At 45.1% G+C, this 56,502-nt stretch carries 63 protein-coding genes (2 of these 63 cut by a window edge); 35 read left to right on the plus strand and 28 right to left on the minus strand.

Annotated elements, in window-relative coordinates; all coding sequences use genetic code 11:
* Positions 1–486, minus strand: the 5' portion of a protein-coding gene (gene fabG / locus TOI97_RS01345) for a 3-oxoacyl-ACP reductase FabG (protein WP_321552320.1). It extends 270 nt beyond the left edge of the window; only the first 486 of its 756 coding nucleotides appear in the window; it begins with the start codon at positions 484–486; the stop codon falls past the left edge of the window.
* Positions 487–701: 215 nt separating this feature from the next.
* Positions 702–1,016, minus strand: a complete 315-nt coding sequence (locus TOI97_RS01350; protein ID WP_321552321.1) for a high-potential iron-sulfur protein — start codon at positions 1,014–1,016, stop codon at positions 702–704.
* Between the two features lie 348 nt (positions 1,017–1,364).
* Between TOI97_RS01350 and TOI97_RS01355 the strand changes: the two genes are divergently transcribed.
* Positions 1,365–1,742: a thiol-disulfide oxidoreductase DCC family protein gene (locus TOI97_RS01355; RefSeq protein ID WP_321552322.1), complete on the plus strand. Its 378-nt coding sequence runs from the start codon at positions 1,365–1,367 to the stop codon at positions 1,740–1,742.
* 179 nt (positions 1,743–1,921) lie between these two features.
* Here the strand turns inward: TOI97_RS01355 and TOI97_RS01360 are convergent, their stop codons facing one another.
* Both TOI97_RS01360 and ftsH read right to left on the minus strand, forming a co-directional pair.
* Positions 1,922–3,040 (minus strand): baeRF11 domain-containing protein, encoded by a 1,119-nt coding sequence (locus TOI97_RS01360; RefSeq protein ID WP_321552323.1) that lies wholly within the window; start codon positions 3,038–3,040, stop codon positions 1,922–1,924.
* 195 nt (positions 3,041–3,235) lie between these two features.
* The gene (gene ftsH, locus TOI97_RS01365) at positions 3,236–5,077 is read right to left on the minus strand and encodes an ATP-dependent zinc metalloprotease FtsH (RefSeq protein ID WP_321552324.1); all 1,842 of its coding nucleotides are present in this window, start codon (positions 5,075–5,077) and stop codon (positions 3,236–3,238) included.
* 299 nt (positions 5,078–5,376) lie between these two features.
* Between ftsH and TOI97_RS01370 the strand changes: the two genes are divergently transcribed.
* On the plus strand, positions 5,377–6,123 hold the full coding sequence (locus tag TOI97_RS01370) for an SDR family NAD(P)-dependent oxidoreductase (protein WP_321552325.1): 747 nt from the start codon (positions 5,377–5,379) through the stop codon (positions 6,121–6,123).
* An 84-nt stretch (positions 6,124–6,207) separates the two neighbouring features.
* The gene (locus TOI97_RS01375; RefSeq protein ID WP_321552326.1) at positions 6,208–7,380 is read left to right on the plus strand and encodes an RtcB family protein; all 1,173 of its coding nucleotides are present in this window, start codon (positions 6,208–6,210) and stop codon (positions 7,378–7,380) included.
* A gap of 221 nt (positions 7,381–7,601) precedes the next feature.
* On the opposite strand, the gene TOI97_RS01380 is transcribed toward TOI97_RS01375, so the two are convergent.
* Entirely contained in the window at positions 7,602–8,177 is a 576-nt protein-coding gene (locus TOI97_RS01380; protein ID WP_321552327.1) for a YceI family protein, read from the minus strand.
* A 234-nt stretch (positions 8,178–8,411) separates the two neighbouring features.
* Between TOI97_RS01380 and TOI97_RS01385 the strand changes: the two genes are divergently transcribed.
* Together TOI97_RS01385 and TOI97_RS01390 are read left to right on the plus strand one after the other, a co-directional pair.
* The gene (locus tag TOI97_RS01385; RefSeq protein ID WP_321552328.1) at positions 8,412–8,849 is read left to right on the plus strand and encodes a YcgN family cysteine cluster protein; all 438 of its coding nucleotides are present in this window, start codon (positions 8,412–8,414) and stop codon (positions 8,847–8,849) included.
* Positions 8,850–8,943: 94 nt separating this feature from the next.
* A complete protein-coding gene (locus TOI97_RS01390; protein WP_321552329.1) occupies positions 8,944–9,384 on the plus strand; it encodes a YcgN family cysteine cluster protein in 441 nt (146 codons plus the stop codon).
* 214 nt (positions 9,385–9,598) lie between these two features.
* Here the strand turns inward: TOI97_RS01390 and TOI97_RS01395 are convergent, their stop codons facing one another.
* On the minus strand, positions 9,599–10,540 hold the full coding sequence (locus TOI97_RS01395; RefSeq protein WP_321552430.1) for an RNA-guided endonuclease InsQ/TnpB family protein: 942 nt from the start codon (positions 10,538–10,540) through the stop codon (positions 9,599–9,601).
* Between the two features lie 654 nt (positions 10,541–11,194).
* Here TOI97_RS01395 and TOI97_RS01400 point away from each other — a divergent pair.
* Entirely contained in the window at positions 11,195–11,815 is a 621-nt protein-coding gene (locus tag TOI97_RS01400; protein WP_321552330.1) for a GNAT family N-acetyltransferase, read from the plus strand.
* On the opposite strand, the gene tyrP is transcribed toward TOI97_RS01400, so the two are convergent.
* The 4 genes from tyrP to TOI97_RS01420 form a co-directional block, all read right to left on the minus strand.
* On the minus strand, positions 11,802–13,010 hold the full coding sequence (gene tyrP / locus TOI97_RS01405) for a tyrosine transporter TyrP (RefSeq protein WP_321552331.1): 1,209 nt from the start codon (positions 13,008–13,010) through the stop codon (positions 11,802–11,804). The genes TOI97_RS01400 and tyrP overlap by 14 nt on opposite strands.
* A 191-nt stretch (positions 13,011–13,201) precedes the next feature.
* Entirely contained in the window at positions 13,202–13,777 is a 576-nt protein-coding gene (locus TOI97_RS01410) for a DUF1415 domain-containing protein (protein ID WP_321552332.1), read from the minus strand.
* Between the two features lie 30 nt (positions 13,778–13,807).
* Positions 13,808–14,005 (minus strand): CPXCG motif-containing cysteine-rich protein, encoded by a 198-nt coding sequence (locus TOI97_RS01415; protein ID WP_321552333.1) that lies wholly within the window; start codon positions 14,003–14,005, stop codon positions 13,808–13,810.
* A gap of 31 nt (positions 14,006–14,036) precedes the next feature.
* Positions 14,037–14,342, minus strand: a complete 306-nt coding sequence (locus tag TOI97_RS01420) for a YkgJ family cysteine cluster protein (RefSeq protein WP_321552334.1) — start codon at positions 14,340–14,342, stop codon at positions 14,037–14,039.
* A gap of 211 nt (positions 14,343–14,553) precedes the next feature.
* Here TOI97_RS01420 and TOI97_RS01425 point away from each other — a divergent pair, with 211 nt between their 5' ends.
* A complete protein-coding gene (locus TOI97_RS01425) occupies positions 14,554–15,345 on the plus strand; it encodes an SDR family NAD(P)-dependent oxidoreductase (protein ID WP_321552335.1) in 792 nt (263 codons plus the stop codon).
* Positions 15,346–15,431: 86 nt separating this feature from the next.
* Here TOI97_RS01425 and TOI97_RS01430 read toward each other — a convergent pair whose 3' ends face one another.
* The gene (locus TOI97_RS01430; RefSeq protein ID WP_321552336.1) at positions 15,432–15,905 is read right to left on the minus strand and encodes a thioesterase family protein; all 474 of its coding nucleotides are present in this window, start codon (positions 15,903–15,905) and stop codon (positions 15,432–15,434) included.
* 74 nt (positions 15,906–15,979) lie between these two features.
* Positions 15,980–16,279 carry a 4a-hydroxytetrahydrobiopterin dehydratase gene (locus TOI97_RS01435; RefSeq protein WP_321552337.1) on the minus strand — a complete coding sequence of 100 codons (300 nt, stop codon included), beginning with the start codon at positions 16,277–16,279 and terminating at the stop codon, positions 15,980–15,982.
* Between the two features lie 162 nt (positions 16,280–16,441).
* On the opposite strand from TOI97_RS01435, the gene arfB reads away from it, so the two are divergent.
* The gene (gene arfB, locus TOI97_RS01440) at positions 16,442–16,855 is read left to right on the plus strand and encodes an alternative ribosome rescue aminoacyl-tRNA hydrolase ArfB (protein WP_321552338.1); all 414 of its coding nucleotides are present in this window, start codon (positions 16,442–16,444) and stop codon (positions 16,853–16,855) included.
* Between the two features lie 147 nt (positions 16,856–17,002).
* Complete coding sequence (locus TOI97_RS01445) at positions 17,003–18,223, plus strand: MFS transporter (protein ID WP_321552339.1); 1,221 nt, start codon at positions 17,003–17,005, stop codon at positions 18,221–18,223.
* Positions 18,224–18,310: 87 nt separating this feature from the next.
* On the opposite strand, the gene TOI97_RS01450 is transcribed toward TOI97_RS01445, so the two are convergent.
* Both TOI97_RS01450 and TOI97_RS01455 read right to left on the minus strand, forming a co-directional pair.
* Positions 18,311–19,237, minus strand: a complete 927-nt coding sequence (locus TOI97_RS01450) for a patatin-like phospholipase family protein (RefSeq protein ID WP_321552340.1) — start codon at positions 19,235–19,237, stop codon at positions 18,311–18,313.
* Positions 19,238–19,342: 105 nt separating this feature from the next.
* The gene (locus TOI97_RS01455; RefSeq protein WP_321552341.1) at positions 19,343–19,552 is read right to left on the minus strand and encodes a cold-shock protein; all 210 of its coding nucleotides are present in this window, start codon (positions 19,550–19,552) and stop codon (positions 19,343–19,345) included.
* Positions 19,553–19,905: 353 nt separating this feature from the next.
* Here TOI97_RS01455 and TOI97_RS01460 point away from each other — a divergent pair, with 353 nt between their 5' ends.
* Genes TOI97_RS01460 through TOI97_RS01470 form a run of 3 tightly spaced genes read left to right on the plus strand, consistent with a single transcriptional unit; the run spans position 19,906 to position 22,320 of the window.
* Positions 19,906–20,649, plus strand: coding sequence for a 5-oxoprolinase subunit PxpA (locus tag TOI97_RS01460; RefSeq protein WP_321552342.1), 744 nt, complete (start codon positions 19,906–19,908; stop codon positions 20,647–20,649).
* A complete protein-coding gene (gene pxpB / locus TOI97_RS01465) occupies positions 20,642–21,370 on the plus strand; it encodes a 5-oxoprolinase subunit PxpB (RefSeq protein WP_321552343.1) in 729 nt (242 codons plus the stop codon). The genes TOI97_RS01460 and pxpB overlap by 8 nt, the downstream gene beginning before the upstream one ends.
* Positions 21,367–22,320 (plus strand): 5-oxoprolinase subunit C family protein, encoded by a 954-nt coding sequence (locus tag TOI97_RS01470; protein ID WP_407651294.1) that lies wholly within the window; start codon positions 21,367–21,369, stop codon positions 22,318–22,320. Before pxpB ends, TOI97_RS01470 begins: the two co-directional genes overlap by 4 nt.
* 101 nt (positions 22,321–22,421) lie before the next feature.
* Here the strand turns inward: TOI97_RS01470 and TOI97_RS01475 are convergent, their stop codons facing one another.
* Positions 22,422–22,631 (minus strand): cold-shock protein, encoded by a 210-nt coding sequence (locus tag TOI97_RS01475; protein ID WP_321552345.1) that lies wholly within the window; start codon positions 22,629–22,631, stop codon positions 22,422–22,424.
* A 561-nt stretch (positions 22,632–23,192) separates the two neighbouring features.
* On the opposite strand from TOI97_RS01475, the gene TOI97_RS01480 reads away from it, so the two are divergent.
* The 10 genes from TOI97_RS01480 (at position 23,193) to TOI97_RS01525 (ending at position 30,192) form a co-directional block, all read left to right on the plus strand.
* Positions 23,193–24,167: a KpsF/GutQ family sugar-phosphate isomerase gene (locus TOI97_RS01480; RefSeq protein ID WP_321552346.1), complete on the plus strand. Its 975-nt coding sequence runs from the start codon at positions 23,193–23,195 to the stop codon at positions 24,165–24,167.
* Positions 24,167–24,703: a KdsC family phosphatase gene (locus TOI97_RS01485; RefSeq protein WP_321552347.1), complete on the plus strand. Its 537-nt coding sequence runs from the start codon at positions 24,167–24,169 to the stop codon at positions 24,701–24,703. Before TOI97_RS01480 ends, TOI97_RS01485 begins: the two co-directional genes overlap by 1 nt.
* A 15-nt stretch (positions 24,704–24,718) precedes the next feature.
* Complete coding sequence (gene lptC / locus TOI97_RS01490) at positions 24,719–25,288, plus strand: LPS export ABC transporter periplasmic protein LptC (protein ID WP_321552348.1); 570 nt, start codon at positions 24,719–24,721, stop codon at positions 25,286–25,288.
* Positions 25,275–25,802, plus strand: coding sequence for a lipopolysaccharide transport periplasmic protein LptA (gene lptA / locus TOI97_RS01495; protein WP_321552349.1), 528 nt, complete (start codon positions 25,275–25,277; stop codon positions 25,800–25,802). Before lptC ends, lptA begins: the two co-directional genes overlap by 14 nt.
* 17 nt (positions 25,803–25,819) lie before the next feature.
* Positions 25,820–26,548 (plus strand): LPS export ABC transporter ATP-binding protein, encoded by a 729-nt coding sequence (lptB, locus tag TOI97_RS01500; protein ID WP_321552350.1) that lies wholly within the window; start codon positions 25,820–25,822, stop codon positions 26,546–26,548.
* Between the two features lie 173 nt (positions 26,549–26,721).
* Entirely contained in the window at positions 26,722–28,176 is a 1,455-nt protein-coding gene (locus TOI97_RS01505) for an RNA polymerase factor sigma-54 (RefSeq protein ID WP_321552351.1), read from the plus strand.
* Between the two features lie 82 nt (positions 28,177–28,258).
* Positions 28,259–28,567, plus strand: a complete 309-nt coding sequence (gene hpf, locus TOI97_RS01510) for a ribosome hibernation-promoting factor, HPF/YfiA family (protein WP_321552352.1) — start codon at positions 28,259–28,261, stop codon at positions 28,565–28,567.
* A 7-nt stretch (positions 28,568–28,574) separates the two neighbouring features.
* Positions 28,575–29,033, plus strand: coding sequence for a PTS IIA-like nitrogen regulatory protein PtsN (gene ptsN / locus TOI97_RS01515; RefSeq protein ID WP_321552353.1), 459 nt, complete (start codon positions 28,575–28,577; stop codon positions 29,031–29,033).
* A gap of 12 nt (positions 29,034–29,045) precedes the next feature.
* The gene (gene rapZ / locus TOI97_RS01520; protein WP_321552354.1) at positions 29,046–29,927 is read left to right on the plus strand and encodes an RNase adapter RapZ; all 882 of its coding nucleotides are present in this window, start codon (positions 29,046–29,048) and stop codon (positions 29,925–29,927) included.
* Entirely contained in the window at positions 29,920–30,192 is a 273-nt protein-coding gene (locus TOI97_RS01525) for an HPr family phosphocarrier protein (protein ID WP_321552355.1), read from the plus strand. Before rapZ ends, TOI97_RS01525 begins: the two co-directional genes overlap by 8 nt.
* A 6-nt stretch (positions 30,193–30,198) precedes the next feature.
* On the opposite strand, the gene TOI97_RS01530 is transcribed toward TOI97_RS01525, so the two are convergent.
* Complete coding sequence (locus TOI97_RS01530) at positions 30,199–30,816, minus strand: SOS response-associated peptidase (protein WP_321552356.1); 618 nt, start codon at positions 30,814–30,816, stop codon at positions 30,199–30,201.
* A 13-nt stretch (positions 30,817–30,829) separates the two neighbouring features.
* Positions 30,830–31,102, minus strand: a complete 273-nt coding sequence (locus TOI97_RS01535; RefSeq protein WP_321552431.1) for a putative signal transducing protein — start codon at positions 31,100–31,102, stop codon at positions 30,830–30,832.
* 1,022 nt (positions 31,103–32,124) lie between these two features.
* On the opposite strand from TOI97_RS01535, the gene TOI97_RS01540 reads away from it, so the two are divergent.
* From TOI97_RS01540 to TOI97_RS01550, 3 genes are read left to right on the plus strand one after another with little or no spacing between them, the layout of a single operon-like run.
* The gene (locus TOI97_RS01540) at positions 32,125–33,285 is read left to right on the plus strand and encodes a 1-acyl-sn-glycerol-3-phosphate acyltransferase (RefSeq protein ID WP_321552357.1); all 1,161 of its coding nucleotides are present in this window, start codon (positions 32,125–32,127) and stop codon (positions 33,283–33,285) included.
* Positions 33,286–33,320: 35 nt separating this feature from the next.
* Complete coding sequence (gene prmA / locus TOI97_RS01545) at positions 33,321–34,199, plus strand: 50S ribosomal protein L11 methyltransferase (protein WP_321552358.1); 879 nt, start codon at positions 33,321–33,323, stop codon at positions 34,197–34,199.
* A 53-nt stretch (positions 34,200–34,252) separates the two neighbouring features.
* Complete coding sequence (locus TOI97_RS01550) at positions 34,253–34,966, plus strand: DUF3426 domain-containing protein (protein WP_321552359.1); 714 nt, start codon at positions 34,253–34,255, stop codon at positions 34,964–34,966.
* Between the two features lie 45 nt (positions 34,967–35,011).
* On the opposite strand, the gene pmbA is transcribed toward TOI97_RS01550, so the two are convergent.
* Positions 35,012–36,358 (minus strand): metalloprotease PmbA, encoded by a 1,347-nt coding sequence (gene pmbA, locus TOI97_RS01555; RefSeq protein ID WP_321552360.1) that lies wholly within the window; start codon positions 36,356–36,358, stop codon positions 35,012–35,014.
* 87 nt (positions 36,359–36,445) lie between these two features.
* Between pmbA and yjgA the strand changes: the two genes are divergently transcribed.
* The gene (gene yjgA / locus TOI97_RS01560) at positions 36,446–36,967 is read left to right on the plus strand and encodes a ribosome biogenesis factor YjgA (protein WP_321552361.1); all 522 of its coding nucleotides are present in this window, start codon (positions 36,446–36,448) and stop codon (positions 36,965–36,967) included.
* Positions 36,968–37,013: 46 nt separating this feature from the next.
* On the opposite strand, the gene tldD is transcribed toward yjgA, so the two are convergent.
* Positions 37,014–38,456, minus strand: coding sequence for a metalloprotease TldD (gene tldD / locus TOI97_RS01565; protein WP_321552362.1), 1,443 nt, complete (start codon positions 38,454–38,456; stop codon positions 37,014–37,016).
* A gap of 453 nt (positions 38,457–38,909) precedes the next feature.
* Between tldD and TOI97_RS01570 the strand changes: the two genes are divergently transcribed.
* Entirely contained in the window at positions 38,910–41,564 is a 2,655-nt protein-coding gene (locus TOI97_RS01570) for a DEAD/DEAH box helicase (RefSeq protein WP_321552363.1), read from the plus strand.
* A 66-nt stretch (positions 41,565–41,630) separates the two neighbouring features.
* Entirely contained in the window at positions 41,631–42,113 is a 483-nt protein-coding gene (locus tag TOI97_RS01575; protein WP_321552364.1) for a phosphate-starvation-inducible protein PsiE, read from the plus strand.
* Positions 42,114–42,160: 47 nt separating this feature from the next.
* Here TOI97_RS01575 and TOI97_RS01580 read toward each other — a convergent pair whose 3' ends face one another.
* The 6 genes from TOI97_RS01580 to rluD form a co-directional block, all read right to left on the minus strand.
* Positions 42,161–43,225, minus strand: coding sequence for an RNA-guided endonuclease InsQ/TnpB family protein (locus TOI97_RS01580; RefSeq protein WP_321552365.1), 1,065 nt, complete (start codon positions 43,223–43,225; stop codon positions 42,161–42,163).
* Positions 43,226–43,395: 170 nt separating this feature from the next.
* Positions 43,396–43,719 (minus strand): DUF1820 family protein, encoded by a 324-nt coding sequence (locus TOI97_RS01585; protein ID WP_321552366.1) that lies wholly within the window; start codon positions 43,717–43,719, stop codon positions 43,396–43,398.
* Between the two features lie 407 nt (positions 43,720–44,126).
* Positions 44,127–45,497 carry a DUF1329 domain-containing protein gene (locus TOI97_RS01590; RefSeq protein WP_321552367.1) on the minus strand — a complete coding sequence of 457 codons (1,371 nt, stop codon included), beginning with the start codon at positions 45,495–45,497 and terminating at the stop codon, positions 44,127–44,129.
* An 84-nt stretch (positions 45,498–45,581) separates the two neighbouring features.
* Positions 45,582–47,552, minus strand: coding sequence for a DUF1302 domain-containing protein (locus TOI97_RS01595; protein ID WP_321552368.1), 1,971 nt, complete (start codon positions 47,550–47,552; stop codon positions 45,582–45,584).
* A gap of 565 nt (positions 47,553–48,117) precedes the next feature.
* Entirely contained in the window at positions 48,118–48,846 is a 729-nt protein-coding gene (gene pgeF, locus TOI97_RS01600) for a peptidoglycan editing factor PgeF (RefSeq protein WP_407651295.1), read from the minus strand.
* 5 nt (positions 48,847–48,851) lie between these two features.
* Positions 48,852–49,826, minus strand: coding sequence for a 23S rRNA pseudouridine(1911/1915/1917) synthase RluD (gene rluD / locus TOI97_RS01605; RefSeq protein ID WP_321552432.1), 975 nt, complete (start codon positions 49,824–49,826; stop codon positions 48,852–48,854).
* Between the two features lie 152 nt (positions 49,827–49,978).
* On the opposite strand from rluD, the gene TOI97_RS01610 reads away from it, so the two are divergent.
* The 3 genes from TOI97_RS01610 to TOI97_RS01620 all read left to right on the plus strand — a co-directional run bounded on the left by TOI97_RS01610 (position 49,979) and on the right by TOI97_RS01620 (position 52,354).
* A complete protein-coding gene (locus tag TOI97_RS01610; RefSeq protein WP_321552370.1) occupies positions 49,979–50,962 on the plus strand; it encodes an outer membrane protein assembly factor BamD in 984 nt (327 codons plus the stop codon).
* A 543-nt stretch (positions 50,963–51,505) separates the two neighbouring features.
* Positions 51,506–51,985 (plus strand): Lrp/AsnC family transcriptional regulator, encoded by a 480-nt coding sequence (locus TOI97_RS01615; RefSeq protein ID WP_321552371.1) that lies wholly within the window; start codon positions 51,506–51,508, stop codon positions 51,983–51,985.
* A 168-nt stretch (positions 51,986–52,153) separates the two neighbouring features.
* Positions 52,154–52,354, plus strand: a complete 201-nt coding sequence (locus TOI97_RS01620) for a DUF2788 domain-containing protein (RefSeq protein ID WP_321552372.1) — start codon at positions 52,154–52,156, stop codon at positions 52,352–52,354.
* 39 nt (positions 52,355–52,393) lie between these two features.
* On the opposite strand, the gene TOI97_RS01625 is transcribed toward TOI97_RS01620, so the two are convergent.
* Together TOI97_RS01625 and TOI97_RS01630 are read right to left on the minus strand one after the other, a co-directional pair.
* Positions 52,394–52,951 (minus strand): pseudouridine synthase, encoded by a 558-nt coding sequence (locus TOI97_RS01625; RefSeq protein WP_321552433.1) that lies wholly within the window; start codon positions 52,949–52,951, stop codon positions 52,394–52,396.
* 90 nt (positions 52,952–53,041) lie between these two features.
* Positions 53,042–53,494 (minus strand): flavodoxin, encoded by a 453-nt coding sequence (locus TOI97_RS01630; RefSeq protein WP_321552434.1) that lies wholly within the window; start codon positions 53,492–53,494, stop codon positions 53,042–53,044.
* Between the two features lie 222 nt (positions 53,495–53,716).
* On the opposite strand from TOI97_RS01630, the gene folM reads away from it, so the two are divergent.
* From folM to TOI97_RS01650, 4 genes are read left to right on the plus strand one after another with little or no spacing between them, the layout of a single operon-like run.
* A complete protein-coding gene (gene folM, locus TOI97_RS01635; protein ID WP_321552373.1) occupies positions 53,717–54,421 on the plus strand; it encodes a dihydromonapterin reductase in 705 nt (234 codons plus the stop codon).
* 22 nt (positions 54,422–54,443) lie between these two features.
* The gene (gene folE / locus TOI97_RS01640; RefSeq protein ID WP_321552374.1) at positions 54,444–55,001 is read left to right on the plus strand and encodes a GTP cyclohydrolase I FolE; all 558 of its coding nucleotides are present in this window, start codon (positions 54,444–54,446) and stop codon (positions 54,999–55,001) included.
* Positions 55,002–55,004: 3 nt separating this feature from the next.
* The gene (gene folX / locus TOI97_RS01645; protein WP_321552375.1) at positions 55,005–55,388 is read left to right on the plus strand and encodes a dihydroneopterin triphosphate 2'-epimerase; all 384 of its coding nucleotides are present in this window, start codon (positions 55,005–55,007) and stop codon (positions 55,386–55,388) included.
* Positions 55,385–55,726, plus strand: coding sequence for a HopJ type III effector protein (locus tag TOI97_RS01650; protein ID WP_321552376.1), 342 nt, complete (start codon positions 55,385–55,387; stop codon positions 55,724–55,726). Before folX ends, TOI97_RS01650 begins: the two co-directional genes overlap by 4 nt.
* Here the strand turns inward: TOI97_RS01650 and rsmI are convergent.
* Positions 55,700–56,502, minus strand: the 3' portion of a protein-coding gene (gene rsmI, locus TOI97_RS01655) for a 16S rRNA (cytidine(1402)-2'-O)-methyltransferase (protein ID WP_321552377.1). The gene runs 67 nt beyond the window's last position; only the last 803 of its 870 coding nucleotides appear in the window; its start codon lies beyond the right edge, outside the window; it ends in the stop codon at positions 55,700–55,702. The genes TOI97_RS01650 and rsmI overlap by 27 nt on opposite strands.

Genomic DNA, 56,502 nt, shown 5'->3' on the forward strand with positions numbered 1-56,502 from the left:
CATGAAGCCCAACTGACCAGCCTTGCTTGCAGCATAATGCGACCAACCTGGATAACCTGTTACGGCCCCAGTAATGGAAGATGTAATAACAATTCGTCCATATTTACGCTGACGCATCGCTGGCAATACCGCCTGAACCATAAAAAACGTACTGCGCAGATTGACGTTCATCATCTGCTCCCAATTTTCTACTGTCATCGTTTCTAAATTAGCCTGCGGGAAAATCCCAGTATTAGAGCAAAGAATATCTAATTGACCGTAGCGCCCTAGCACACGATCCACAACTGTTTGGCAAGCAACCTTATCAACCACGTTCAAAGCTTCAAATACAGCGCCTATCTCTTGCGCTGTTTGCTGACCTGCCACAACATCAATATCTGCAATCACCACCTGTGCTCCAGCTTTCGCTAGCACCGCAGCAATACCTTTACCAATACCATGTGCACCACCGGTTACAATTGCGACCTGACCTTTTAGTGAAAACATTTTACTGCTCCTGATTTTCCTACAAACTACATCTTATTAGATTAAGCAATACAGCTAAGATTTTGCATGACGCAGCGCAATACTCACTACTAGGAGAGAGTCTCAATGCACAAAACATCTTTAGATAGCAAACACCTCTATCATCCAGACACAAAAAAGCCGTAGCAACACATATGTGCTTAATGCCACGGCTTTTTAAAGATCGAGCGTTTTAGTTAAGGCTTCTGCACCCAAGACTGGCACCAACCTTCAGGCTCAACACTGTTCTGTGGGAACAGTTGGCAACCATTGCTTCCTTCTTGGAAGAACATGCAGTTAGAACATTTACTGCCAGCTTTGTAGGATGGATTATCACTTCCTTCTTCTGCCACTTTAACGTAGTTCAGAGCTTGCGCCATAGGGTTAGTAGGTTCGAGCGGCGTAAGTTCTTGAGCGAATGCACGCTGAGATAGAAGGCTTGCTCCAAATGGAATAGCAGCAATACCCAACAAGCTACTGCGCATAAATTTACGACGACTTTGATCAGCCATGATATTTCCTCACTTACTATTGAATGAACTCAGATTACTGAGTAAAACCCACTCTGCAATCTGCAGTGTACAGTAATAGATTATTACAACACGAATAAGTTTTAAAATTAATTATACAACCAAAGTAAAAAATTTACCCTAAAACGTTCAATTTTATATACGAAACAACAGTCGAAATTAAACCAAAAATAAGAAATTAATAATAACCATTAACATTAAGAACCTATTTATATAACTTAACCTAGAAATATCGCACTCAACACAACAAACACCTTTACTATTTCACACTAAAAATAAGGTTGTGCTAAGGTCATACACTCTATCGATCTGCTACCGAGGCTTAGACCGATGTTAAACTCAACCGATAAACTGATTGTTTTTTATGATGGGGCATGCCCTATTTGCGTGCGTGATCGCCGTTGGTATGAAAAACTAGAAGGTCGAACAGAGAACAGTGTAGAGTGGTTCGATATTACCGACCGCGATGAATCACTACGCCAGATAGGTATAGATCCAAACAAAGCTCTGCATGAACTGCATATCAAAGACGATCAAGGTCAAATTCATACAGAAATAGCCGCTTACATTTTACTTATGTCCCGCGTGCCCTTACTGAAACCTATCTCTTGGCTGATTGGTTTACCTGTAATTCGCCCTACCCTAGCCTGGCTCTACCACCGCGGGGTAGCACGTCGACTGAATGCTCGCATACCAACTCAAAATTGAACACAATACTCTCACTCGAAACATTAAGCTTCACAGTTTCATGCGCTGATGTTCGTACATCAAACCTCACGAAGCAATCGTTGCGAGCTTACCTAACCACCAGGTGACACCCCAAACAGCAGTCCCACGAAGGCCCCGCTATATCAAGTATCTTCTAGCGGGGCCACAGTTCTCTTGATTCAAATAGGATAGCGCGAGATGACTGCGAGATCCTGCCCTCCTGGAATATCACTTTTACGTACTGCCATGACCTTGGCACCTGTACGTAAAGCACGACCAGTAATCTCATCGACAATGCCGTAGTTCACTGCACTTCCTTCCGCCGCAAAAGAAACCATACCGGTTTCCTCATCAATAGTACCTTCAATTACCCCATCAATATCAACGAGCAAGCGATCAATACCACCGAACGTTGCCAAGCGTGCTGCATCAGAAATATCTGTAGTGGTACGCTGCTGACCAGCACGCTCCTCAAATAAGCGATGGAAGTCTTGCACTTGTTCAGCATAGTGTGCATCCAGAACTGGACGGGCTGCTGCTGCCAGCTCAGACTCAGTTAAGCGTTCTGGATTACCTGAAATAATATCCCTTAATGCGGGTAGCACACTTAATGAACGAAAGAGCGACTCTAAGGGTTTAGTTGTTGCCAAAATCAATGGCAAATCTGACCCTGCTAACATCGGTCGCAATGCTGCATCGACCTGACGAATATAACGGCTCAGGTAAAAATTCTGCCCTTGTGAACCATGGCGATGCCCTGTACCTGAATAATCTTTATTCGTAGCCTTACCACCGGCAGTGGCAGCATCGGTAGGCAAATTATGCACGTTGATTTCACGCGCTGGCAGGTCAGCTGATACTTCAATTAAGCGCACAGCATTTTCTGACAAAGCCAAAATATGCGCAGCATGTGGAAAAGTTACCGCACGTAATAAAGGCTTTAAATGGAAACGATCTGACACTTCAAGAATATCAGTTAGTTTATTGGCCATACGATAGGTGCGTAATGACTCAGGTGTAGCCAAGATAGCTAAACTATTAGCTTGATGATTCCAAAATTCATCATCATCCAACAAGTCAGAAAACTGCTCACGTATAGCTTCAATACGTTGTTTTTCTACTCCAGCGTCTGCAAGCTGAGCAGCGGCCTGCTTAACTAGATTACCTAAAGTCAAACGACTCTTATCCGTCTCTCGACTGACTGGAGTGGTTGGTAAATAAATAGAAACACAGGCTTCAGAGCGCACCAAATTGAGATCGCCGATTTCCTCATAGCTGGGCATGTCTACATAGTACATATATAACTCCTGTCTGCTTATTGTTATGTGACCATAGCAGATTAAATGGAATATATAACCGTGCTAGGTCAATACATCATCTCCATGATGTATCTATTTAAGACTATAGCAGGTCACTCTCATCCTCCTGCACATCAAACCCCAACAATCTAAATACTGCAGAAATCATCTACTTTGAACTCAGATGCGCAGCTACTACTGCTCTACCTTAGTTTGTCCCTCCACTGTTCGCAAATCATGAGTCAGCTCATACAACGCCGTTTCATCTAAGGTTTCCACCTCAAGTAAACGCGCTGCCGCCCTATTCAGTACTTCACGATTATCAGCAAGAATAGTCAAAGTTTGTTCTGCAATCTCTTGCAGTAAGTTACGTACTGCTGCATCCAACGCCTCAGCGGTCGCCTCACTGTAACTGCGCTCTAAATAAGTGCGACCTTCCTGCCCGCCCAAATAACTATTACGCTCTGCTTCATAGCTGACACCCCCAAGCTGTTTATCCATACCATAGCGCGCCACCATTGATCGAGCGATATCAGTGGCCCGCACCAAATCATCAGCTGCCCCTGTAGAAAAATGATTAAAAACTAGTTTTTCTGCAGCACGGCCCGCTAGCAAGACGGCTATTTTGTCGCGCAGCTCTGCTTCTGTCATTAAAAAACGATCTTCAGTTGGGCGTTGAATAGTATAGCCTAGTGCACCAATACCCCGCGGAATAATGGATACTTTGTGCACCTTATCCCCACTTGGCAGCGCCATACTCACCAAGGCGTGCCCCATTTCATGGTAAGCAACAATCTGACGCTCGCGTGGATTAATCAGGCGGTTACGCTTTTCCAAGCCGGCAACAATGCGCTCAATAGCATGCGTAAAGTCCTTCATAGTGACCTCTTTAGCACGACGCCGAGTCGCCAATAGCGCAGCTTCGTTAACCAAGTTGGCAAGATCAGCACCAGAAAATCCTGTGGTTAACGCAGCAATATCTTTCAGCATTACATCCGCCGCCTGCACGATTCTCTTCATATGTACTTTAAGAATTTGTATCCGGCCAGCACGATCAGGACGATCCACCAGTACTTGCCGATCAAAACGCCCAGCACGTAATAAAGCAGGATCAAGAATTTCTGGACGGTTAGTCGCTGACAGCAATACCACACCCTCGCTTGGATCAAAGCCATCCAATTCAGAAAGAAGTTGGTTCAACGTTTGCTCACGCTCTTCATTACCACCTTGCGCCGTTGCTGCACCACGAGCACGACCCAAAGCATCTAACTCATCGATAAAGATAATAGCCGGGGCCGCTTTACGTGCCTGTTCAAACAAATCCCGCACCCTTGCAGCGCCTACCCCAACAAACATCTCCACAAACTCAGAGCCAGAAATAGAAAAAAATGGCACACCGGCTTCTCCCGCAACAGCACGTGCTAATAACGTTTTTCCCGTACCTGGTGGTCCCACTAAAAGGATTCCTTTAGGCATGCGCGCACCAAGGCTGCCGTACTCTTTAGGATTTTTCAAAAAGTCGATTACCTCTTGCAACTCTTCCTTAGCCTCATCCACCCCTGCAACATCGGAAAAACTGACATTAGTGTCGCTTTCAATATATACTTTCGCCTTACTTTTACCGATGGACATCATTCCGCCCATACTTTGCTTTGCACTCATACGGCGAATTAAAAACAACCAAATGCCTACAAAAATTAATGCTGGCAACACCCACGACAGGAGTGTAGTAAACCAAGTATTCTCTACTGCGCCAGCATAAGTCACTTCTGTTTGATTTAAACGGTCAGCCAACTCTGGCTGAACCGGTGTCGTGATAAAGCCCGTCTTGCCATTTTGTGCAGACTTAAAAGTGCCTTTAATTGAAGTACTACCAATCACAACGCTTTCAATAACATTCTGCTCTAAATAACTCTCAAACTGACTATAAGGAATCGATTCCACAGTTTGGGTCTGCACCCAAATATCCCGCAAAAGCACTACACCCATTACTGCAAAAAGAACATACCAAAGGTTAATCTGGGTTCCACGGTTCATAATACTTCTCCATTAGCCGCATACGCTTGATTTATACGGCAGTCTAAAAACTATAGCCTCATATAAAATATTCTATAGTCTAAAGCACTTTTTATACTGATCTGAGTAGCCCCCTACTGCATTTGCGGGCCGCAACAAAGCTCGCTATGGTGATATAACCATCTTGCAACAGAGTTTTATAGGCATTAACTCACTGAGATCACGCTCAGGAGCGGCCTCCCAAACAACCATATACACCCAAATCTATGATCTTTGTCCTATCGACATAGACATAATGTTTTTCATAGGGGAGTTGAAAAATGCAAGATTTAAACAATCAAGTCGTCATTATCACTGGTGGTGCAGCAGGTATTGGTGCGGCTTTAACCAAAGTATTGGCACAACGCGGTGCATCCATTGTTGCAGTCGATATTAACGAACAAGCTGGCTTAGCTATCGCCCAAAGTAACCCGAAGCAAATTGTTTTCTTAAAAGGCGATGTGTCTTGTGCAAGCACTGCCAAGCAAGCTGTGCAATTAGCTGTTCGCACCTTTGGTAAGCTCACTGGCCTTGTCAACAACGCTCACGCTTCGATACAAAAACCTATTATGGAACATACAAAAGAAGACTGGGCTTTATCATTTGGAACAGGTTTTGACGCAACTTTATATTTTATGCAGGCAGCCTACCCAGAGCTGATTAAATCCGGAGGTGCAATTGTCAATTTTGGCTCCGGCGCCGCCCTCAGCGGAAATCCCATGCAAGCCAGTTACGCGGCAGCTAAAGAAGCCATCCGCGGCTTAAGTCGTGTCGCAGCCAACGAGTGGGCTAAAGACAATATTCGCGTCAATGTTGTATCACCTAAAGCACTCACTGAAGGTGTTGCAGCATGGAAAGCTCGTTTTCCTGAGCAATACGAAATATCAGCAAATAAAGTTCCACTACAGCGCTTTGGCGATCCCGAAAAAGATATCGCCCCAGTGGTAGCTTTTTTACTCAGCGAAGACAGCCGTTATATCACGGGACAAACTCTGATGGCTGACGGTGGCACAGTGCAGCTGAGATAGACTGTCAATCTATGTAAAATCACGTCACGAGCCACTGTTTGTATCAACTTATTTCGCTATCAATCATCATTTTATGGAGATGTTATGCGCACTAACGGAAAGGCAATAATTGAAACCGAAAACCTACCAATCAAACTGTGGCTCAGCGAGGAGAAAATGGATAAGGGGGCTCTAGAACAAGCGCGCAATCTAGCTAATCTGCCCTTTGCCTTTAAACATATTGCCATTATGCCAGATACCCACCAAGGCTATGGCATGCCCATTGGCGCTGTACTAGCTACCAAAGGTGTGATTATCCCCAACGCGGTTGGCGTCGATATCGGTTGCGGTATGTGCTCACTGAAAACCAGTCTGACAGAAATCAATACTCATGATTTAAAAGAGATTATCCAAATCATTCGCAAAACCGTGCCTGTGGGGTTTAATCGCCATAATGAACCACAAGATGAGTCTTGGATGCCTAAGCGCACGGGGCGCTTACCCATTGTTGATCAAGAGTTCGACAATGCCCTTTATCAAATTGGCACCCTTGGTAGCGGTAATCACTTTATTGAAATCCAACAAGGTTCTGACGGCTATATTTGGATTATGGTGCACTCTGGCTCACGTAATATCGGTTTTACCGTTGCCAACCACTACAATGAAGTTGCCAAAAAATTGAATCTAGCCGCAGGTGCAGATATATCCACCGACCTCGCCTACCTACCAGAGTCATCCGAATATTTCGATTTATACCAAAACGAGATGAATTACTGTTTAGACTTCGCTCTAGCCAACCGTCAACTGATGATGGAGCGAATTAAACATGCATTTACCAAAGTTCTTCCTGAAGTTGAGTTTTCCAACTTTATTAACAAACCACACAACTTTGCTGCCGAAGAAAAGCACTTTGGTGAAACTGTTATTGTGCACCGCAAAGGTGCTACGCGCGCTCGCAAAGGTGAATGGGGAATGATTCCTGGTTCACAAGGCACACACTCTTTTTTAGTTACAGGCAAAGGAGAACCACAGTCTTTTCAATCATGTGCACACGGTGCTGGCCGTATTATGAGCCGCGCTCAAGCACGTAAACAGCTGGACATACAAACAGAAGTGAAAGCCCTCAAAGCACAAGGCATCATACACGCCATTCGCAGTCGTAAAGATCTAGATGAGGCACCTAGCTCTTATAAAGACATTAATGAAGTCATGAGTAACCAAGCTGATCTCGTCAATATCGAAGTTGAACTACAGCCCTTAGCGGTCGTCAAAGGTTAGGCTTGGCCTCATTTCACAAAACATGAATAAACAAGCAAACCTACAGTCCAACCAAGTCTAACCTACTATAGGCTGCTTCTTTTGGGGAGTGGCCTAGCGACTGCCAAATACTCATACCGATGTTTTTTAGCTCAACATGCTCAGACAGTACCAACCCAGTTAGGCAGCTGCGCAATATGCAATGCTCGATACAACACACTGCACACTGCGCAAAACCACTGCTACCCTTTAAATACAAGACTGAAGGTTACAGGCACCGCCAAACTGATATTTGGCAAATTCGCCATTTCACGTAATTGCTCTATACCTTCCACCAGTTTAAAGTCCTTGGCATCAAGCACAACAGGTTCTAAAGAAGCCACTAGTACTCGATCATTCGTCAATCGAGTCACCTTCACTCCGCTCATAATTTCTTTTTCAACACCATGCAATGACAGTTTTAAACTGACTAAGTCAGTGTAAGTAGCCCCCACTTCAAGCTCGGAAACAGCTGTTAAATCAACCTGTCCTGTCACTTTCGCTTCAGCAAATTGCGCCACATCAAAAAGCACTTTCTGCATGCGCTCATCACGGACAGGAACCCCCGTGGCAACACTGGCTAAATTAATAGCAAGGGCAACCTTACCTTCATCTGTAATAGAGCCAGATAAAGTTTCAAAACTATTTACTTCAGCAACATGAGTATTCTTAATAGATACATAATGTAAAGACGATTCATCGTTCACCAATTCCCAATCAGCTACTGCATAAGATGACAAGCCAGCTAACATCAACATGACCATGGGGATCTTTTTCATAATTACTGCTCCTTTAATTATATGCGAGACTATACCGATAGCAGTTTTATGCACTCATTACTAGATATAGATGCCCCTAGCCTGCCTACCCAAACAATCTCACCCCACTTGCTCAACCCACCCCCTATCAATCACACTTTAAAAAACACATGAAAATACGCAAAAAATCACGAAACTAGACTAAATACATCAATTATCGTCTAATATCACGCCTAAAAAGGAGGATGAAAAACTGTGCGTGAAAATTTCTGGGAAAACTATTCACTAGGAGAACTCAATGCTAAAGAGTGGGAGGCTTTATGTGATGGCTGCGGTCAATGTTGTCTTGTGCGTGAGGTCAATGACAACAAAGTCACAGTATTTAATATTGCCTGCGAGCTTTTAGATATCTCAACCAGCCGCTGCAGTGACTACTCAAACCGCTTAAAAAAAGTACCTTACTGCCATAAACTGACCGCCGAAAATATCCCACACTATAACTGGCTACCTGAGTCATGCACTTACCGCCGAATCCACCGCGGTGAACCTTTGCCTCATTGGCACCCCCTACTGAACGGGACGCGTCATAAAATGCGACGTAAAGGCATTACCGTCTGCGCTACAGCGGTACCTGCAAGCCAAGTACCACGCCGCAGAAGAAAGCAACACATCATTAAAACCAAATTAATTTAATGCAATCGACTAGCAAGCTTCAGCTCTAAAAATAGACTTAAGCTGCCATATACCCTTTAATGAAAGATGGCCCAATACAGAGCGAGACAGCCCTATGCGAGAAGAATTTTGGAAACATTATGCGCTTAATGAGCTCACAAAAACCGAGTGGGAAGCTTTATGTGATGGTTGCGGCCAATGTTGCTTAGTTCGTGAAGTAGGACCTAATCAAGTCACCGTATTTAATATTGCGTGCGACTTACTCGACCTAAAAACCAGCCGCTGCCGTGACTATAAAAACCGCCTCAGCAAAGTGCCTTATTGCAACCAGCTGACACCACAAAATATTCCTCAATTTAATTGGCTGCCTGAATCTTGCACCTATCGACGCATATATCGTGGTGAAGCACTGCCCAGTTGGCACCCGCTATTAACCGGCAACCGCGAGCAAATGTACAAAGAAGGTATTACTGTGTGTTCTTCAGCCATCCCTGTGGGGCAAGTCCCTCGCTCAGATAGATATTTACATATCATTAAAGTAAAGACACTAGACTAGCACTTCAGTAAACTCAAACTGAGGCCCGCAACCTAAGCGCAAGCTTTAACCATCAAACAACTCTAGCACCAACTCAGCAACAGCAACGTCACAACTACGCTATCAAGTAAGCCCAAATCTATTTGATGCAATCATCGACATTTTTCTCAACAAGAAAACCAACACTCAACACTTTGTCACACAGCGCATAGTCCACATTGACATCCTCCCCGACCTAAAGGACGGGGATTCCTACTGCTAGACGACCATGCCCGGCCGCGAGAATGTTACGTGCCGCGTTGATATCGCGATCGTGGGTGACACCACACCCACTGCACGTCCATTCTCTTATTCCAAGTCCTGCGATACCTTTCGGCCTCGATTCGGGCAAGCTGCCACAATTCGAACAGGTTTGGGTGGTGTATGCCTCGTCAACTTCCTTAAAAAAAATGCCTGCGTGAGCGCATTTATAGTCCAGCATTGTTTTTAATTGACCCCAGCCAGCGTCCAACACTGACTTGGCCATCGTGGTTTTAACGAGTTTTAAGCTACTGACATTGCCCACATAGATTTCACCACAGCGGTTGACCAGCGTGCGGCTGAACTTGTGCAATGCGTCTTTTCTACGGTTAGCGATTTTCGCATGAAGGGTTTTGACTTGGGTTTTATTTCTGGCTCGTTGCGCTATGGCCAGTTTTTCCTCAAGGCCACGATAGAAGCGGCCCGCTTCCAGCTTGGTGCCATCCGAGCAGGTGGCAGTGTCGGTCAAACCCAGGTCAATACCGATACGGTCTTGGCCTTTGATTGGCTCGACCTCCACATCAACCACTACATTGAAGTACCAGCGGCCACGGGCATCTTCATTGAAACTGGCCGAGCGAAACTTGTATTGGTTCAAGCCGTAGCTGTCCCAGACCTTAAAATAGTGGCCGTTGTGGTAGACCTGCCCGTTTTTCCACTGCGCTGCACCTGTATTGACGGGTATCCAGCCCAGTGAGCGGCGTACACCGCCTGATTTGCGCCAGTTCAGCCGCGCTTTCTTAAACTGCTTACGGCGCGTGACATACTCACCTGCAATGCACTGTAAGGTTTGGCTGTGCAGGCCAAGCTCTTTACCTGCGCCCTTTGTGTAGGGATGCATATCATACGCAGACAAAAACACACCACGCTCTTTAATCGAGCGTTGACTTAATTCATTAACAAAGTTCCAAACGAAATTAGACGCTGCGAGCCATGCGGTTTAGCAAGGGCACATGCCTGTCTCGGACTCGAACTTTTAATGTTTTGGTGTGCTTTATCATACTGTATATAATACCAGTACCAACCTATACTGCAAAGACTTTAGCAGTCTGTTAAAGGGTTAAGGGGCTGCTTACGCAGCCCTCGCTATCCATCCCCGCACTAAAAGTACGAGGTCTTACGCGATTTTGATAACAATCCACTCCAAAACTAAACACTACTCAACCATATTTCTACTAAGCTCAACAATCTACGACAAAAAAGCAGTACAAACCGAAATAACTTTGGGGGTTAACTTCAGCTAGAAAAACGCATAACAAACCACTGAGCAGCCCTTTTCAGCTCTGATCTATCTACTTTTAGTGCACGCCTAAGTCGCCGAAAGCTGATAATCTAGCCATAAAAACATAAAACTGACTCGGCGAGCACAATGCCTTTAATGCAAAAAAGTGTAAATAAAAATTTTATGTTATACCCTATCACAAGAGATGCGACACCTTGCTTAACTAGCCCACACACCGTTAACTCACAATAACAGCGAGCAAGTTCATCCTTTACTCTCACGGTGTTCAGCTAACAGAAGGCTTTTGCTATGCATAAATACAACTGTAATATTTTGCCGTTAAAGCTGGACGAAATAGCAACCGCTGCTACGGTCTGTGCTGCAGCGATGAATGAAAACCCTTTGCATATTAAAGTGTTCGGCACCAACCCACACCTACGTCACCTTAGACTAAAGCGCATGTTTCCCGCTCTACTCACCTACGTAAAACGTAAAGGCGAGCTATATGGTGCTTTTATTGATGGCAATCTCATTGGTGTAATAGGCATGCTGCCACCCAATAAGTGCCAGCCCACACTCAGAGACATGTTGCAGTTATTACCAAGAATGATCTGCACCAATAGCCCTCTCGGCAGCTTACGCCTTGCCATCTGGTTAGGTACTTGGGCCCGCATTGATCCAAACCAACCTCATTGGCACTTAGGCCCCTTAGCAATCATGCCGCAATGGCAGGCCAAAGGTATTGGCACTCAAATGATTAATTTCACCATTAACCATTGCGCAACAGATCCCCTTTATTTAGAAACCGATAAGCCAAGTAATGTGAAACTCTATCAACGTTTTGGCTTTCAAGTTTTAGCTACACCTACTATTTTAGGCGTTCCCAGTTGGATCATGCTGCGCCCAAACTTATACGTTAGCCCACATTAGGCAAACCGCCAGCAACAATCGCCAGTTGAATAATGATAATGCCTATACCCAAAATAAATACCAACATCAAGCCTGCTGCTCCTCCAGAAACTCGATAACCACCACTATGCTGTTTACGCGTTTCATGCACCAATAAGGCAGGCAGTAATAAAGATAAAATAGACAACGCAATTGCCGCAAAGCCTAATGCATAGATAAAACCTTTGGGATAAAAAAGAGCAAAAATTAATGGCGGAGTAAAGGTGATTAAGCCTGTTTGTATACGACCACTGAAAGTGCTTTTCATCTTAAAAAAGTCAGCAAGAAAATCAAATAAGCCCAACGCTACGCCTAAAAAGGAAGTAGCCAAAGCCAAAGCGGCAAACAAACGCACAGCCATTTCTACCCGCGTTGTTCCAACCACGGCCTTAACCGCTGATAACAAACCATTCAAGCCGCTCTCATTGGCAAGAATACCGATAAAAGTATCAGTCTCAATAGCACCTAAAGTTGCAATCTGCCAAAAAACATAAACTAGCAACGGAATCGCACTGCCTAAAATAAAAATCTTACGCAGCTTTACGATATCCCCTTCCATATAGCTCACTATACTCGGCACGCTGCCATGAAAACCAAACGAAGTGAATACAATCGGAATTGCCGATAAAAATAGCGCCTGTTCAACAGGCATACTTAATAAATTAACTTGCTGAACATGAGGCAACAATAAAATCAGCATAGTCGCTAAAAAGAATATTTTTGTGGCAAATAAAAAGCGGTTAATCAAATCTACCGAGTGCGTGCCAAAACACACTACAGCGCCTCCAATTAACGCAAATAATAATACTCCAACAAACTGAGATAACTGCCAGCCAAATAAACTGCTCACAGACTCACGAATAATCTCTCCGCCACCAGCTAAGTAGGCAGCAATCAACGAATACATTAAAAATGGCATGGCTAAACTGATGAGCACACGCCCAGGACTTCCTAAATATTTATAAGCAAGGGAGCTCAAGCCTAAATGGGCATCGTTGTATTGATAGGCCTCAACTAACAATAAGGCCGTATAACTCATAACAAACCAGAGCCCAAAAAGCAGCAATATTGCACTTGAAAAACCAATACCTGCGGTGGCTAATGGCATAGCCAACATCCCCGCACCCAAAGCTGTTCCAGCAACAATAAAAGTGCTTCCAACGGTACTATTTTTCACGCTTTCCCCAGATAAATAACTCGCCCACACTGACTCTATTGCAGAGCTGCCGGCAAAAAATCAGTTATTATGCGCGATTCTTTATTTTTATGGGGGATTGTTTTACTCACCTCTTATTTTCATCAATCTTACCCAATCAGTTAATGCTACTAACCGCGACTCTGAGCTCGGACGGCAAGCCCCTTCTTTTCTTATGCAGATCGATTCAAACAGGCTTTAAATACAGTCTGTAAATACTTCCGGCCTAACGCATTCATCAACGCTATATTTCGCTCTGGAATATCATCCACACTAGGATAACTAGCAATCACCTGCTCAATACTGCTCTCACGTAAGATATGTAAAACGGGATAAGGAGCACGGTTTGTATAGTTCTCTACATCATCTTGCTCAGTACCGCCAAACTGATAGTCAGGATGGAAACTAGCAATCTGGTAAACGCCTTCAAGCTCAAGACTGACTAACAACGCGTCAGCCACATTGAGAAAATTGTTGTAAGTATAAAAGTCCTGCAACACCTGCGGATGAATTAACAAAGTAGTTTCTATTGCTGCATCAGTATTAAGTAACTCTAACTCAGCTTGCAGCACCTGCAATAGATGCGCTTCAGTAACGGCAGCTGTGGCCACAAAACGTATACGGTCCTTGACCAACTCACGCTTGGCAAAGGGACAAAGATTCATCCCAATTACAAAAGTCTCAACCCAGCAGCGCACTGCTGCAATCACTTCATTATCTGTATTATCTAACGAAGGTGCATTATCCATATCATATCCAAACAGCCGCAACATACGACATTAATAAATTTCATTTTCACCATGCACCGAGACGGACAAGCTGCCCTCTGTTTCGAGCACTACATTAAATAGAATAGGTTGACAGCATACCTGGCAATCTTCGATATATTGCTGCCCTACGTCATGCGGGTCAATCAACACCTCAATATATTCAGCACAATATGGACAGCTCACTAATGTTTGGATTAAGGATGTCATAGCTCACCACCTCACTTAAAAAGGTTCACTTTCAGTCTGTCGCTATAATTAACGCAACCCGCTCATCAAGACACTCATCCGCCCCCTCTTCAAACTCACGGCAAATCCACGGGCGATTCTCATAAATTGTGCATAAAAAAGTATCCCGATCGATGGCTGAGCACCAACCATCAGCCAAACGCAACATGGTCTCAGCCCCCCATTGATCCACAGCAATATACTCTTTAGGCACACCTGTATCACTGATTAACATCACCTCTAGACGACAACAGCAAGCTTGACATGTAGCACAGCTAACCGACTCTTTCGCTTGTTTTTTGATAGTAATAACACTCATTTTAACGACAGCACTCCTATTTTTTTCACACTATAGTGCTGCCTTAGAAATTCTCTTGCCCGCTTTATGAGCTCTCTCTTTAATGCTATAAGAACTGTGCTCACTTTCATTAAAGCGAGCCGTAGAGTAAGACTCTATGCTGTAACACGACCACTATACTCACTCTGCTGAATAAAGCTGAGCAAAAAGCCGAATAAAAATAAGGATTCTCATGAAAAAATTGGCTCATCGAGTAGCTATCGTAACCGGCGCAGGTGCTGGTATTGGTAAAGGCATAGCCCGCCGCCTTGCTGCAGAAGGGGCAAGCATTTTAGTTGCAGAACTGAACACAGAGTCTGGGCAAGCTGTCGCAGAAGGTATAAAGCGAGACTTTGCTGTACCAGTCATCGCTCACGCTGTGGACATGTGCGATAAAACACAAGTACAAGCCATGGTTGAAACAGCTGTAAACACTTTTGGCAGTATTGATATCTTAGTTAACAACGCCTGGGCCTCACGCCGTGGAGCACCACCTTTTACCCCTGTAGAAGGCAAAACTGACGAAGACTTTGAGCATGCTTTCAAAATGGGACATATGGCTGCTTTTTGGGCTATGCAAGCTGTTTTTCCTTACATGCGAGATAAACGCTGGGGCAGAATCATCAACATTGCATCCTTAAATGGCGTCAACGCACACCCTTACACTGTTGACTATAATGTAGCTAAAGAAGCACTACGCAGCCTAACTCGCACTGCTGCGCGCGAATGGGCTACTCACCAAATCTGCTGCAATATCATCTGTCCTGCCGCACGCACTGAAGCTTACGATAAATTCGCTGCAGCACAGCCCGACAATGCAGCTGAACTACTCAAATTAAACCCCATGGGACGTATGGGCGATCCTGAAACCGACATTGGCGGAGTCGCTGCTTTTTTAGCTAGTGATGATGCTCGCTACCTGACCGGCAATACTTTATTTGCTGATGGTGGCAGTCACATTAACGGCGTACCTTGGATGGCCTAACAGATTCGTGCTATCTATCAAAAGCGAGCTCCATTACCGCCTTCCTCGATAATGGAGCTCAATATACTCAATGCCACAAGTCACGTTCACTTCAACGGCATTTGAATAGTACTGCCAACTTTTTCAGGCCTTGGCAGGACAGCATAAGCCTGTTCAATTAACTGTAAGCGTTGCAAAACATCTGCAGGGAAAGGTGCTACACGGCGTGTTTCTAAACTGATATGCACATCCAAGTGTTCTCCAGCAGCAGCACGATAGCCTTTATTTGTACAATGGATTTCATGGAAAGTATGCAGGCGCTTCTCATCCACAGCCAGTAACCAAGAAACCACTTCTATTTCATCACCTTCGCATAGTTCACGCTCAAAGATACAATGACTCTCAACTAAAGCTTTGCTGCAGTTATTGACATATCTATAGCGCTCACCTAAATCCAGATGCTCAGTAAACGCGATGTGTGCATCATAAATAACTAAACCGTAATACTTTGTATTCATGTGCCCATTAAAATCCACCCAGTCCGCCGGAACTATTGTTGTATATTTTTTAAACGGATACATCTCCACCTCTCTCGTCTATCAAAACGAACAAAATGGCCGCTCTCAGCCCCTTACTGCACTGAGTCAAACTGCAATCAGCAAGTCAACGTAGAGATTTTTTGTGCTAACTGAAAGTCCCTCGATGAAATACCACCAACATCATGCGTCGTTAAGTTGATTGTCACTTTATTGTAGACATTAAACCACTCTGGATGATGATTGGCCTTTTCTGCCAGTATTGCTACTTGCGTCATAAAGCCAAAAGCCGCTAAAAAATCCCTGAATTTAAATGTCTGAGACAACTTCCCATCCTGAACCTGCCACAACGTCTTCTGTTCGGCATTTAACACCTGTAAGGCCTGATCAATCTCATCTTGCGTATATTTCTCACCCATACACCCTCCTATCAAACTATTCAGACAATCAATCGCTCACGAGCTATCAATCAAGCCCAGGTTGTCGCATAAACTACAAACAACCCCGCCTAAACTAACAGCCACTGCAACTTTGGTCTATGATATTGAGTCTCTATACATCCTTGGGCCCACGAGACCATTATGATTTTCATCAAACACAATATCAGTCTTGAAGAACGCGAGGTGGAGATTCATGCCATGCGCGCACAAGGTTCAGGCGGGCAAAATGTCAATAAAGTATCTTCAGCAATCCACCTGCGCTTTGATATCCAAGCCTCTAGTTTGAGTGATCTTCACAAGCAGCGTTTACTCGAAAGCAATGACAGTCGCATCAATAAAGAAGGCATATTAGTTATTAAGGCACAGCAATTTCGCACCCAAGAGCAAAACAAACTCGATGCGTTACAACGCCTACAACAATTCATTCAAGTTGCCATACTCGTACCCAAAACACGCAAACTAACCAAACCTAGTAAAAATGCACGACGTAGACGTCTCGATCAGAAAAAACAACGCAGCCAAATCAAAGTAATGCGCGGGAAAATCAACATTTAATCTATAGCAACGTCAATTGCCTTGGCTGAACAGCCATACTAAAGTGTGCGACAACACCTAACAACGCATCACCTGACTACTGAAATAACGTAAGCTCATCGCCTACTTTCATTCATACAGAACGCAAGTCTTTAGGAGCAATCTTTTATGCTGCCCACCAGTCAAAAGCGTAAAAGCCCAAGCAACATAAAATTTATTTTCCTGATGATATTAATTGGTCTTAACTTGCGTCCTGCGCTTTCCTCTCTCGCTCCCTTATTACCACGTATCGAAAATGAAGGCACACTCTCAGTACTCACATTATCGCTTCTCACGGCGCTACCTGTACTATGTCTCGGCCTTTTTGCCCCCTTAGCTCCATGGTTAACACGACAGCTTGGCATAGAGCGAAGCTTAACAATCGGGCTTATCATTCTAAGCGCAGGCCTTGCTTTACGCGGCATTGCTAGCATTTTTACCTTATACCTAGGCACCTTAATGCTGGGTTCAGCTATTGGTATTATTGGTACTTTATTACCGGCCTTAGTCAAACGAGAGCTGACCGGCAGCGCCGATATTATCACTGGTGTATACACCATGGCTTTATGCTTAGGTGGCGCACTAGGAGCCGCTTTCAGCATCCCCATTGCCAACCTACTCAACAGTTGGTCACTGAGCTTATTTTCTTGGAGTTGCCTTGCCTTAACCGCTTTAATCGCCTGGTGGTGGATCATGCCACAGCCTGCAGCTGAGCCTCAGTTCAGTCCCCATAAACGACAAGCCCGCGCATTACTCAATCACCCCTTAGCTTGGCAAGTAATGCTGCTAATGGGTAGCCAATCCTCATTAGCGTATATCGTTTTTGGCTGGCTACCCACCTTGCTAGTACGCCAAGGTTACAGTGAAAGTGAAGCCGGCTGGTTAATGAGTATCTCAATTCTAGTTCAAGCAATATCAGCTATTGCCGCACCTTGGTTCGCACGCATAAGTAAAGACCAACGCCCAGCCCTATTGGTAGTGTTCATATTCATTGGCGTGGGTTTAGTCATGTTATTGTTAGGTCCTACCAGTTTGCGTTGGCCAGGCTCGATATTACTGGGACTAGGTCAAGGTGGGTCCTTTAGCTTAGCTTTAACTCTTATCGTACTACGTAGTGGTGATGCTAAAATTGCAGGTGATTTATCAGCATTAGCACAAGGCGGTGGATACACCATTGCTGCTATAGGACCGCTCATTGTTGGATTAATGATTGATGCCAATATCGGAATCTATAAAATCACTTGGGTGCTGTTTGCCATCTTAGGCTTTGCCACCTATATGGCACTACTCGCAGGACAACAGCGCCGCTTAGAATTTAACCAACAAGGCCAACTGGTTACGATCAAATAGCGACACTGAAAATGTGATGGGCATCATATGCAACCGCCACAGCTCACCTCGCAGCAATTAATCCTCTAAATCCTCACCACATATAGTTTAGGTATGCTTAGAAGTACAGGCTAGGGACGACACTAAAATACCTTTTAACTGCTCGCGCAATACTGTTGCTACCGGTTCAGCACACTTCAAAATCTCATTCACTCTATGAAAATGCAGCAAGCGAACTCCTGGGACAACGGGACGCAACAAGATATCTGGGGGCTGATGGCGCAAAGCCTGACGAGTAATCGACTGCTGCATAATCTTAAAACTGGTAAACAGCATATCGCTCAAACCAATATCTTGACCGTTATCTGTCGTATGATTACCTGATACATCCACAGCAATGACTAAGTCGACCTGCCCTTGCAATATATCAAAAGGCAAAGGATTAGAAGTACCACCATCAATCAATAGTTGTTTATTACGACGCACCGCACTAAACAAACCTGGAACAGCAATACTAGCTTCAATCGCTTGAAAAAGACTTCCTGACTCAAGTATAACGCAATCTGCTGTCCAGTAATCAGTGGCTACTACTTGTAGGGGAATACGCAGCTGTTCGAATGTTTTCACCTCAGTAAAGCTGGCCAAAAACTCAATTAACCCATGCGAGTCGAGCAAACCTCCCCCAGAATTACGCCCCACAGACATTAAGTCAGTTAATTTAACTGCAGACCTTGCCAACCCAGCCAAAGCCTCCATCGGCGTACCTGCCACTGACGCAAAAATAGTTTTAATTACTTCAGCTGACAAACCTGCAGCATATAACCCTCCAATAACTGCGCCAATGCTACTGCCGGTAATGCGGTCAGGTACAATGCCCAACTCATCAAACACCTGCAAAATAGCTATATGCGCTAGACCGCTAGCACCACCCGAGCCCAGAGCCAAACCAATACTCGGACGCTGGACAGCGTCAGCCGTTTGCTCAGAAAACTCTTGAGCCGTCAGCAACGTATCATTGGAACATTGTAAAGTCATATTCAGCTCTCCTAACTCCACACTGCAGTCTGACTATATTACCAAGACAAAAAAAAGGGCAAGTCTCGAAAGACCTGCCCTTTATTGTACCGCTTACGATCGTAATTAGATCGCAACAATGCTCTCAGCCTGAAGACCTTTTTGGCCCTCAGTGATGACAAACTGTACACGCTGACCATCTATTAATGTTTTAAAACCATCACTAATAATCGCACTGAAGTGAGCGAAAACATCTGGACCTGACTCTTGTTCAATAAAGCCAAAACCTTTCGTTTCGTTAAACCATTTTACAGTGCCGGTAGTTGTATTAGACATAATAATATCCTGAATTTTAAATATAAGTTCGCCTTCAAGGAAGGCTTGAATAGCATAAAAAATATAGATTTGAACTTAGATACTGCAGGACGAGATTACGAATAATGCAACGAAATGTAGGATGTAGATCAGATACTTCTTTCTAGCTGCCAATGAGTATACGGTGTTTTTGATGGATGTCGAGCTTTATCTGACTTTCTTTTCACTCCCTATTACAACATCGCCTCAATAAGCCATTCACCGGTCACCGCAGACTTTGGCATACTCATAGCGGACGCAAATAATATGCTTATTCTCTCAATCTATTTTTACTTAACACAACCACTCAACAACATGACACGGGAGACTCAATAGTGGCTAAATTACTGCTCAACGCCGATGTAGGCGAAAGCTTAGGCGCTTGGGTCATGGGTGATGACGAAGCTTTAATGCCTTTAATCGATCTAGCAAATATTGCCTGCGGCTTTCACGCCTCAGACCCTGACATCATGCGCACCACTGTGCGCTTAGCTGCAGAACACGATGTAACTGTAGGCGCTCATCCCTCCTACCCTGATCTAATTGGTTTTGGTCGCAGATCAATGACCTGCACAGAGCAGCAGGTAGAAAATTTTATCCTGTATCAAGTCGGTGCCTTAGCGGCTATATGTCATGCTGTAGACACTCAACTGCACTATGTAAAGCCCCACGGAGCCTTATATAGCGATATGATGAAGGATCATGCTCTATTGGCGGCGATCATGCGTGGCGTCAGCACTTTTAACCCTCAACTAAAACTAATCGTACCCGCTATGCTCGACCCAGAGCCTGTCCAAACCTTAGCCAAAAAGTATGGCTTACAACTTTGGTTTGAAGTCTTTGCTGACCGCGCTTACCACCAAGATGGATCTCTTGTCTCTCGCGCTGTTTCCGGTGCGGTATACCACGAACAATCCACCATTGTTGAACAGGCTATTCAATTGGCCAACGGCCATCCCATCCAAACTCTAGAAGGCACAGCTATCAACTTACAAGCTGATACATTATGCGTCCATGGTGACAACCTAGCTTCGATACAAGCAGCAAAAACTATACACACGGCTCTAAAGTATGACTAATCAATTCCCTAAGATTGAAAGTGCCGGCTTAAATGCATGGCTGATACGACTTTTTGCTGAAATAAGTGATACCAACATCGCACCTATCATGTCTCTTGCACAAAAATGCAAGTGTGTTTTTAACACTGCGCTAATTGATCTCACTCCCTCATACACTACGTTATTGGTCGAATTTGATGTGCTCCAAATCACACCAAACCAAGCCCATCTCAAATTGCAGACTATACTGACCGAACTCTCCTTAACTGAATCAGCGCCCCCCACTAGCAGCATGACCGGTCCAATCAAAGAGCTCCCTGTCTGGTATGATACCCGCGTAGGGCCTGACTTAATGCATGTAGCATACGAAAAGTCTATTAGTTGCGAACAACTCATTGAACTGCACAGCAATACCATTTATACAGTCTTTGCTTTGGGTTTTGCTCCAGGTTTCGCCTTCATGGGTTCTCTGGCAGCGCACTTAGAAGTACCCCGCAAAACAACACCGCGACAGCAGGTATACCCCGGCAGTGTTGCCATCGCCGGACGACAAACTGCTGCATACCCAACCTACTCCCCCGGCGGTTGGAATATTATCGGGCGCACACCCATTACTTTATTTGATCGTAACCGTAAGCATATGAGTTACTTTCAAATCGGTGACCGTGTACAGATGGTGCCCATTGACCAGCACTATTTTTTAAACCTTGGTGGTAACCCCACACCTCAGAAGGATCGCTGAATATGCATCTGATTAATGCATTCAAAGTGCTGCAACCTGGCCCATTCACTACACTACAAGATGCAGGCCGCTTTGGTGTACGCCACTTAGGCATCAGCCAAGGCGGCGCTATTGACTTATACTCTTGGGCCTGGGCCAACTATTTAGTTGGTAATGCTTGGGGAGCAGCGGCCTTAGAAATCACCTTTGGCGGTCTCAAGCTACAGGCCTGTCATGACCTCTACCTTGCTTTGAGCGGAGCAGAACTGGGGGCGGAAATTGACGGTCATTCAGTAGAGCCATGGACAACTGTTTGCATACATCGAGGCCAGATCTTAAGCTTTAATCAACCACGTAACGGTCTACGCGCTTATTTAGCCATTGCAGGCGGTTTTCAAGGCAAACCATTACTTGGCAGTCTCGCTACGGTCTACCGTGAACAATTGGGTGGACCACAAGGTGACGGCCAACCTCTTGCTGCCGGCGACCATTTACAAGCTCAAGCAGTCTACAGCAGCACACAACCTCAAGCAGCTAAAATACCTAGCATAGAACGGCCAGATTACTCGCAGCCCGTAATGCTAGACTGCATCATCGGGGCTCAAGCCGATGCCTTTAGCGCCACTAGCTTGTTTAACTTCTTTAATCACAAGTGGACCATAGATAACCACTCAGACCGTATGGGCATACGTCTTAATGGGCCACTACTCAGCTGCAGCATCAGCAACTTAATTTCAGAAGGTTTAACCTTAGGTGCAATACAAGTACCACCAAACGGACAGCCCATAATACTAATGAACGACCGTCAAACCATTGGTGGCTACCCAAGACTAGGCAACATCACGCCATTGTCTTGTGCTCGATTAGCCCAATGCTTGCCTGGGCAACACATCAACTTCAGAGCTATCCCATTAGAGACTGCATTCCGACAACATCTCAGATTTTTACGTCAATTCGGTCAAGTCAAGTGACAAGCGGGCAGCCTCAGCAAGCACTGCATATCCCGTTTTTTCAAGCATAAAAAAAGGGCAAGCCTTAAAGGCTTACCCTTTCTATAAAGCTGACTATCTAATTAGATAGCAACGATATTTGCAGCTTGTAGGCCTTTCTGACCATTTTCCACTTCAAACTGAACGCGTTGGCCTTCAGCAAGTGATTTAAAACCTTCGCTGGAGATCGCACTGAAATGAGCAAAAACATCCGGACCTGACTCTTGTTGAATAAAGCCAAAACCCTTTTCGTCGTTAAACCATTTTACAGTGCCAGTAGTTACATTAGACATAATATATATCCTGAAATTTAAATTAAGTTCGCCCTCAAACGAAGGCTCGAATAGCATAAAAAATATAGATTTGAACTTAGATACTGCAGGACGAGATTACGAATAATACAACGAACATGTAGGATGTAGATCAGATACTTCTTTCTAGCTGCGAATGAGTATACGGCATTATTAATGGATGTCGAGCTTTATCTTTTTTATAGCTATTGAATATATAACTCCGTAACCATTAAAGTATGCTTTGTTCTACCGCCGAATACACCAAAAAGACGATACCTCTTCTGACTCAACTCTTCCTCGATGCCTGTCCTATAGCTGCTTTATCAAAAGGTATTGATTGCTTCACATGATACCTCACCAGACTTGATGGACATTTTCTCTGCCATCTACCCAATTACCCCCACACGTTAAGAGCATTTCATTATAACCATTCGGCCTCTCTCAATAAGGATGCTCAACTGCGCCCATATTATTAAGGCCCCTAAAGTTAAATCCAGAGACGGATGAGTTGCTCATCAATTTCACGTATAATCATCTTTTTACGCTAAAGAATATTCAGTTATGCCTTCACCACAGTCTCTTATTGATTCAGCAAAGCGCACCATCAACCTTGAGCAAGATGCCATCAGCAGCTTACACGCACGTATTGACACGACTTTTGTCAAAGCCTGCAAACTTATCTTAAACTGCAAAGGCCGTGTTGTTGTGGTGGGCATGGGTAAATCTGGGCATATCGGTAGTAAAATAGCCGCCACTTTAGCCAGCACAGGTACCCCGGCATTTTTTGTTCACCCGGCCGAAGCCAGTCATGGTGATATGGGCATGATCACCGCTGATGATGTAGTTTTAGCTTTATCAAACTCAGGCACCACAAACGAAATTGTTACTTTACTACCACTGATTAAACGGCTAGGAATCACCTTAATCAGTATGACCGGCAACCCTAGCTCTCCTCTAGCCACAGCAGCAGAAGTCAATTTAGACACTCAAGTAACAAAAGAAGCTTGCCCGCTTAATTTGGCACCGACGTCTTCAACCACTGTCACTCTCGTTTTAGGTGATGCTTTGGCCATCGCTCTCCTCGAGGCCCGTGGTTTTACGCCGGAAGATTTTGCTTTTTCTCACCCTGGTGGTGCTCTAGGTCGCCGTCTTTTACTTAAAGTTGAGCATGTCATGCACAGCGGTGACGAACTACCTGCTGTCAGCCAAGGCTCTTCCTTGCGTGAAGCCCTATTAGAGATGACTCAAAAAGGCTTAGGCATGACCCTAATTCTCACCCCTGACCAAAGCTTAGCAGGCATTTTTACTGATGGTGACTTGCGCCGAGCGTTGGACAAAGGTATTGATGTACGCCAAGCAACCATTGATGATTTAATGACCCATGGTGGAAAAACAGCTCGCCCTGAAATGCTAGCAGCTGAGGCGTTAAAGATTATGGAAGACCACAAAATCAGCTCTTTACCAGTGGTCAACGAACATAATCAAGCCATTGGTGCTTTAAACATGCATGATTTATTACGCGCAGGAGTGATGTAATGCTGAGTCTAACCAACAGTACTCTTGTCCAGCGTGCACGTGCTGTACGCCTACTGGTATTAGATGTTGATGGTGTTCTAACGGACGGTAAACTGTATTTTCTAGCCGATGGTAGTGAGGCTAAAGCTTTTAGCACCCTTGATGGGCAAGGTATTAAAATGCTACAAAATTCAGGCGTAACTGTAGCTATCATTACCGGTCGCACCTCTACTATTGTTGAGCGCCGAGCAGCGAATTTAGGAATCAAACATGTCATTCAAGGACGAGAAGATAAGCGCGTAGCGCTTGATGAATTACTCAGTACACTGCAACTTTCATACGATCAAGTTGCCTACTTGGGTGATGATCTACCTGACTTAGCTCCCATCCGCTGCGTTGCATTGGGCGTGGCAGTTGCTAACGCCAATACTTTTGTTCGCCAACATGCTAAAGCTGTAACAGCATTACGCGGTGGCGAAGGTGCTGCTCGAGAGTTTTGCGAATTTATCATGGCTGCCCAAGGCACCCTTAAAACAGCGCAAAATGCTTACTTATAATTTAGGTTTACGCTTATGTCTGCCAATGCTCGCTTAGCATTATTTTTCCTACCCTTTGCGCTAATGGTTGCCGCTCTAGGTTACTGGAATATTAACAACCCAGAAGAGATTGAGCCCACTACTTTAGTGACAGACAAAAACGATATCGATTTTTTCGCCCAAGGTACCCATACAATACAATTTGATGAAACTGGCGCTTTAAACTATGAACTCACTAGCCCAAGCATTGAACATACGCAAAATGATGATATTACGGTATTATTAGAGCCTGAATTATTACTGTACCGTGGCTCTGATTTACCATGGAATATCAGCAGTAAACGCAGCTTAGTCAGCCCTGAAGGGACTGAAGTAGAGCTCATTGATAACGTTCGTATTGCACGCACCGATGAAAAGGGACGCCCTGTGATTCTGAGCACAGAGCAACTAACCTATGTCCCCGAAACTGAATATGCACACACCAAGCTTGCAGTAAAAATTGAAGCGGCCAACGGCATTACTACTGGTGTTGGCATGCAAACCTATTTGAATGAAAGTAAAATGCATTTACTTTCAAATGTGAGAGGCCGACATGAAGTTCGCTAAAGTAACTGCTGTACTCCTTGCCACCGGATTTAGCCTGCTCAGCAGCTTGGCGCACGCCTTACCTTCTGACAGTCAGCAGCCTATACATGTAAAGGCTGACAGCGCAGAAATGGATGATAAGCGCGGTGTAGCAATCTACCGTGGCGATGTAATTATCACCCAAGGTACATTAAAAATTACCGGCGATACTGTAACTATCACCCTCAATAATGAAGGAGATATCGACGTTTTCACTTCAGTTGGTAAACCAGCTTATTATGAGCAACTCCCTGCTACTGATAAAGAAATTGTACAGGCCTACGGCCTGACAATTCAGTATTTTGCCAACACGGAAAAGATCATCATTCAAGATCAAGCTAAAGTCATCCAACAAGGTAATACTTTCAAGGGTGAAAAGATCGTTTACGACACCGTTCGAGAAATCGTGACTGCGGGTCGTGGCAAACAAGGCTCTATCACCAGCCCAGCACCACGTATCGACATGGTGATTCAGCCCAAAAAGAAAGCAAACTAAGTCGAGTGAAGCCCAGCATGAGCAGTACCTTAACCGCAAAAAATCTAGCTAAAACCTATAAAGGTCGAAAGGTTGTCCACGATGTCAGCATGACCATTAAGAGCGGCCAAGTAGTGGGCTTGTTGGGTCCTAACGGAGCAGGGAAAACCACCTGTTTCTACATGATCGTTGGACTTGTTAAAGCAGATAAAGGCAGCGTACTGATTGATCAAACCGATGTCAGCTTCGAGCCTATGCATGGTCGCGCACGCGCAGGCATTGGCTATTTACCGCAAGAGGCTTCAATCTTCCGCAAACTCAGTGTTGCGGATAACATTCTATCCATTCTGGAGTTACGTAAAGATCTAGACCGCACTGGCCGCATGCAAGCACTCGATGACTTATTGCGAGAGTTTAATATTACTCACATTCGCAACAGCCTCGGCATGAGCTTATCCGGTGGAGAACGTCGTCGAGTAGAAATTGCTCGCGCCCTTGCGACAAACCCTAAGTTCATCCTCTTAGATGAACCTTTCGCCGGCGTTGATCCCATTTCTGTAAATGATATTAAGCAAATTATTCAACACCTTAAAGACAAAGGCATTGGTGTTTTAATCACAGATCACAACGTGCGTGAAACTCTCGACATTTGTGAAACAGCCTACATTGTCAGCGACGGACAAATTATCGCTACCGGTTCGCCCAGCAGTATTCTTGATAACCAGCTGGTCAAAGATGTTTACCTCGGCCAAGAATTCCATCTTTAAACACAAAACAATGGCTGCACCCTGTCCAGATCTGCAGCCAAGTAACTCATCAAAAAACATTTCACTCCTGTAATTATTCACCAAGCCCTAGGCAAAGGCTGAAAAATCTGGCATAAATCTTGCTAAGCACCAACATCTGGCGCACTGATGATAAGGAGTCATGCTTTTCCATTATGAAAGCCTCACTCGTTTTGAAAATGGGTCAACAGCTGACAATGACCCCACAATTGCAACAAGCCATTCGCTTACTGCAAATGTCGACATTAGATCTCCAAAATGAAATCCAAGATGCTTTGGACAGCAACCCACTACTAGAGCGTCAAGAAGATAGCGAACAACACAGCAATGCCGTCAAGGATACTTCAGACAGCAGCCAAGAAGAAATAAGCAACAATCAATCTGCAACAACTGACTGGACTGAGCAAATCCCAAACGAACTTGAAATTGATACATCATGGGACGATGTGTACCAGTCCAGCTCAAGCAGCACCCCTCAGACCACAAGCGATGACTGGGACTTTAGTAACACAACACCCACTGAAGCCGACCTGCACAGCCACCTACAGTGGCAGCTGAACCTAGCAAAAATGACGGACAACGAACACCTAATCGCTACCGTCATAATCGATAGCATCGGCCGGGACGGCTACCTGCAAGGCAGCCTAGCAGATATTCAAGCGTCCATTGACCCTGTAGAAAACATCAAAGTCACTGATATTGAAAAGGTTTTAAACCGCATCCAACAGTTTGAACCTACAGGGATCGCCGCTCGCGACCTGAGCGAATGCCTACTACTGCAACTGCAAGCTCTCCCCCAAGACACACCATGGCTCACAGAGGCACAGCGTATCTGCACAAACCACTTAGAAGCCTTAGGTAAACGGGACTATGCACAACTGATGCGCCGACTCCGCATCAAAGAAGAAGAGCTTAAAGAGATCATTCTGCTGATCCAAACTCTCAACCCTCGCCCAGGCTCCGCCATAGAAAATCCTGAATCTGAATATATTGTTCCCGACGTCATTGTGCGCAAAAACAATCACCGTTGGATTGTCGAACTTAATCCTGAAGTTGCACCACGCTTAACAGTCAATGCTCACTATGCCAGCATGATCCGACGAGCAGATAATAGCAGTGATAACACGTTTTTACGCACCCAACTACAAGAAGCACGTTGGTTTATTAATAGCCTGCAAAGCCGCAACGAAACACTATTAAAAGTAGCCAGCACAATCCTTGACTACCAACGCGACTTCTTTGACCATGGACCCGAAGCGATGAAACCGCTCATTCTTGCTGAGGTTGCCGAAGCGGTTGGAATGCATGAATCCACCATCTCTCGCGTGACCACGCAAAAATATATGCACACACCTCGTGGAGTGTTTGAGCTTAAATATTTTTTCTCTAGCCATGTCAGCACAACACAAGGTGGCGAGTGTTCATCCACTGCCATTCGCGCCATCATTGAAAAGCTGATTGCTGCAGAAAACCCAAGAAAACCATTGAGTGATAGCAAAATCACTGGTCTACTGGAAGAACAAAATATTAAAGTAGCACGACGCACCATTGCCAAGTATAGAGAATCTCTTGGCATTGCCTCGTCAACGGAGAGAAAACAGCTATTATAGGCATTGGTCAGTAACACTTATTTTATGCAGGCGTTACAATCATGTTAACACCGCATTGAGCAGTGAAACTAAGGAGAAAGGTATGCAAATCACAATCACAGGTCATCAACTGGATATCACTGACGCCCTACGTGAATACATTAATAATAAGTTTGCTAAACTGGAACGCCATTTCGACAAAATTACGAGTATTCGTGTAACGCTCAGCGTCGAAAAGTTAAAGCAAAAAATTGATGCCACTTTATTAATTGCAGGCGGCGATATTAACGCCAATGCCGAGCATGAAGATATGTATGCCGCTATTGACCTCCTCGTTGACAAACTGGATCGTCAATTAATTAAACACAAAGAAAAAATACTGGATCGTCAAAAAGGCGCTCTTGAACGTTAAGAACCATATGATTCGATTAGAACATATACTGACCCCGGCACGCTCCCAAGTGAATGTGCCGGGCGGCAGTAAGAAACGCGTACTTGAATACATTGCCCACCTCATTGCCACAGACTCACCTGATATTGATGAAGATGTTCTTTTCGAAAGTCTGGTAGCCCGCGAGAAACTCGGCTCCACAGGTTTTGGCAACGGCATTGCAATACCTCATTGCCGTTTGGTAGGTTGTCTCACCCCTATTAGCGCTATCATTCATCTAGAAACGGCGGTAGATTTTGACGCCATTGATAGTGAGCCTGTCGATCTACTTTTTGTGCTTTTAGTACCTGAAGAAGCCACCGATGAGCATTTAGAGTTATTACGTCAAATCGCCAGCATTTTTGAACAAGACGATGTTCTTGAGCGCCTGCGCAACGCACCGGACAGCGCCGCTTTATATCAAGCTGTTCTAGATGCGCAACTTTAGAGGTTCTGAACCATGCGTTTAATTATCGTTAGTGGCCGCTCGGGGTCAGGCAAAAGTACAGCCTTAGACGTACTTGAAGACAATAACTTTTACTGCATAGATAATTTGCCTGCAATGTTGTTACCAGAGCTCGCTGAGCGCGCCCTATTAACGACTGAGCTCACCTACCCACAAGTTGCTGTATCCATTGACGCACGCAACCTACCTAATCAGCTCGAACGCTTTCCAGAGCTCTTAGCTGAGCTGCGCGCACGTCATATTGTATGCGACGTATTGTACCTTGACGCTGATGACGAAACCTTACTCAAAAGATTTTCTGAAACGCGCCGACGCCACCCTCTAACCAATGAGTCCCGCTCACTAGCAGAAGCCATCACTGAAGAAAGAGCATTACTCTCACCTATCATTGATTTAGCTGACCTCACCATTAATACATCACAACTTAATCTGTATCAACTACGCGATATGATTAAGTTACGTCTACTCGACAAACCTGAACCAGGTACCGCTTTTCTAATTGAGTCTTTTGGTTTCAAGCGCGGCCTCCCAGTGGATGCGGATGTTGTCTTTGATATTCGTTGTTTACCCAATCCTTATTGGAAACCTGAGCTTAGAGCATACTGCGGCCTCGACCAACCCATTATTGAGTACTTAGGAGAGCAAGCAGATGTCGAAGAAATGTACAACGATATTTACACTTACCTCGCCAAGTGGCTACCCCGTTTTGCAGCCAGCAACCGAGCTTATGTCACCGTTGCCATAGGTTGCACCGGTGGTCAGCACCGCTCTGTATATATGACGGAACGTATTGGCAAAACTCTAGGTAAAGAACTCAGCAATGTACAAATCCGACACCGTGATGTTGTACGTATCAACGAGAAAAGTAATGGCTAAGTGCAAGGTCACCATTATTAACAAATTGGGTTTACATGCTCGAGCAGCTGCCAAGTTTGTTTCTATTGCCAACCAGTATCCCTGTCAAGTACGCGTCGGCCGTAGCGCGGAAAATCTTTGTGATGGAAAAAATATCATGTCAGTCATGATGCTGGCCGCCAACAACGGGACTGAGTTATATCTCAATGCTGAAGGAGAGCAAGCAACAGAAGCATTACAAGCACTACAGGATTTAATTGCTCGTCGCTTTGATGAAGAGGCTTAATACGCCCTAACCTCGGTTCAAACAATGCGGGCCATCTACCAACGGATCATTAATCAACGTACTGACTCTACGCTCAAAGAGCTGTGGTTGTTCTTGCTCCAATACTTCTAGCACATCAGCCTCACTACTTTCAGGATTCAACCATACTGCGCGCTGTCGTTCATTCAACAAAATCGGACGACGCAAACTTGCCGCCTGCCGAGTCAACATAGCCACACTGTAATAATCACGTCCAGGAACAGAATAGCGATCCCAGATGGCCGCAAAATATAATAAAGGTTCTGCACTGCTGAGCCAGAAAGGTTGTTTCCGCTGTAAGCCACGCCATTCAAAAAAACCATTAGCCGGTAAAACGCAACGCTGACCACGCCACGCGTTTTTAAACATCGGTTGCTTACTGATCGTTTCCATACGAGCATGGGCAACTGCACGGGTTAAGTCTGTCAGCCAAGCCGGTGTGAACCCCCACAAAGCTAATGTTGCTCGCAGCTCTTGCTGATGCTGATACAGCATCAGCACTTGTGATTTAGGAGCTAAGTTCCAATGTGCACGCATCTGCTGCGGAAAACCTGGCAATTGCGTTAGAGTCTCCGGCCAATCAAATAAAGCGTAGCGTCCTGACATGAGCATTCCTTAACTAACATTCTAAAGTGCCGTACTGAACCACTTGTGCGACATCAGTCTTGTCATCTGTAACAGGCGTCGCTTGCTGATACAGAATAATAAGTTCTTGAGCGCGCTCTACATCTTCATTGGCAACCATCAAGCCTAACAGACCTAAAGCTGGTAACTCACCCACCCCACCTATTAAGTCTTCGCCTTGCAAATACACATCAATACCTTCGTTGCGCAACATACTGATAAGCATTTGTGCTTCTATCAAGTCAACCGGCTCATGAACTCTTTGCACCTTAGATCGCCCCTGCAAGTTATTCATTAATGCGAATATAATAGCCCAATTAGCGCGATACATGTCACACTCTTAGGGAGAGGGTCACCCACCCTTCAATCCCAACCCGTTGATTTGACAGGCAGAAGTAGTATTAAAGTTACTAGTAAGCACTACTAGAGCATAACGGCAAAATCCTTTGTATTTAAACATAAGCATTTTCATGCCATAAAACTAATATCATCTGACCAAATTTTAACCGATGCAAATACAACAATTGGAAACAATGAGTTAGCAATTTCAGATATATGCCCTAGGGGCAACCACTTCCCTGTGATGGCAAAGGAAACCTTCAGTGCGTTGGACTTAAAAATCCATTGACGACTTTGGAGGGAGTAAAAAGACGACATTCAAACAAGTCTGCTCAATGGGTCAGGAAAATTATTTTCATTCCATAGACGGATGTAATTGAGGAATTTGCTAACCCCTATAAAACAGAACAAGGTGAAGTGAAATATCGGTTTTTTATAGTACGCAATCATGCCCTCAAATGGTTACCAGAGGCTTATTACCCTTATGACTAGGAGCACAAACTAAAATGGGAGGTGCTCAGAGTCTAGCGAGTACAATATAAGTTGCATCCCCAAGGACAGCTTCATTCTTTTCTCGTGGACAGCAGGGGAAATGTGCTCTGTACGGACATGCGATCAGGCAGGAAAGTTGGTTGACACTGCCATCACATCACTAGACGAGTGAGCGGTGAGCCAGTCACACTAAAAACATACGTTACTTCACCTAACTGCCATGCACAAGCTCATAGCCAACATGGTCAAATACCCCTGAAATACTGTGGCTTAAAGAATTAGCCACTCGTCACAGTAACTGGGGCAGTGTAAACTGGCCTTTTTTATAAACTTGAACCGCATATTGGTAAACTCGCATATACGGTTCTTAGGAGGGATAGACCAGTAATGGCCCGTCCCGACCCCATACCAACCCTTAAGCGCTCAAAGCACTGAACAGCATCCAAACAAGAGAAGCACATGGATCGATTTGATAGCATTCGCCCTTACAATGACGACGAAGTGGCGTCTGTACTACAACGTTTACTGTCTGATGAAGATTTTCTATCCATCATTACCCAATACCGCTTTCCTGTAGCATCACGCTACTTCAGTTGGCTATTACGCCCTATTATTGCGCGCAAACTACGTAATGAGTTAAGTCAAATCAATAGTGTCAGTGCTTTACAAAAGCGTATTGAATCCTATGTAGAGCATAGTATTTCGCAAGCTACTGATGGCATTAGCTTTTCCGGCATCGAGCACTTGCAAGCAGGACAACCACACCTATACCTAGCCAATCACCGCGATATTGTGATGGATCCTGCATTTGTTAACTACGCACTCTTTCAAGCCAAGCATGATACTCCTCGCATTGCTATTGGCGATAACTTATTACAACGCCCTTTCGTCAGTGACCTGATGCGTATCAATAAAAGCTTTATCGTGCACCGCTCCTTGACCAGTCGTCGCGAAAAACTCCAAGCTTTCCAGCTTTTATCAGCCTATATCAACCATTCCATTTTAGAAGATAAAGAGTCCATATGGATTGCTCAAGCTGAAGGCCGCGCCAAAGATGGCGATGACCGTACAGAAAGCGCCATCTTAAAAATGTTTCACCTATCCCGTAAAGACGAAGACTTTCAGCACGTCATCAGCTCACTACGTCTAACCCCTGTTGCCATCAGCTATGAATATGACCCTTGCGATCTACTGAAAGCACGCGAACTTTATATTCGAGCCAACACCGGTGAATACACTAAACAAAAGGGTGAGGATGACGCTAGCATTGCGTTAGGTATCACTGGCTATAAAGGCCGCGTGCATGTGCACTTCTGCCCAGTATTGAACACAGAGTTCAAAGACACTAAAGACTTAGCACACTTAATCGATCTGCAAATTTGGCGTGACTATCGTTTATTCCCTGTTCACTACTTAGCTTGGGCTATGTGGGAAGCAAAGGACCTTGAGCTTAATGTGCCAGATATCGAACAAGTCTTTGACCACCAGGAAATCCATACTGCACAACAGGAATGGCAACGTCGATTAACTTCATGCCCTACCGAACACCGCCCTTACTTAATCATGCAGTACGCCATGCCGGTGCAAAACCAGTACCGCGGCAACGCTTTACAAAACTAACTTCGCAAACCACTGCACCGCTCTTGAGGTTTTTTATGTCCTGGTTACAGATCCGTTTAGCTATCCAACCCACTCAAGCCGAAACCTGGGAGGACATCTTGCTAAAGCTCGGTGCGGTCTCAGTCACCTTTATGGATGCCGAGGACCAGCCCATTTACGAGCCCGATCTCGGAACTACTCCACTGTGGAGTAAAACACACCTATTAGCGCTTTTTGAGGATGATATTGACCCTGATGCTCTGCGCCAGCACATCCAACTGTTTGGTGGTAACAATACACCTGATTTTGATCTTGAGCATATTGAAGATCAAGATTGGGAGCGAAGTTGGATGGACAGCTTTCACCCAATGCGTTTTGGCCAGCGCTTATGGATTGTTCCCAGTTGGCATACAGCTCCAGATCCTGATGCGGTAAACCTTTTACTGGATCCAGGCTTAGCCTTTGGTACTGGAACCCACCCTACCACAGCCCTATGCCTCGAATGGCTTGACGCACAACCTATGACAGGATGCACTGTCCTCGATTTTGGTTGCGGCTCCGGTATTTTAGCTATCGCCGCTAAGCTATTAGGTGCAAAGCAATTAATCTGCACCGATATTGATGCACAAGCTTTGGAAGCAACACGTGATAACGCTCATCGCAACCATATTGCCAAGGACGATATGCTGACTTATCTGCCACAAGATATGCCACAAAAACAATTTGACGTCGTCTTAGCCAATATTCTTGCTGGCCCACTGGTTGAATTAGCACCACAGCTGATTCAATATACACGTTCAGGTGGACGTATAGCCTTGTCTGGAATTCTAGCTGAACAAGCACAAGAAGTACGCGATGCCTATAGTAAACACTTTAACTTAGCCCCTACTCAAGAAAAAGACGGTTGGGTCTGTATTTCCGGTGTACGCCGCTAATTTAAGAGTTTAGAGCCTGCACTGCTCACTCAAAAAGGGGGAGGTAACGCCACATGAGCAAAACTCTCACCACACAATGCCCCCACTGCCATGCTGACATTCGCTATCACAAGATTCAGTATGGCAGCACATTGCGTTGCGGTTTATGTGCACAAATCTTTAAACTCACCCAACTAAAGAAAGAGAATACGCCTCCCGATAAAACAAACCGAGTGCACATATCAATAACAACGGATGATCGAATCACCTCCAGTACTCACTCACAGCGACAGCCACACACACGACGACTCCACCGAGTAACTTGGGGATTCCTCAGCATCTTGTTACTGACTTTTGTCTTAAGCCTTTACCTCTATGGCAATTTTAACCAACTGGCACGTCAAGAGCATTCGCGCTGGTGGCTATCAACGCTATGCTCTGCACTCGGCTGCTCCATACCTGAAAAAGTAGATGTAACGCAAATTAAAAGCAGTAACCTATATGTTAGCCCCCACCCCGATTTTAGTGGTGCACTCTTGATTCACGCCATTATTTATAACCGCGCTTCATTTAATCAGACTTTCCCTTTACTCCAACTTAATTTATCTGACCAAAATGGGCATCTACTAACACAACGCGTATTCAATCCACAGGAATACCTAGACCACACCACCAAGAACACAGGGTATATGCGTCCACAAATACCGGTACACATCCGCTTAGAGATATTAAAGCCCAGCGCTGATACCGTTGTTGATTATCACCTAAGCTTTATTTCACCCAACTAGTTTTAGCGACAGCATGAAGGTGTTCACTACTGCCGCTGCTCTCACTTAACTGCCAGCAACTGTCATACGCTCAATTAATACTGAACCGGTCTGCACACTGCCACGACGATCAACGTCGTTACCAATAGCCACAATTTGGCGGAACATATCCCGCATATTGCCGGCAATAGTGACTTCTTGAACAGGGAATTGAATTTCACCATTTTCTACCCAATAACCACCTGCACCGCGGGAGTAATCACCAGTGACCATATTGAGTCCCTGCCCCATCAGCTCAGTCACAAGCAAACCACGATCCATTTTCTTCAACAGTGCCGCTTGATCATCATCACCATGCGTTACAAAGACATTACGCGCACCGCCTGAGTTAGCAGTACTCGGCATACCAAGCTTACGCCCAGAGTAAGTACTCAGCATATAATTCACTAACTTGCCCTGCTCAATAAAAGGTTTAGCATAGGTGGCTAAACCGTCACCATCAAACGCGCTGCTGGCAAGTCCGCCTTTAAGTAATGGACGCTCATCTAAAGTCAGCCATGTTGGAAATAAGTCCTCACCTAAGGCCCCGACTAAAAAAGAAGACTGACGGTACTGATTACCACCTGAAATCGCACCAAGCAAGCTACCGAACAAACCACCAGCCAATTCAGCAGCAAAAAGCACTGGAACATCACACGTAGGAATACTACGAGCGCCTAAACGGCTGATGGTACGCTCAGCAGCAATACGTCCCACACTGGCAGCATCCATAAGCAAGTCAGCCCGACGCCCATAGTCATACCAGTAATCACGCTGCATCTGATCACCTTCTTTAGCGATCACCATACAGCTCAAACTGTGCCTTGTACCTGCATACCCAGCAATCAACCCATGACTGTTGCCGTATATAGTGCAGCCTATATCGCTATTGACACTGGCACCATCTGAATTGCTGATACGCGAATCCACAGCAAAGGCCGCCGCCTCACACTCTAAGGCCATCTCAATAGCTTGGGCGGGGCTTAGATCCCATGGATGCCACACATCTAAGTCGGGAAATTCTGTGGCCATCAACTCTTTATCTGCCAAGCCTGCAAACTCATCCGGAGAAGCATATTTTGCAATGGCCAACGCTGCCGCAACCGTTTTTTCAATCGCTACATCACCGGTTGCGGTGGTACTTGCCGAGCCTTTTTGTTGCCCGTGATACACTGTAATCGAAAAACCTTGGTCACGATTAAACTCAACTGTTTCAACTTCACGTTGACGCACACTTGTACCTAAACCTTGCTGTACTGATACTGCTACTTCACAAGCACTAGCACCTTGTTTTTTAGCACTAGCAAGAATCTTTTCAACCTGTTTTTTAAGCTCAGGTAACGCTTGCGGGCCGACACTTTCAATTAAACTCATAACTACTCCAAAGCATTTTCACAAGACTCTAGTAAAGTATCAGCCTTGCTCTGTTATCATGGCATCCTAACTGATTGGAACACCGTTATGTCTGACTACCTTGATGAATCACTGGACGAAGAAAAAAGCAAATCACAAATCAAACGTGAAATGTTGGCTCTACAAGAGCTAGGTCTACGTCTTTCTGACTTAAAACCCGAACTACTGGATAACATGCCGCTCAGCGATGAATTACGCAAAGCCTTAGCAGAAACCAGTAAACACACTGCTCACATTGCACGCAAACGCCACTCTCAGTTCCTTGGCAAGCTGCTACGCACTCACGATATTGACGCCATCATGCAACCGGTCAAATTAATGGACAGTCAAACCCGTGAATATAACGACCGTTTTCACGCTCTTGAGCGCTGGCGTGACCGCCTTATCAGTGAAGGCGATGCTGCACTACAAAGCTTTGTCACAGACTACCCCGAAACTGACACCCAACACCTGCGCAGTCTGATTCGCCATGCCCAACATGAATTGACGCGCAATAAACCCCCGACCGCTTCACGTAAAATCTTCAAATATATTCGTGATCTTGACGAACGGCGCTTAGGTCTAAAGTAAAACCATTGCAGCATATCCAACACGCTTGGGTACGCTGCAATGCCCATCAACTGCCTGTTCCACCAACAGTAATGCCATCAATTTTCAAGGTTGGCTGCCCCACCCCCACAGGTACTGACTGCCCTGCCTTACCACATACACCCACGCCACTATCCAGCTCTAAATCATTACCAACCATAGATACTTTACGCATCGCTTCTGGACCGTTACCGATTAAGGTAGCCCCTTTGACAGGTGCTGTGATTTTACCGTCTTCAATTAAATAAGCTTCACTGGTCGAAAATACAAACTTGCCACTGGTGATATCCACCTGTCCGCCACCTAAATTAGCGCAATAAATACCCCGCTTAACAGAGCGAATGATATCTTCTGGTTCACTTTCACCTGCTAACATATAGGTGTTGGTCATGCGCGGCATGGGCACATGAGCATAAGACTCACGGCGGCCATTACCTGTAGGCGCGACCCCCATTAAACGAGCATTAACAGTGTCTTGCATATAGCCACGTAACACTCCATTTTCAATCAAGGTAGTACACTGTGTGGGTATACCTTCGTCGTCCATACTTAAAGAACCACGACGACCGGCCAAAGTGCCATCATCCACAATAGTACATAGAGAAGACGCAACTTGCTCACCTACACGCCCACTGTAAGCTGAACTACCTTTGCGGTTAAAGTCGCCTTCCAAACCATGCCCTACAGCCTCATGCAATAACACGCCACTCCACCCTGGACCTAGCACTACAGGCAAAGTACCCGCCGGCGCAGCAATGGCTTCAAGGTTAACCTGAGCCTGCCGTACAGCTTCGCGAGCAAAGCCCATGGCACGATCTTGCTCCAAGAAATAACGATAATCTGTTCGCCCGCCCCCACCAGCACTACCTCGTTCACGGCGCCCTTTGTGTTCAATAATAACACTGACATTAAAGCGCACGAGAGGGCGAACATCAGCAGCTAAACGTCCATCTAACGTAGCCACTAAAATCTGCTCCCAAGAACCGGTCAAGCTGACAGTCACCTGTGTAACACGAGGATCTAAAGCCCGAGTTGCTGCATCAACTTGCTTGAGCAGTGCAACTTTTTCTTCTCGACTGATCACTTCTAACGGATTATTAGTTGGATATAAAGCTTTTTGACGCACAGCCTGAATCGCAACCGGCTTTACACTCTGGCCTGACTGAGCAATACTGCGCGACGCTTCTGCAGCTTGTAATAAGGCCGGTAATGTTAATGCGTTACTGTAGGAAAATCCGGTTTTTTCTCCTGCTAAAGCACGTACACCAACGCCTTGATCAAGGTTAAAACTCCCCTCTTTTACAATGCCTTCCTCAAGCACCCATGCTTCAGAAATGCGGTTTTCAAAATACAAATCAGCCGCATCAATACCCGGTCCAGCCAGCTCACTGAATACTTGGGCGAGCTGCCCTTGCTCTAAACCAGTCGGTGTTAACAAAACCGAACTCACGCTGGCTAACAAATCACTCATTGTGTGTCCTCTGTTGCAACACAAAGAAATTGCGCTGCAGAAATCGTTTATGTGGCCAAATCGGCATACGTTGACGATTGGCAGTTTGCTCATTCACAAATCTATCCTTATAGGCATATAAGTGTTGACGTATCGTTCAGTCAAAACACACCCGTCAGCCTCCATTGTTGCTGAACACCCAGAACAGCGGTTAATCAGCCCACATTCACCACTACGGTTAAAGTGTCACTGCGATCACCACTGTAAGCACTAAGCACTGTAGCTCAAGTCATGAGTATTGCAGCCTATATAACATACCGCCACACTTCCTGTTGCAGCTCACTTCTTTAAGTCACATCTGTGTTTTAGAAGATTTCATTATATTTACAGTTCGATTTTACAGGGTCGTGTGTAAGGCACAACAGTCAGGCCACTTATGCCATACTATTAAACTCGCTCGGATACTTTGTACTTATGTCCAAACCTCTTGATATCCATAATTTGCAATGCGCTCAATGGCGGCAAGCTTTCCAACCAGGTGACTTTAAGCGCGGCAAAGCTTATGCAGCACAACAGCGCAGCACTTTACTGCACCTTCAAGATTTCACGCTAACAGCTCGTTGCAAAGGCTCTGCCAAACAAAGTTACACCCAAAGCATCCAACTATTACCACAAACAGATTACTACGATATTAATGGTCGCTGTTCCTGCTATGTCGGCTATAACTGTAAACATGTCGTTGCAGCCTTACTCACCTTAGAGCAAGCACAGGTGAACAATCAGCCTCCAGCCGCACTTACGAACACAGCTGCATTATCGACGTCTACTCCTAAACTTAAGGTAATTGATGCTCCACTGCAGCAACCCGTCCCGCAACTCACCTTCGGCAGTATAAGTTTAGAACGTTATGAAAAACGCAGTGCCCGCATGCTTACCAGTGTACAGCATCGTGCAGCCTTAGCTTTTAATTACCAAGGCCATCTATGTAGCGACAAACCAAAAGCAACATTTCTAGCCAAAATAGGCCCCTATCAGCGTCTACGTTTTATGCGTGATTTAAAATTTGAGCAAAGCTGTCGAACGCTGCTGCAAAAGTTGGGCTGGAAAATTTCTTTACGCCGCAGTGATGCTACTCCAGAGGATGCCGGCGAGGTGTATGAGCTCCCTAGCGAGCAGGCATGGCTGACATTTATGCAGCAACCTTTACAGGATTTACGCGACCAAAACTGGCAGATCATTATGCTACCGGGCTTTCAATACAACCTACTTCCCGTTGATCAATGGCACGTAACCATTGAAGAGGAACCGAGTCTTGATTGGTTCTCACTCGAACTTGGTATTGAAGTTGCCGGGCAGTCCATACGCTTACTGCCGATATTATTGCAGCTAATTCGCCACTCTCCTCAATTACTGGATCCTAACTACCTTCAGCAGCGTGACAACCAAGAGATTGTCATCGTAATGATTCACCAGCTTGGGCGTAGGGTAGCGCTACCCTACGAACGCATCCGATCAGTTCTTCAATCCCTCTCAGACCTCTATGTACGCGAAAACATCAGTAATGAATACAAACTGCGCCTACCATGCCAAGAGGCTGCTCGCTTAAATAAGCTACAAGCTCAAGGTATTGAGTGGCATGGTGGGGAAAAGATTCAAGCACTGGCTAAACAACTGACGGAACCCTTACATAAGCTCTGCGAAGCCCCACAAGGGCTGCAAGCTCAGTTACGTGATTACCAACTTGAAGGGTTAACCTGGATGCAAAACCTTATGCAGTTAGGTATGAGTGGAATCTTGGCCGATGATATGGGGCTAGGTAAAACCTTACAAACCTTAGCCCACATTCTTACGGAGAAAAATACACAGCGCTTACAAAACCCTGCTTTAATTATTTTGCCTACTAGCTTAATCGCTAACTGGCAAGATGAGATTGCACGATTCACTCCAAACCTGAACGTCTTGACCTTGCACGGTGCCGATCGTCATACACGATTTAATCAAATTGCTCAGGCCGATGCCGTTATCAGTACTTATGCTTTATTATCACGGGATGCGTCTCGGTTACTGGCTCAAGACTGGCATTTAATTGTTCTAGATGAAGCTCAAACCATTAAAAACCCACGCAGTAAAGCGGCTCAATGCGCTAGCCAACTACGTTCCAACCAGCGCCTTTGCTTAACAGGTACTCCTATAGAAAACAACTTAAGCGAACTCTGGTCACTGTTTAATTTTTTAATGCCGGGCTGGCTTGGCGATAACAAAAGTTTCTCTCGCCAATACCGTACCCCTATTGAAAAGTTGGGTGATGCGCAACGCTTAAAGCATCTACAAGGCCGCCTACAACCCTTCATTCTGCGCCGAAACAAACAACAAGTAGCCAGTGAATTACCAAAAAAAACTGAGATCACGCACTATATAGATTTATCTGGCGCCCAACGCGACCGCTATGAAACACTGCGTCTCGCTATGGATAAAAAAGTACGTCACGCAATCGAACGTACCGGCATTGGAGCCAGTCATATCTTACTGCTCGAAGCCTTACTGCGTTTGCGTCAAATCTGTTGTGACTTACGTCTTTTAAGTGAAGAGGATGCACAAACCTATACCAGCAAAGCCTCTGCCAAAATGCAGCACTTACTGAACATGCTACGTATTTTCATTGCCGAGGGGCGTCGCATTTTAATCTTTTCTCAGTTTACGAGCATGCTAAGCCTAATAGCTGAAGCCCTTAAACAAGAACATATAGACTTTGTACAACTCACTGGACAAACTCGAGATCGACGCACTCCTGTTGAGCAGTTCCAAAGCGAACAGGTACCGGTTTTCCTTATCAGCCTTAAGGCGGGTGGTGTAGGGCTCAACTTAACAGCAGCTGATACAGTGATCCATTTTGACCCTTGGTGGAACCCCGCTACCGAAGCACAAGCCAGTGACAGGGCTTACCGTATCGGCCAAGACAAGCCTGTATTTATCTATAAACTGATCGCTCGTGGTAGCGTAGAAGAAAAGATTCAACACTTGCAACAACATAAAGCAGAGCTTGCTAGAAGCATTTTAGAGGGCGGCTCGAGCAGCCGTATTAACCTCGATAGTGATGCTATTGATAGCTTATTGGCGCCGCTGAATTGATCTAAAAACATGTTCACCCGACACCGCCTTTGCTATGCTCAACGTAAGACTTAAGGAACATTACAAGTGAAACCTAATCGACCTGAAAAACTACGCAATTGTTTGCATGATTATGCTGAGTCCATTGGTAATTTATTGGTTGAGGCCTTTCATTATATTGCTTTATTTGCGATTGGCGGCATTACGGCTTGGGCAGGAACAATGGCCGCGCTAGAAATGCTTGCAAAAGGTACCGCCTCTATTGATGATATTTTACTGCTCTTTATTTACTTAGAGCTTGGCGCCATGGTTGGCATTTACTTTAAAACCAACCATATGCCTGTGCGCTTTCTGATTTATGTCGCCATCACCGCTCTAACACGCCTGATGATTTCAGATATTTCGCACCATAATGACCCGAATATGGGTGTCGTTTATGTCTCAGGAGCAATCTTGCTCTTAGCTTTGGCTGTACTTGTAGTGCGTTATGCCTCTACTCATTACCCTTCAATTAAGCCGTCATCTAATAAAGTTGCCGACGAAAGTCATGAAGGTACCGAACCAAACTAACACAATGAACACCACTGCTGTACTTAAGTTTTGACATCCTCCCCGACCTAAAGGACGGGGATTCCTACTGCTAGACGACCATGCCCGGCCGCGAGAATGTTACGTGCCGCGTTTATATCGCGATCGTGAGTGACACCACACCCACTGCACGTCCATTCTCTTATTCCAAGTCCTGCGATACCTTTCGGCCTCGATTCGGGCAAACTGCCGCAACTCGAACAGGTTTGGGTGGTGTATGCCTCGTCAATTTCCTTAAAAACAATGCCTGCGTGAGCGCATTTATAGTCCAGCATTGTTTTTAATTGACCCCAGCCAGCGTCCAGCACTGACTTGGCCATCGTGGTTTTAACGAGCTTTAAACTACTGACATTACCGACATAGATTTCACCGCAGCGGTTGACCAGCGTGCGGCTGAACTTGTGCAGGGCATCTTTTCTACGGTTAGCGATTTTCGCGTGAATGGTTTTGACTTGGGTTTTATTTCTGGCTCGTTGCGCTATGGCTAATTTTTCCTCAAGGCCACGATAGAAGCGGCCCGCTTCCAGCTTGGTGCCGTCCGAGCAGGTGGCTATATCAGTTAAGCCAAGGTCAATACCGATGCGGTCTTGGCCGGCGGGTATCTCAGTCTGCACATCCACCACTACATTGAAGCACCAGCGGCCACGGGCATCTTCATTGAAACTGGCCGAGCGGAGTTTATATTGGCTCAAACCGTAGCTATCCCAGACCTTAAAATAGTGGCCGTTGTGGTAGACCTGTCCGTTTTTCCATTGAGCTGCACCTGTATTGACGGGTATCCAGCCCAGTGAGCGGCATACACCGCCTGATTTGCGCCAGTTCAGCCGCACCTTCTTAAACTGCTTGCGGCGTGTGACATGCTCACCTGCAATGCACTGTAAGGTTTGGCTGTGCAGGCCAAGCTCTTTACCTGCGCTCTTTGTGTAGGGATGCATATCATACGCAGACAAAAACACACCACGCTCTTTGATCGAGCGTTGACTTAATTCATTAACAAAGTTCCAAACGAAATTGACGCTGCGAGCCATGCGGTTTAGCAAGGGCACATGCCTGTCTTGTACTCGAACTTTTAATGTTTTGGTGTGCTTTATCATACTGTATACAATACCAGTACCAATCTACACTGCAAAGACTTTAGCGTGTTTGTTTAGGGGTTAAGGGGCTGCTTACGCAGCCCTCGCTATCCATCCCCGCACTAAAAGTACGAGGTCTTACGCGATTTTGATAAACTAAACACAACAGTGGTGTAAGTTTGAGCAGCAAATTATTTGGTTGGCACGGGCATAGGAAAAGACATAACATTACTCGCAGCAGCCTCAGTAATCGTGGCTACGCCTAAACGTTCTACCTCGTCAATACGCACTATGGAATGCATCGGTACATAACTACGAATCACCCCTTCAAATTGCGCTTTGAGCTTCTCTTCACTCGGGTCTACAACGACTTGAGTACGTTCGCCAAAAACAAATTCTTCTATTTCTAAAAAGCCCCACAGATCACTTTGAAAAATAGCCTTGGCATACATTTCAAAGACCTGGCCTTGATTGACAAAGATCACCTTAAAAATTGGGTTTTCGCTTTTACTCATAACCGCATAAAACTCTTAAATAAACGGAGGTGCGCAGCTTAACATAATCACCCTATGCTTGAGCACTCGTTATGCTAATCTGCACTTTTCTATCCTCCTTGAATAAACTTGCAACATGTTTAGGTGTATAGACGACTAAGAACCTCTTGACCTAAAAATAACAATCATTATCATTTACATTTCTGATTGCAAGATCAGCCATAACTCAAAAGCGAACAGGTCGTTTTAAGTTATCTCCCTATCAGGCTTCACACAATTTGGCCCGCTTATAGCGGGTCTTTTTTACTTGAATGAAGCCTCTCAAAATTTTATAGGCAAAAAAAAAGCCAAGCACAAAGCTTGGCTTTTCATGAAACATAGCGACATTCAACTCAACCGACTCAATGCCACCTCTCAGTTTTAGTGAATTAACGCACACCTGCCTGACGCAAAGCAGCAGGTGTGAATTCACGTGACGTTGCTTCAGCGCCGAATTCGTACGAACTCTTTTCTTCGTTATTCATGCCCAAAGCTAAGTAACGTCCAGACTGCAAGTCATAAATTGTTTCTATTGAATACCAAGGAACCTGCTTATTAAAGTAGTGAACCGAATGCGCCTCAGCTACACGCCATAAGTTACCACGACCATCATAATGGTCGATCTGAGCCGCTTGCCAAGTATCTTCATCAATGAAGAAATCACGCTTTGCATACACGTGACGCTCTCCCTCTTTTAAAGTCGCAGTAACGTGCCACACACGGTGCAATTCGTAACGTGTTAGATCCTGATTAATATGACCCGCTTTGATGATGTCGTCATATTTTAGCTTTGGTGAATCCAGCTCATAGCTGTTATACGGAATATAGATTTCTTTCTTACCGTTTAACTTCCAGTTATAGCGATCAGGAGCACCGTTATACATGTCGAGGTTATCCGATGTGCGCAAACCATCTGCTGCAGTACCCGGACCATCGTAGGACACCTGCGGCGCACGACGCACACGACGTTGACCGGCGTTATACAACCACGCCATGCGCGGCTCTTTAATTTGATCCAGGGTCTCATGCACCAACAACACATTACCAGCCAAACGAGAGGGTGCTGTCACACGCTGCTTAAAATAAAACAAAATATTGCTTGGCTTGCTTGAATCATAGTCTTTCAGATTACTTGGAAAAACAAACTCATCATCAAAGTAAACCAATGAGTATGAGCCGTTGGTTTGTGGTGTAGCTTGGGTCACAATTCGTTTGACACTCCCACCACGGTAACGGGTAATGTGGTTCCATACGACTTCCAATCCATTTTTGGGAATCGGAAAAGCATTAGCGATTCTAAAATTTTCTAAACCATTTCCGTTTTGTACCATCTTCGTATTAACAGCGTTAGCTTTAGCCGCCTCTACCACTTCCGCAGGCATATTCGCTGAGCGGTGCGTGGTATAGACCGGCATACGATAAGTGTCCGGATAACGTTTAAACATCGCTTGCTGACCAGGGGTTAACTTATCTTTATATTGATCCATATTTTGCACGGTGATAGTAAAAAGCGGTTTTTCCCCTGCATATGGGTTAGATAAAAAACCACCGCTATCCACTGCCGCAGCATTGGTTGCTAAACCACCAGTCCACTCAGGAATTGTTCCTGCAGCATTACCTGCTTTTTCAGCACCAATTGGCGTTAATGTTGTACCCAATTTTTCTGCTTCATCTGCCGATACTGCTGCCATTACGCTTGCGGCAAACAGTGACAGCATAAAAGCTGTCCCCACTTGCGTTAAAGTTTTATTTGTTTTCATTATTTTAGTCTTCCTTAGAGTTATAAATTTGGGAGACACAAGATGCGCAATGCTGCCTCCCCCGCCAGCACTGCGCGCACTTAATTAAAAGTTCATACCAACCGTAACAGATAAGAAATCACGGTCCTTCAAGGTGTTGTAGCGGCCGTCAAAAAAATTCGTATAAGAAATACCAGCAGTATAAGTGTTCTGATAATCTGCATCTAAACCAAAGCTCACAGCCTTAGAGCCCTCATTAAACTGACCATTTGGACCATAACCATCAACGTCATGGGAAAACGCCATGTTTGGATGCAAGTTAATCCCTGCAATAGCACTGTTATAATCTAAGATACCGCGTACACGGTAGCCCCATGAGTTTTTGGTGACAAAGCCGTGGTCACCGTATTTAGCGAGTGACATCTCACCTGGATCAATAGCACTACCTGTCACACCAAAAATTGGATCGCGTCCATAACGTATTTTGTTTTTACTCTCTAACCCACCAACATGGGTAAAGCCTACCTCACCAACCACAGTGGCACGGCTTGCACCTAACACTTGATCAAAGAAGTGAGTGAAAGTAGTTTGAATTTGAGTAATTTCCTTACGATTATATCCTTTCTGAATAGCGTCAGGAACTTTACTCTGCCACCCCAACGCGTCAGGGTTAACAGGAGCTGAAAGCGCCAAGGTCATTTGCTGAGTATTAATTTGTACAGGTGCGTTTGGACGGTAACTGATCTCACCCTGCCACGCAGTACCGGTAGGCAGAGTGGTAGAGAAGCTTAAGCCATACAGACGAATATCTTCTGGGTAATCCATAAAGTAACTGCCATTACCCACTGCAACTGCAGCCCCACCTAATCTTTGAGCGTTAGCCGTTAAATTACCAAAATCCGCTGGCCCACTAATCCAACCGGGATTAGCCATAGCAGCCGCAATATTGCCACCCGCCGCAAGAGTTTGAGATAAAATTGTTGTATTTTGAACGGAAGATGCTGCCTGAGCAAGATTCATACCGCTAAGCGCACTAGCACTTGCATTTTTCATGCTTAAGAAAGGTGTACGACTATGATAATTCATCATATAGGCGCCATACTCAGTATTATCACCGAGCCAGCGGAAGGCGAAACCAAATTGACCATCGTCCTTGGCTTTATTGTCTTTACCTCTTGCAACCATCAAACCTTCTTGAGCTGAGTAATTAATACCCACATCACTAGTGTTAATGATATTAGACACTCCTAATGCGTTAGCACCATCAATACCCACAAGTAGATCAGTTAACTGACGATCAAGAATATTGTAATTATCATTACACCCATCAGCCGCTACGTCTGCTGTAGAAAAGAAAGTACCGCAGTTATCCACCACCGTTTGCTTCCAACCAATCTGGTAGAAAGCTTCCATCGACAAACGATCCGTTAAGCTCTGAGAAACATAGAACATATTAACCGGGATCAAACCTTCTTTAAGCTCTGCACCTGGACGACGGAAAGCAGAAGCATCAAGCGGGTTAACTGAGTTGATGGAGTTCATAATGAAGGTACTCTCACCCCAACTCACGACCTGTTTACCTAAACGCACAGTGCCCGGATTATCACCTAAAAGGTAATTGTGATACACGAAAGCATCTAGAATTTCCGCACCTCGGGTTTTAGCTGCCTCTTTACGCCCTTTATTACTGATATCTTTATGTGGTCGATTACCGTCTTGCAACTCAGTGTCGTACCAATACTTGCCGCGAACAAAGACTCCAGAATCTTTATAGCGTAGTTCTAAATCATGCAGACCTTTAAAAATTTGTGAGAAAGTTTTACCGCGTTGGAAGTTTAAACGTCCATCATCACCGGTCTGAGTAAATCCTGTACCGCCATTGGCATTGCCAATAAAACGCTTATCTGGCTTAGCCGTTGACCAGCTAGCTCCGACTGACAATGAACTATCGAACGTACCTTCAACTTCCCCTAAGTCAAAAGTTATAGCTGAGGCTGGTGCTGCTAATACTGAAGCTAAACCTATAGCAAATGGCAACTTAGCCAAACGCAATACTTGTTGTTTTTGTGTAGTCATAGATGCAACTCCGTTTATTATTTTGGCTGTTGGCAGTATAACCAACCCCCTTTTTTATCCAATCAACCAAAAGGCTGACTGTTACCCTTATCCAGCTCTATCTGGCAGCTTTCTATATATCAACTGTCTCTATCTATAACCTTATTGCAGTAAGTGTGCCAACTAAATTTCTGACCTATAAGTCACATTTACACACTAACAGCACCGTGCTTTGCAGACAAAAAAATAAATCCGCTAATCTATTTACTGTGACGGTACTTCTAATTTTCACAACCCAAGAATAATTTTCATAAGCATATATTTGGGTAATCTGGTAACAACTTAGACCGCCCAAGTAACATTCCCAGAATACAATTATGATGAATTACTCTAACACTACATCTGATATCCCGTGTTAAGACACGCCTAGCACAAAATACGCTAAATAAAAGATAAAACTTTATCCAAATCAATGTCAGTATAATTCGACGCTAGATATTACAACGCTGTAAAAAGAAGGGAGAAACAACTGATGAAAGTTTGGCTGGCAAGGATAGTATCCACGTCACAGCCTCAATATGCAGAGCTACCGAGTCAACCACACTAGACTGGCAAAACGACCCGTACGCGCATCACGACGATAAGAATAAAAACGCGGATCTGTGACAGTACACAAGCCGCCACCGTAAATAGCTTGCACCCCACACGCAGCTAAGCGGACACGTGCTAGTTGATAAATATCAGCCAGCCAGCGCTCTGAACTCTGACTAGGGACAAAAGCATGCTCAGCTTCAGCATGTAAGTGCACAAAAGCCTCACGCACCTCTTCACCGACTTCAAACACCTTAGGACCAATAGCAGGCCCTAACCACGCCATGATCTGCCATGGCGCAACCTGCATGCGAGCAACGGTGTTTTCTAAAATACCTGCAACCAAACTGCGCCAACCTGCATGAGCTGCAGCTACACAGCTGCCTGCTTGATCAGCGAACAAAACGGGTAAGCAATCCGCACTCATGATACAGCTGGCTAATGCTACTTCACGAGACACACTGGCATCAGCAGTTCGAGTTAGAGAGGCATCAGCATCAACCACCAAATTACCATGCACTTGATTTAACCAAGAGGGTTGGCAACCCAATGCCTCTGCTAAAAACTGCCGATTACGCTGCACCTGTAATCGCTCATCCCCCACATGCTCACCTACATTAAAGTGCGCATAGGGTGCCAAACTATCACCGACACTACGCGTGGTAACGCAGGCCCGCACATTATTAGGTGCAGGCCAATCTGGCTCAAACCAATCAAAAGGCAGCTGACTCACCCGACAAAAGCCTCCCGATCTTGCCGCAACAAAGTTAACAACCAAGTCAAATCTTCAGGCAATGGGGCCTCCCACTTCATACGCTCTCCTGTTGTTGGGTGTTCCAACTCCAAAAAGCGAGCATGTAATGCCTGACGTGGGAACTCTTTAAGCGCATCCAATAATGTAGGGTTCACTGCAGGTGGAATGCGAAAACGCCCACCATAAGCTGGATCACCCACCAATGGGAAACCCACATGAGACATGTGCACACGAATCTGGTGGGTACGCCCTGTTTCAAGCATGACACGTGTATGTGTATGTGAACGAAATCGTTCCAGGACGCGATAATGACTAATAGCGGGCTTACCATTTTCCGTTACAGCCATACGCTGACGCTGCTGTCCATGACGACCTATTGGCGCATCAATGGTTGCACCAGAGGTAATCACACCCACTACAATTGCCTCATAGGTACGTCCTACACTACGTGCTTGAAGTTGATCCACTAAGCTTGTGTGCGCCTCAAGCGTTTTAGCTACCACCATGAGCCCAGTTGTGTCTTTATCGAGGCGGTGCACAATACCTGCTCGCGGAACCTCTATTAGCTCAGGAACGTGGAACAGTAATGCATTCAGCAAGGTGCCATCTTGATGACCTGCTGCAGGGTGCACCACCAAACCTGCTGGCTTATTTAAAACCAGAATCTGCTCGTCCTCATAGACAATGTCCAGCGGAATATCTTGTGCAACCCATTCACCTTGCGCTTCGCGCTCGGGGGTTAACTCAAGCTGCACACCACTGTAAACTATATCGCGTGGCCGCAAGAACTGACCATTTACGGTCAGGCGTTTTTCTTTAATCCAAGTGGTTAAACGTGAACGGGAATGCTCCGGAAATAACTGTGCAGCAACCTGATCTAAGCGTTGTCCACCCAGTTCTACTGGAACCGTTGCGAATATTTGAATTGTTTCAGTCGTATTTGTTGGCATACTCATCAACAGAGAATGCGTAGGCTTTGGTTTCAAGCGCACGCTTGTGGTTAAATACAAAATATAATTTGCTCTGAATTACGATTCAGGGTGTTCACTATAACAGGACGGCTCACTGCAAGTCAGCCAACCGTTTAACGGCGTACTCAATCATGCATTTAAGGCACCTGCTACTTATCGCTCTTTTTACCTTATTAAGCGCCTGTGCGTCTAAGGAAATTGACACCGATTTAAGCGAAACCGCGCTGTATCAACAAGCGCAAACTAATCTAGATAACAAGAACTACTCCAGCGCAATCACTAAACTTAAGGCGTTAGAATCACGCTACCCCTTCGGTCGCTATGCCGAACAAGCACAATTGGAGCTGATTTATGCCTACTACAAAAACTTAGAGCCTGAGGCTTTACGTGCCTCTGCAGATCGTTTTATTCGATTGCACCCTCAACATGCCAATGTTGATTATGCATATTATATGAAAGGTTTAGCATCCTTCGATCAAGATCGCGGCCTGGTAGCCCGTTTTTTACCACTGGACATGACCCAGCGCGACCCGGGCGCCGCACGTGACTCCTACAATCAATTCGCTCAGCTAGTCAGCCGCTTTCCCAATAGCCGTTATGCTCCAGACGCTAAACAGCGAATGATTTACTTACGCAACCTCTTAGCAGCTTATGAAGTGCACGTCGGTCATTATTACCTAAAGCGCCAATCCTACGTGGCAGCTCTAAACCGTGGCCGCTATATTGTTGAAAACTTCCAAGAAACACCTTCAGTGGGAGACGGTTTAGCTATTATGACTGAAGCTTACCAGCACCTTGCGCTGGACGATTTAGCACAAACCAGCTTAGAAACCTTAAAGCTGAACTACCCTGACCACCCTAGCCTAGCTAGCGGCAACTTTAAGCCCCGAGAAAAGGATGTAGACAACCGCTCTTGGATAAGTAAAGCCACGCTAGGCTTGATTACTTCCGATAAAGAGTTGCGCCCACAGCAAACTCAAGCTAGCAAAGACATTATTCGTCAGTATGAAAATGCTGCCGAACAAATCCCTAGTACAGTGCGCACAGCCCTTGATCAGGAAAAACCTAAGCGTAGCTGGCTTAACCGCTTAACCTTTGGGCTCTTGGGCACATAACATTCCATTACACATAAAAAAGGAGGTTTAACCTCCTTTTTTATTATATTTATATTGCTATCCCTGCTGAATCGCTACACCTCTTCTCATCACAATATACAACTGCTACACAAACAATCAGCAACTACAAAGAAAAGACTGTATGGAAATTTTAACAACATAATCTACTGTTCAGCCAATTTTTCCAACACATACAAAAAAGGAGCACTCTTCGCAGATGCTCCTTTAATGCGCCCTTGTTGTTACAACAGTTGTGCCGTTGCTTCTCTCGACCACCTGGGTAAGGTCATCGTGCTTGCTTGAAAAACACAGGGTAATATGTTTTTCCTGTCCAATCTCGATAAAGACTGTACAGATTAGGCATTGAATCTATACAAGCTGTGAACTTAAGGTTAGTTTACACAATCTTTGTGAGTTAATAATTGCGTTATCAGCTCATTACGAAAAAAATTAGCAATAAATAATCAAAAAATAAAAAATATAAGCAATAAAAACCTAATCAAAAACCCAGTAAAGAAATACAAATAGAGAAACAGGCACTTTATGGAAAAACTTGACCGCTATGACCTACGTATTTTGCAAGCACTGCAACACAATGCACAAATTTCTAATCAGGAGCTCGCCGAACATATTGGCTTATCAGCCTCACCTTGTTCACGCCGCGTGAAGGCCTTAGAAGATGCGGGGTACATTTTAAAACATGTCGCACTGCTTGATCGTAAAAAGCTTGGCCTTACCTTAACAGCCTATGTTCTTATAGGTATGGACAACCATACACCGGAGCGTTTTGACAATTTCCAACAACAGATTTGCCAATGGTCTGAGGTACTAGAGTGCAGCTTAATTACAGGAATGGATGCCGATTACCAACTTAAAGTGATAGTCCCTGATATGGAACACTATCAAAAGTTCTTGCTGGAAAAGCTGACACGTATTGATGGTGTTACCAGCGTGCGTTCAAGCTTTGTTCTTAACCATGTACAACTTTCTACAGCATTACCTTTATCTCATCTAGATCTCTAACATACTTATTCAAAACAGCTATTGCCTAGCAACACTTTGACATCCGAGTATCAGCGCAACAAAATGCAACATGACAAAAAACCTGAAATGCTGGTAAAACAATATAAATCACAGCGGTCAATTGCAGATTGACAGCATACCCAACATCTGTTTTCACCAAGGAAAATTATGGAACCTGAAGTATTTGAAGAAATTATGATAACCGTTTTAGTCGGCGGCCTTGTTTTATTTATGGCTTTTATTGTCTGGGATTTAGCAAAAAAATCTAAAGCTGGACGCTACGGTACAGCGGTTCTTTTCTTTGCTTTAGGCTTAGGTGTCCTTGGTTTTTTGCTTAAAACAATCGTGTTAGCAGTCAAAGGTTTATAACCTGTGACTCCATTCAAAGAGTCGTAACCTAACGCCCCATTAAATTTTAAGCTCACGCCACTGCCCTGTAGGTAAGTCACCCAGTTTCCAATTACCAATCTGCACACGGACCAAGCGCAGAGTCGGTAAACCTACCGCCGCCGTCATCCTGCGCACCTGCCGATTACGCCCTTCAGTTATCGTGAGCTGCAGCCATGCAGTAGGGATTTTTTTACGCTCTCGTACTGGTGGAGTGCGCGGCCACAAATCAGGCTCAGCTATCAATTCTACTTGAGCTGGTGCGGTCCACCCGTCCTTTAACTCCAGACCATTGCGCAACCTCTGTAATTGTTCCTCTTGCGGCTCTCCCTCAACCTGCACCCAATAAACTTTACATAATTTATATTTTGGATCAGCAATGCGCGCTTGCAAACGCCCACTATTGGTCAATAAAACCAATCCTTCACTATCCCTATCTAGACGCCCTGCAGGATAGACCTCAGTAACCGGAACATAGTCTTTTAATGTAGCTCGACCCAAGTCATCGGTAAACTGAGTTAAAACATCATAAGGCTTATTCAGCATTAACAAACGCGGCTCTGCTGGTTCTTTGGCCATACGGCGTGTTTGTGGCTTTGGCTTGCGCTTAAACTTGCCAGCTTGTGCCAGATAACTCCGAGCTTTAACAACTTTTTTCACAATGCATCCCTACTCAGTCAAAATGGCTGCAAAATCAGCCAACCAAGGTTCAGCATCGTCGGCTGGGGTAACAGTCTCACTGGCATCCAAACGCAACATTTCCTGTAACTCTATGACACCTAACTCCGCATACAACTCTCGAATTGCTTCACCACCAGCGCAAAAATCCTCACCATAACAAGCATCGCCTAAACCTATTACAGCACCTAGCATACTGGACCACGCCGGTGGTTGATCACGTAAAGCCCTCACTAACGGCTGTAAATTCTCAGGCAACTCTCCCATCCCTGTGGTTGATGTCACAAACAGAAGAGCATCAGCATCTAAGGCTATGAGCTCGGCATAAGATAAGCGCGGTTTATAAGTGACACTCAAGCCTGCTTCAGTTAGGAATTCTGCAGCATGATGCGCAACATCTTCTGCTGCGCCAAATACCGTGCCAGAAACAATCACCACATTCATCGACATGCTCTGCAACCGCCCTATCAAAACCAAGTAAAATATTTTGAAAACTCACCTATCACCCCATCATAACAAGAATCCCCCATACTGTAACAAAGGCGATAAGCTTAGAGTTTGTAGGTTGTACAATCCTTTACTCTAGTATAAGTTTACCAACCCTAGACACAGCGCCTCAGGCTCAAGTTGAGCTGCACGCAAACGATTAAAACAAGGCTTATGCATATGAGTGATACTGCGCCCATTCTCATAACTGGTGCCTCTCAACGATTAGGGCTACATTGCGTTCAGCGCTTTATCGAAGCGGGACAGCCTATAATCATCAGCTACCGCCAAGAGCGCGCGGAAATCACCACGTTACGCGAACTGGGTGTCCAGTGCATTCAAGCAGATTTTGCTACCGAGCACGGCATTTTAAATTTTATTAAGCAACTCACAAATCTGACCCCAAAATTACGCGCGATTATCCACAATGCATCACTTTGGATTGCTGAAGAGGGGGCTGACACCCAAGCTTTTACGCAAATGTTAAATGTACATGTGCTCGCTCCATATTTGATTAACGAGCACTGCGCACCTTTACTGCGTCAATCTCCCAATGCAGATATTATCCATATCACCGATGATGTTACCCGCAAAGGCAGTGCTCGTCGGATTGCCTACTGTGCCAGTAAGGCCGCACTGGATAACTTAACCTTATCTTTCGCTGCCAGCCTTGCACCGCATATCAAGGTAAACTCAATCGCGCCAGCATTAATCATGCTGCACCCTGATGATGATGATGAATATCAGCGCCGTGCAACAGCCAAATCTGTGTTGGGCACAGTGCCTGGCCCAGAAGTTATTTACCAAAGCCTGCGTTACTTACTGGATACACCTTATGTGACCGGCACAACCCTTACCGTTAATGGTGGCCGGCATCTTAAGTAATGCTGGACCAGGAGAGTTAATCATGTGTGAAGAAATAAGTAAGCATTACCGCGAAATTCTAGTAGGTCTTGGCGAAGACCCTGACCGCGAAGGCTTAGTCGACACGCCTAAGCGCGCCGCAAAGGCAATGCAATACCTGTGCAATGGCTATGAAAAAAACTTAGATGATATTGTCAATGGTGCTCTCTTTGAGTCTGAAAGCGATGAAATGGTAATTGTACGTGACATTGAGCTTTATTCACTCTGTGAGCATCACCTCTTACCTTTTATAGGCAAAGCTCATGTAGCGTACATCCCCACCGGTAAGGTTATTGGTTTATCTAAAGTCGCCCGCATTGTCGATATGTTTGCTCGACGTTTACAAATTCAAGAGAACTTGACCCGTCAAATTGCAGATGCTGTGCAAAATGTTACGGGCGCAGCCGGTGTAGCAGTCGTCATTGAAGCAAAACATATGTGCATGATGATGCGCGGTGTAGAGAAACAAAACTCGGTCATGACATCATCGGCTATGTTAGGTGTATTCCGCAATTCTGGCACCACTCGCCAAGAATTCCTGCAACTGATTCGGAGTCACTAATTTATGGCACGCTTAGAACCGGGCATGGCGCGGATTCGCATTAAAAATCTGCGTTTGCGCACTTACATCGGTATCAATGAAGATGAAATTCGCAATAAACAGGATATTTTAATCAACGTCACCTTGTTCTATCCTGCAGAGGATGCGGTAACTATCAATGATATTAACCATGCATTGAACTACCGCACCATCACCAAAGAGATCATTCAGCACGTCGAAGAAAATCGCTTCGCATTGCTTGAGCGCTTAACTCAAGAGGTGTTGGACTGCGTGATGCGTCACGAACAGGTACGTTATGCTGAAGTTGAAGTGGATAAGCCGCATGCTTTACGTTTTTCTGACTCTGTCTCTATTACATTAACAGCACACCGTCCAATCTCATCATGACTCTAACAGCATTCCTACAAGCCATTCGCAAGCCAGGGCATCAATTTGCTGACACTCTGGCTTTTATCGATGCTCACTACCAATATACGCCCCGTGCCTTTGATAATGCAGAGCTACATAATCCTGCCGGTAGCAATCAAGGTTCTTGTAAAATTCTAGGCTTAGCACTACTAGAAAAGCTGAGCACAGAAGAAACCTTGCTAGCTTTTGGTGAGCACTATGCTTGGGTCTTGGCAAACCCTGAAAAAACTGAACATAACAATATTCGTCAGCTGATTAAACACGGCCTAGCCGCGGTCAGCTTTACCCAGTTACCCCTTAGACGTCTTATTAGCTAAAGCCCATTGATACAGTGCATTTTTACGCACCCCGGTAATTTGAGCAGCCAAGCCCGCAGCACGCTTAGGCGGTAGTTCAGCCATAAGCAGTTCAAGTATACGTTGCGCCTCTGGCTGCACTTCATCTGCATCATCAGGTGCTTGATAGCCTGCCACCAAAATGACGCACTCACCTCGCTGTTGATTACTGTCTGCCGCAATCCAATCGTACATTTCCTGCAATGGTAAACCTTTAATGGTCTCAAAAGCTTTGCTAAGCTCTCTCGCTAAGACTGCCTGTCGCTCAGCACCAAAAATATCACGCATATCCGCAACACTATCGAGCAAACGGTGCGGTGCTTCATAAAAGATGAGGGTCCTCGAGTCAGCTTTGACAGTCTCCAATCGCGTGCAGCGCGCAACTTGTTTCGCAGGCAAAAAGCCTTCAAAAACAAAGCGATCTGAAGGCAAGCCCGCAGCAGATAGTGCCGCAATTAAAGCGCAAGCGCCTGGCACTGGCACCACTTGCACCTGAGCTGCTCTTGCTTGGCGCACAAGATGGTAACCTGGATCTGAAATCAACGGTGTTCCTGCATCTGAAATGAGAGCAATATCCTCTCCAGCTAACAACCGAGTAATAAAGCGCCCTCCCTCTTCTCGCTCATTATGCTCATGGCAAGCAACTAAAGGGGTACGAATACCAAAATGCTGTAAGAGTCTAGTAGAATGGCGTGTATCTTCAGCAGCAATAAGACTGACTTCAGTTAAAACACGCAAGGCTCGAGCACTGATATCTT

Origin of the sequence: Denitrificimonas halotolerans, assembly GCF_034259425.1 — a bacterium.
GTDB lineage: Bacteria > Pseudomonadota > Gammaproteobacteria > Pseudomonadales > Pseudomonadaceae > Denitrificimonas > Denitrificimonas halotolerans.

Bases quoted from the DNA above. Each gene is read 5' to 3' on its own strand.
- TOI97_RS01350 (WP_321552321.1), bottom strand. From the start codon at position 1,016: ATGGCTGATCAAAGTCGTCGTAAATTTATGCGCAGTAGCTTGTTGGGT.
- TOI97_RS01355 (WP_321552322.1), top strand. From the start codon at position 1,365: ATGTTAAACTCAACCGATAAACTGATTGTTTTTTATGATGGGGCATGC.
- TOI97_RS01360 (WP_321552323.1), bottom strand. From the start codon at position 3,040: ATGTACTATGTAGACATGCCCAGCTATGAGGAAATCGGCGATCTCAAT.
- ftsH (WP_321552324.1), bottom strand. From the start codon at position 5,077: ATGAACCGTGGAACCCAGATTAACCTTTGGTATGTTCTTTTTGCAGTA.
- TOI97_RS01370 (WP_321552325.1), top strand. From the start codon at position 5,377: ATGCAAGATTTAAACAATCAAGTCGTCATTATCACTGGTGGTGCAGCA.
- TOI97_RS01375 (WP_321552326.1), top strand. From the start codon at position 6,208: ATGCGCACTAACGGAAAGGCAATAATTGAAACCGAAAACCTACCAATC.
- TOI97_RS01380 (WP_321552327.1), bottom strand. From the start codon at position 8,177: ATGAAAAAGATCCCCATGGTCATGTTGATGTTAGCTGGCTTGTCATCT.
- TOI97_RS01390 (WP_321552329.1), top strand. From the start codon at position 8,944: ATGCGAGAAGAATTTTGGAAACATTATGCGCTTAATGAGCTCACAAAA.
- TOI97_RS01400 (WP_321552330.1), top strand. From the start codon at position 11,195: ATGCATAAATACAACTGTAATATTTTGCCGTTAAAGCTGGACGAAATA.
- TOI97_RS01410 (WP_321552332.1), bottom strand. From the start codon at position 13,777: ATGGATAATGCACCTTCGTTAGATAATACAGATAATGAAGTGATTGCA.
- TOI97_RS01415 (WP_321552333.1), bottom strand. From the start codon at position 14,005: ATGACATCCTTAATCCAAACATTAGTGAGCTGTCCATATTGTGCTGAA.
- TOI97_RS01420 (WP_321552334.1), bottom strand. From the start codon at position 14,342: ATGAGTGTTATTACTATCAAAAAACAAGCGAAAGAGTCGGTTAGCTGT.
- TOI97_RS01425 (WP_321552335.1), top strand. From the start codon at position 14,554: ATGAAAAAATTGGCTCATCGAGTAGCTATCGTAACCGGCGCAGGTGCT.
- TOI97_RS01430 (WP_321552336.1), bottom strand. From the start codon at position 15,905: ATGTATCCGTTTAAAAAATATACAACAATAGTTCCGGCGGACTGGGTG.
- TOI97_RS01435 (WP_321552337.1), bottom strand. From the start codon at position 16,279: ATGGGTGAGAAATATACGCAAGATGAGATTGATCAGGCCTTACAGGTG.
- arfB (WP_321552338.1), top strand. From the start codon at position 16,442: ATGATTTTCATCAAACACAATATCAGTCTTGAAGAACGCGAGGTGGAG.
- TOI97_RS01445 (WP_321552339.1), top strand. From the start codon at position 17,003: ATGCTGCCCACCAGTCAAAAGCGTAAAAGCCCAAGCAACATAAAATTT.
- TOI97_RS01450 (WP_321552340.1), bottom strand. From the start codon at position 19,237: ATGACTTTACAATGTTCCAATGATACGTTGCTGACGGCTCAAGAGTTT.
- TOI97_RS01455 (WP_321552341.1), bottom strand. From the start codon at position 19,552: ATGTCTAATACAACTACCGGCACTGTAAAATGGTTTAACGAAACGAAA.
- pxpB (WP_321552343.1), top strand. From the start codon at position 20,642: ATGACTAATCAATTCCCTAAGATTGAAAGTGCCGGCTTAAATGCATGG.
- TOI97_RS01475 (WP_321552345.1), bottom strand. From the start codon at position 22,631: ATGTCTAATGTAACTACTGGCACTGTAAAATGGTTTAACGACGAAAAG.
- TOI97_RS01480 (WP_321552346.1), top strand. From the start codon at position 23,193: ATGCCTTCACCACAGTCTCTTATTGATTCAGCAAAGCGCACCATCAAC.
- TOI97_RS01485 (WP_321552347.1), top strand. From the start codon at position 24,167: ATGCTGAGTCTAACCAACAGTACTCTTGTCCAGCGTGCACGTGCTGTA.
- lptC (WP_321552348.1), top strand. From the start codon at position 24,719: ATGTCTGCCAATGCTCGCTTAGCATTATTTTTCCTACCCTTTGCGCTA.
- lptA (WP_321552349.1), top strand. From the start codon at position 25,275: ATGAAGTTCGCTAAAGTAACTGCTGTACTCCTTGCCACCGGATTTAGC.
- lptB (WP_321552350.1), top strand. From the start codon at position 25,820: ATGAGCAGTACCTTAACCGCAAAAAATCTAGCTAAAACCTATAAAGGT.
- TOI97_RS01505 (WP_321552351.1), top strand. From the start codon at position 26,722: ATGAAAGCCTCACTCGTTTTGAAAATGGGTCAACAGCTGACAATGACC.
- hpf (WP_321552352.1), top strand. From the start codon at position 28,259: ATGCAAATCACAATCACAGGTCATCAACTGGATATCACTGACGCCCTA.
- ptsN (WP_321552353.1), top strand. From the start codon at position 28,575: ATGATTCGATTAGAACATATACTGACCCCGGCACGCTCCCAAGTGAAT.
- rapZ (WP_321552354.1), top strand. From the start codon at position 29,046: ATGCGTTTAATTATCGTTAGTGGCCGCTCGGGGTCAGGCAAAAGTACA.
- TOI97_RS01525 (WP_321552355.1), top strand. From the start codon at position 29,920: ATGGCTAAGTGCAAGGTCACCATTATTAACAAATTGGGTTTACATGCT.
- TOI97_RS01530 (WP_321552356.1), bottom strand. From the start codon at position 30,816: ATGTCAGGACGCTACGCTTTATTTGATTGGCCGGAGACTCTAACGCAA.
- TOI97_RS01540 (WP_321552357.1), top strand. From the start codon at position 32,125: ATGGATCGATTTGATAGCATTCGCCCTTACAATGACGACGAAGTGGCG.
- prmA (WP_321552358.1), top strand. From the start codon at position 33,321: ATGTCCTGGTTACAGATCCGTTTAGCTATCCAACCCACTCAAGCCGAA.
- TOI97_RS01550 (WP_321552359.1), top strand. From the start codon at position 34,253: ATGAGCAAAACTCTCACCACACAATGCCCCCACTGCCATGCTGACATT.
- pmbA (WP_321552360.1), bottom strand. From the start codon at position 36,358: ATGAGTTTAATTGAAAGTGTCGGCCCGCAAGCGTTACCTGAGCTTAAA.
- yjgA (WP_321552361.1), top strand. From the start codon at position 36,446: ATGTCTGACTACCTTGATGAATCACTGGACGAAGAAAAAAGCAAATCA.
- tldD (WP_321552362.1), bottom strand. From the start codon at position 38,456: ATGAGTGATTTGTTAGCCAGCGTGAGTTCGGTTTTGTTAACACCGACT.
- TOI97_RS01570 (WP_321552363.1), top strand. From the start codon at position 38,910: ATGTCCAAACCTCTTGATATCCATAATTTGCAATGCGCTCAATGGCGG.
- TOI97_RS01580 (WP_321552365.1), bottom strand. From the start codon at position 43,225: ATGATAAAGCACACCAAAACATTAAAAGTTCGAGTACAAGACAGGCAT.
- TOI97_RS01585 (WP_321552366.1), bottom strand. From the start codon at position 43,719: ATGAGTAAAAGCGAAAACCCAATTTTTAAGGTGATCTTTGTCAATCAA.
- TOI97_RS01590 (WP_321552367.1), bottom strand. From the start codon at position 45,497: ATGAAAACAAATAAAACTTTAACGCAAGTGGGGACAGCTTTTATGCTG.
- TOI97_RS01595 (WP_321552368.1), bottom strand. From the start codon at position 47,552: ATGACTACACAAAAACAACAAGTATTGCGTTTGGCTAAGTTGCCATTT.
- rluD (WP_321552432.1), bottom strand. From the start codon at position 49,826: ATGCCAACAAATACGACTGAAACAATTCAAATATTCGCAACGGTTCCA.
- TOI97_RS01610 (WP_321552370.1), top strand. From the start codon at position 49,979: ATGCATTTAAGGCACCTGCTACTTATCGCTCTTTTTACCTTATTAAGC.
- TOI97_RS01615 (WP_321552371.1), top strand. From the start codon at position 51,506: ATGGAAAAACTTGACCGCTATGACCTACGTATTTTGCAAGCACTGCAA.
- TOI97_RS01620 (WP_321552372.1), top strand. From the start codon at position 52,154: ATGGAACCTGAAGTATTTGAAGAAATTATGATAACCGTTTTAGTCGGC.
- TOI97_RS01625 (WP_321552433.1), bottom strand. From the start codon at position 52,951: ATGGCCAAAGAACCAGCAGAGCCGCGTTTGTTAATGCTGAATAAGCCT.
- TOI97_RS01630 (WP_321552434.1), bottom strand. From the start codon at position 53,494: ATGAATGTGGTGATTGTTTCTGGCACGGTATTTGGCGCAGCAGAAGAT.
- folM (WP_321552373.1), top strand. From the start codon at position 53,717: ATGAGTGATACTGCGCCCATTCTCATAACTGGTGCCTCTCAACGATTA.
- folE (WP_321552374.1), top strand. From the start codon at position 54,444: ATGTGTGAAGAAATAAGTAAGCATTACCGCGAAATTCTAGTAGGTCTT.
- folX (WP_321552375.1), top strand. From the start codon at position 55,005: ATGGCACGCTTAGAACCGGGCATGGCGCGGATTCGCATTAAAAATCTG.
- TOI97_RS01650 (WP_321552376.1), top strand. From the start codon at position 55,385: ATGACTCTAACAGCATTCCTACAAGCCATTCGCAAGCCAGGGCATCAA.